The 55612-nt window shown below is 66.7% G+C and carries 55 protein-coding genes and 1 tRNA gene (2 of these 56 running past the window's edge); 32 read left to right on the top strand and 24 right to left on the bottom strand.

Annotation, left to right across the window (positions count from 1 at the left end):
* The 3 genes from uraD to ACE3RQ_RS00520 all read left to right on the top strand — a co-directional run.
* Positions 1-215, top strand: the final stretch of a protein-coding gene (gene uraD / locus ACE3RQ_RS00530) for a 2-oxo-4-hydroxy-4-carboxy-5-ureidoimidazoline decarboxylase (protein ID WP_374518842.1). Its footprint begins 1576 nt before the window's first position; 215 of the gene's 1791 nt are visible here — the last part of the coding sequence; its start codon lies beyond the left edge, outside the window; it ends in the stop codon at positions 213-215.
* A gap of 3 nt (positions 216-218) precedes the next feature.
* Positions 219-1472 (top strand): M20/M25/M40 family metallo-hydrolase, encoded by a 1254-nt coding sequence (locus ACE3RQ_RS00525; protein ID WP_374518840.1) that lies wholly within the window; start codon positions 219-221, stop codon positions 1470-1472.
* A gap of 72 nt (positions 1473-1544) precedes the next feature.
* Complete coding sequence (locus ACE3RQ_RS00520) at positions 1545-3827, top strand: NADP-dependent malic enzyme (protein ID WP_374518838.1); 2283 nt, start codon at positions 1545-1547, stop codon at positions 3825-3827.
* A gap of 64 nt (positions 3828-3891) precedes the next feature.
* On the opposite strand, the gene murB is transcribed toward ACE3RQ_RS00520, so the two are convergent.
* Positions 3892-4944: a UDP-N-acetylmuramate dehydrogenase gene (gene murB, locus ACE3RQ_RS00515; RefSeq protein WP_374518836.1), complete on the bottom strand. Its 1053-nt coding sequence runs from the start codon at positions 4942-4944 to the stop codon at positions 3892-3894.
* Between the two features lie 83 nt (positions 4945-5027).
* On the opposite strand from murB, the gene ACE3RQ_RS00510 reads away from it, so the two are divergent.
* The gene (locus ACE3RQ_RS00510) at positions 5028-5513 is read left to right on the top strand and encodes a YajQ family cyclic di-GMP-binding protein (protein WP_374518834.1); all 486 of its coding nucleotides are present in this window, start codon (positions 5028-5030) and stop codon (positions 5511-5513) included.
* A gap of 8 nt (positions 5514-5521) precedes the next feature.
* Positions 5522-6163, top strand: coding sequence for a TIGR02281 family clan AA aspartic protease (locus ACE3RQ_RS00505; protein WP_374518832.1), 642 nt, complete (start codon positions 5522-5524; stop codon positions 6161-6163).
* A gap of 22 nt (positions 6164-6185) precedes the next feature.
* Here the strand turns inward: ACE3RQ_RS00505 and ACE3RQ_RS00500 are convergent, their stop codons facing one another.
* Genes ACE3RQ_RS00500 through ACE3RQ_RS00485 form a run of 4 tightly spaced genes read right to left on the bottom strand, consistent with a single transcriptional unit; the run spans position 6186 to position 8772 of the window.
* Positions 6186-6542 carry a RidA family protein gene (locus ACE3RQ_RS00500; RefSeq protein WP_374518830.1) on the bottom strand — a complete coding sequence of 119 codons (357 nt, stop codon included), beginning with the start codon at positions 6540-6542 and terminating at the stop codon, positions 6186-6188.
* Positions 6539-7168 (bottom strand): glycerol-3-phosphate 1-O-acyltransferase PlsY, encoded by a 630-nt coding sequence (gene plsY / locus ACE3RQ_RS00495; RefSeq protein ID WP_374518828.1) that lies wholly within the window; start codon positions 7166-7168, stop codon positions 6539-6541. Before plsY ends, ACE3RQ_RS00500 begins: the two co-directional genes overlap by 4 nt.
* Before the next feature lie 32 nt (positions 7169-7200).
* A complete protein-coding gene (locus tag ACE3RQ_RS00490; protein ID WP_374518826.1) occupies positions 7201-7692 on the bottom strand; it encodes an aminoacyl-tRNA deacylase in 492 nt (163 codons plus the stop codon).
* A gap of 27 nt (positions 7693-7719) precedes the next feature.
* Positions 7720-8772 (bottom strand): aldo/keto reductase, encoded by a 1053-nt coding sequence (locus tag ACE3RQ_RS00485; protein WP_374518824.1) that lies wholly within the window; start codon positions 8770-8772, stop codon positions 7720-7722.
* Between the two features lie 126 nt (positions 8773-8898).
* Between ACE3RQ_RS00485 and ACE3RQ_RS00480 the strand changes: the two genes are divergently transcribed.
* A complete protein-coding gene (locus tag ACE3RQ_RS00480) occupies positions 8899-9573 on the top strand; it encodes an OmpA family protein (RefSeq protein WP_374518822.1) in 675 nt (224 codons plus the stop codon).
* A gap of 63 nt (positions 9574-9636) precedes the next feature.
* On the opposite strand, the gene ACE3RQ_RS00475 is transcribed toward ACE3RQ_RS00480, so the two are convergent.
* On the bottom strand, positions 9637-11358 hold the full coding sequence (locus tag ACE3RQ_RS00475; RefSeq protein WP_374518820.1) for an acyl-CoA synthetase: 1722 nt from the start codon (positions 11356-11358) through the stop codon (positions 9637-9639).
* A 34-nt stretch (positions 11359-11392) separates the two neighbouring features.
* On the opposite strand from ACE3RQ_RS00475, the gene ACE3RQ_RS00470 reads away from it, so the two are divergent.
* The 16 genes from ACE3RQ_RS00470 to ACE3RQ_RS00395 all read left to right on the top strand — a co-directional run bounded on the left by ACE3RQ_RS00470 (position 11393) and on the right by ACE3RQ_RS00395 (position 28058).
* Complete coding sequence (locus ACE3RQ_RS00470) at positions 11393-12307, top strand: alpha/beta fold hydrolase (protein WP_374518818.1); 915 nt, start codon at positions 11393-11395, stop codon at positions 12305-12307.
* Between the two features lie 73 nt (positions 12308-12380).
* Positions 12381-13485 (top strand): peptide chain release factor 2 gene (gene prfB, locus ACE3RQ_RS00465; RefSeq protein WP_374518816.1). Its coding sequence is split into 2 segments (ribosomal slippage): positions 12381-12461 and positions 12463-13485, totalling 1104 coding nucleotides; the frame shifts between segments, so codons are not numbered across the junction.
* A gap of 3 nt (positions 13486-13488) precedes the next feature.
* Positions 13489-16164, top strand: a complete 2676-nt coding sequence (gene pepN / locus ACE3RQ_RS00460) for an aminopeptidase N (RefSeq protein ID WP_374518814.1) — start codon at positions 13489-13491, stop codon at positions 16162-16164.
* 12 nt (positions 16165-16176) lie between these two features.
* Positions 16177-17187, top strand: a complete 1011-nt coding sequence (locus ACE3RQ_RS00455) for a class 1 fructose-bisphosphatase (protein WP_374518812.1) — start codon at positions 16177-16179, stop codon at positions 17185-17187.
* Between the two features lie 34 nt (positions 17188-17221).
* Positions 17222-17297, top strand: a tRNA-Thr gene (locus ACE3RQ_RS00450).
* A 569-nt stretch (positions 17298-17866) separates the two neighbouring features.
* Positions 17867-18076 (top strand): Flp family type IVb pilin, encoded by a 210-nt coding sequence (locus ACE3RQ_RS00445; RefSeq protein ID WP_374518810.1) that lies wholly within the window; start codon positions 17867-17869, stop codon positions 18074-18076.
* A gap of 6 nt (positions 18077-18082) precedes the next feature.
* Positions 18083-18937, top strand: coding sequence for a Flp pilus assembly protein CpaB (gene cpaB, locus ACE3RQ_RS00440; RefSeq protein ID WP_374518808.1), 855 nt, complete (start codon positions 18083-18085; stop codon positions 18935-18937).
* Between the two features lie 26 nt (positions 18938-18963).
* Complete coding sequence (locus ACE3RQ_RS00435) at positions 18964-20532, top strand: type II and III secretion system protein family protein (protein ID WP_374518806.1); 1569 nt, start codon at positions 18964-18966, stop codon at positions 20530-20532.
* 277 nt (positions 20533-20809) lie between these two features.
* Positions 20810-21796 (top strand): pilus assembly protein TadG-related protein, encoded by a 987-nt coding sequence (locus ACE3RQ_RS00430; RefSeq protein WP_374518804.1) that lies wholly within the window; start codon positions 20810-20812, stop codon positions 21794-21796.
* Entirely contained in the window at positions 21793-22314 is a 522-nt protein-coding gene (locus ACE3RQ_RS00425; protein ID WP_374518802.1) for a TadE/TadG family type IV pilus assembly protein, read from the top strand. The genes ACE3RQ_RS00430 and ACE3RQ_RS00425 overlap by 4 nt, the downstream gene beginning before the upstream one ends.
* Before the next feature lies 1 nt (position 22315).
* Complete coding sequence (locus ACE3RQ_RS00420) at positions 22316-22810, top strand: TadE/TadG family type IV pilus assembly protein (protein WP_374518800.1); 495 nt, start codon at positions 22316-22318, stop codon at positions 22808-22810.
* Positions 22811-22827: 17 nt separating this feature from the next.
* Positions 22828-23982 carry a CpaE family protein gene (locus ACE3RQ_RS00415; protein ID WP_374518798.1) on the top strand — a complete coding sequence of 385 codons (1155 nt, stop codon included), beginning with the start codon at positions 22828-22830 and terminating at the stop codon, positions 23980-23982.
* Positions 23925-25388: a CpaF family protein gene (locus ACE3RQ_RS00410; RefSeq protein WP_374518796.1), complete on the top strand. Its 1464-nt coding sequence runs from the start codon at positions 23925-23927 to the stop codon at positions 25386-25388. Before ACE3RQ_RS00415 ends, ACE3RQ_RS00410 begins: the two co-directional genes overlap by 58 nt.
* Positions 25385-26371 carry a type II secretion system F family protein gene (locus tag ACE3RQ_RS00405; RefSeq protein ID WP_374518794.1) on the top strand — a complete coding sequence of 329 codons (987 nt, stop codon included), beginning with the start codon at positions 25385-25387 and terminating at the stop codon, positions 26369-26371. Before ACE3RQ_RS00410 ends, ACE3RQ_RS00405 begins: the two co-directional genes overlap by 4 nt.
* A complete protein-coding gene (locus tag ACE3RQ_RS00400) occupies positions 26338-27330 on the top strand; it encodes a type II secretion system F family protein (RefSeq protein WP_374518792.1) in 993 nt (330 codons plus the stop codon). Before ACE3RQ_RS00405 ends, ACE3RQ_RS00400 begins: the two co-directional genes overlap by 34 nt.
* Entirely contained in the window at positions 27327-28058 is a 732-nt protein-coding gene (locus ACE3RQ_RS00395; protein ID WP_374518790.1) for an A24 family peptidase, read from the top strand. Before ACE3RQ_RS00400 ends, ACE3RQ_RS00395 begins: the two co-directional genes overlap by 4 nt.
* Positions 28059-28105: 47 nt before the next feature.
* Here ACE3RQ_RS00395 and ACE3RQ_RS00390 read toward each other — a convergent pair whose 3' ends face one another.
* Entirely contained in the window at positions 28106-29263 is a 1158-nt protein-coding gene (locus ACE3RQ_RS00390; protein ID WP_374518789.1) for an alpha-D-ribose 1-methylphosphonate 5-triphosphate diphosphatase, read from the bottom strand.
* A 183-nt stretch (positions 29264-29446) separates the two neighbouring features.
* Here ACE3RQ_RS00390 and ACE3RQ_RS00385 point away from each other — a divergent pair, with 183 nt between their 5' ends.
* The 3 genes from ACE3RQ_RS00385 to phnE are packed head-to-tail and all read left to right on the top strand — an operon-like array spanning position 29447 to position 31991.
* Positions 29447-30325, top strand: coding sequence for a PhnD/SsuA/transferrin family substrate-binding protein (locus ACE3RQ_RS00385; RefSeq protein WP_374518787.1), 879 nt, complete (start codon positions 29447-29449; stop codon positions 30323-30325).
* Positions 30326-30355: 30 nt separating this feature from the next.
* Positions 30356-31207, top strand: coding sequence for a phosphonate ABC transporter ATP-binding protein (locus ACE3RQ_RS00380; RefSeq protein WP_374518785.1), 852 nt, complete (start codon positions 30356-30358; stop codon positions 31205-31207).
* Positions 31182-31991, top strand: a complete 810-nt coding sequence (gene phnE, locus ACE3RQ_RS00375; RefSeq protein ID WP_374518783.1) for a phosphonate ABC transporter, permease protein PhnE — start codon at positions 31182-31184, stop codon at positions 31989-31991. Before ACE3RQ_RS00380 ends, phnE begins: the two co-directional genes overlap by 26 nt.
* Before the next feature lie 15 nt (positions 31992-32006).
* Here phnE and ACE3RQ_RS00370 read toward each other — a convergent pair whose 3' ends face one another.
* Entirely contained in the window at positions 32007-32888 is an 882-nt protein-coding gene (locus ACE3RQ_RS00370; protein WP_374518781.1) for a crotonase/enoyl-CoA hydratase family protein, read from the bottom strand.
* Between the two features lie 297 nt (positions 32889-33185).
* Between ACE3RQ_RS00370 and ACE3RQ_RS00365 the strand changes: the two genes are divergently transcribed.
* Positions 33186-34169, top strand: a complete 984-nt coding sequence (locus tag ACE3RQ_RS00365; RefSeq protein ID WP_374518780.1) for a porin — start codon at positions 33186-33188, stop codon at positions 34167-34169.
* A gap of 153 nt (positions 34170-34322) precedes the next feature.
* On the opposite strand, the gene soxB is transcribed toward ACE3RQ_RS00365, so the two are convergent.
* The 8 genes from soxB to soxC all read right to left on the bottom strand — a co-directional run bounded on the left by soxB (position 34323) and on the right by soxC (position 41357).
* Positions 34323-36047 carry a thiosulfohydrolase SoxB gene (gene soxB, locus ACE3RQ_RS00360; RefSeq protein WP_374518778.1) on the bottom strand — a complete coding sequence of 575 codons (1725 nt, stop codon included), beginning with the start codon at positions 36045-36047 and terminating at the stop codon, positions 34323-34325.
* A 91-nt stretch (positions 36048-36138) separates the two neighbouring features.
* Positions 36139-36789, bottom strand: coding sequence for a sulfur oxidation c-type cytochrome SoxX (soxX, locus tag ACE3RQ_RS00355; protein ID WP_374518776.1), 651 nt, complete (start codon positions 36787-36789; stop codon positions 36139-36141).
* 13 nt (positions 36790-36802) lie between these two features.
* Positions 36803-37609, bottom strand: coding sequence for a sulfur oxidation c-type cytochrome SoxA (gene soxA / locus ACE3RQ_RS00350; RefSeq protein ID WP_374518774.1), 807 nt, complete (start codon positions 37607-37609; stop codon positions 36803-36805).
* Positions 37610-37687: 78 nt separating this feature from the next.
* Complete coding sequence (gene soxZ / locus ACE3RQ_RS00345) at positions 37688-37999, bottom strand: thiosulfate oxidation carrier complex protein SoxZ (RefSeq protein ID WP_374518772.1); 312 nt, start codon at positions 37997-37999, stop codon at positions 37688-37690.
* Between the two features lie 54 nt (positions 38000-38053).
* Positions 38054-38509 (bottom strand): thiosulfate oxidation carrier protein SoxY, encoded by a 456-nt coding sequence (gene soxY / locus ACE3RQ_RS00340; protein WP_374518770.1) that lies wholly within the window; start codon positions 38507-38509, stop codon positions 38054-38056.
* A gap of 35 nt (positions 38510-38544) precedes the next feature.
* Positions 38545-38880: a c-type cytochrome gene (locus ACE3RQ_RS00335; RefSeq protein WP_374518768.1), complete on the bottom strand. Its 336-nt coding sequence runs from the start codon at positions 38878-38880 to the stop codon at positions 38545-38547.
* A 63-nt stretch (positions 38881-38943) separates the two neighbouring features.
* The gene (locus ACE3RQ_RS00330) at positions 38944-40014 is read right to left on the bottom strand and encodes a c-type cytochrome (RefSeq protein WP_374518766.1); all 1071 of its coding nucleotides are present in this window, start codon (positions 40012-40014) and stop codon (positions 38944-38946) included.
* The gene (soxC, locus tag ACE3RQ_RS00325; protein WP_374518764.1) at positions 40014-41357 is read right to left on the bottom strand and encodes a sulfite dehydrogenase; all 1344 of its coding nucleotides are present in this window, start codon (positions 41355-41357) and stop codon (positions 40014-40016) included. Before soxC ends, ACE3RQ_RS00330 begins: the two co-directional genes overlap by 1 nt.
* 410 nt (positions 41358-41767) lie before the next feature.
* Here soxC and ACE3RQ_RS00320 point away from each other — a divergent pair, with 410 nt between their 5' ends.
* The 4 genes from ACE3RQ_RS00320 (at position 41768) to ACE3RQ_RS00305 (ending at position 44284) form a co-directional block, all read left to right on the top strand.
* Positions 41768-42070, top strand: coding sequence for a cytochrome c (locus tag ACE3RQ_RS00320; RefSeq protein WP_374518762.1), 303 nt, complete (start codon positions 41768-41770; stop codon positions 42068-42070).
* 10 nt (positions 42071-42080) lie between these two features.
* The gene (locus ACE3RQ_RS00315) at positions 42081-43361 is read left to right on the top strand and encodes an FCSD flavin-binding domain-containing protein (RefSeq protein WP_374518760.1); all 1281 of its coding nucleotides are present in this window, start codon (positions 42081-42083) and stop codon (positions 43359-43361) included.
* Positions 43362-43428: 67 nt separating this feature from the next.
* A complete protein-coding gene (locus ACE3RQ_RS00310; protein ID WP_374518758.1) occupies positions 43429-44040 on the top strand; it encodes a cytochrome c in 612 nt (203 codons plus the stop codon).
* 34 nt (positions 44041-44074) lie between these two features.
* A complete protein-coding gene (locus ACE3RQ_RS00305; RefSeq protein ID WP_374518757.1) occupies positions 44075-44284 on the top strand; it encodes a SlyX family protein in 210 nt (69 codons plus the stop codon).
* 4 nt (positions 44285-44288) lie between these two features.
* Here the strand turns inward: ACE3RQ_RS00305 and ACE3RQ_RS00300 are convergent, their stop codons facing one another.
* Both ACE3RQ_RS00300 and ACE3RQ_RS00295 read right to left on the bottom strand, forming a co-directional pair.
* The gene (locus ACE3RQ_RS00300) at positions 44289-44987 is read right to left on the bottom strand and encodes a universal stress protein (protein ID WP_374518755.1); all 699 of its coding nucleotides are present in this window, start codon (positions 44985-44987) and stop codon (positions 44289-44291) included.
* A 130-nt stretch (positions 44988-45117) separates the two neighbouring features.
* Positions 45118-45855 (bottom strand): hypothetical protein, encoded by a 738-nt coding sequence (locus ACE3RQ_RS00295; protein ID WP_374518753.1) that lies wholly within the window; start codon positions 45853-45855, stop codon positions 45118-45120.
* Between the two features lie 31 nt (positions 45856-45886).
* On the opposite strand from ACE3RQ_RS00295, the gene ACE3RQ_RS00290 reads away from it, so the two are divergent.
* A complete protein-coding gene (locus tag ACE3RQ_RS00290; RefSeq protein ID WP_374518751.1) occupies positions 45887-48154 on the top strand; it encodes an ATP-dependent DNA helicase in 2268 nt (755 codons plus the stop codon).
* 3 nt (positions 48155-48157) lie between these two features.
* Here the strand turns inward: ACE3RQ_RS00290 and ACE3RQ_RS00285 are convergent, their stop codons facing one another.
* Positions 48158-49465 carry a hemolysin family protein gene (locus tag ACE3RQ_RS00285; RefSeq protein ID WP_374518750.1) on the bottom strand — a complete coding sequence of 436 codons (1308 nt, stop codon included), beginning with the start codon at positions 49463-49465 and terminating at the stop codon, positions 48158-48160.
* 9 nt (positions 49466-49474) lie between these two features.
* Here ACE3RQ_RS00285 and ACE3RQ_RS00280 point away from each other — a divergent pair, with 9 nt between their 5' ends.
* Positions 49475-50311 carry a symmetrical bis(5'-nucleosyl)-tetraphosphatase gene (locus tag ACE3RQ_RS00280; RefSeq protein WP_374518748.1) on the top strand — a complete coding sequence of 279 codons (837 nt, stop codon included), beginning with the start codon at positions 49475-49477 and terminating at the stop codon, positions 50309-50311.
* Between the two features lie 6 nt (positions 50312-50317).
* Here ACE3RQ_RS00280 and ACE3RQ_RS00275 read toward each other — a convergent pair whose 3' ends face one another.
* From ACE3RQ_RS00275 to ACE3RQ_RS00255, 5 genes are all read right to left on the bottom strand, one after another.
* Positions 50318-51802 (bottom strand): DEAD/DEAH box helicase, encoded by a 1485-nt coding sequence (locus ACE3RQ_RS00275; RefSeq protein WP_374518747.1) that lies wholly within the window; start codon positions 51800-51802, stop codon positions 50318-50320.
* Between the two features lie 69 nt (positions 51803-51871).
* The gene (locus ACE3RQ_RS00270; RefSeq protein WP_374518745.1) at positions 51872-52765 is read right to left on the bottom strand and encodes a neutral zinc metallopeptidase; all 894 of its coding nucleotides are present in this window, start codon (positions 52763-52765) and stop codon (positions 51872-51874) included.
* Positions 52766-52823: 58 nt separating this feature from the next.
* On the bottom strand, positions 52824-53921 hold the full coding sequence (locus ACE3RQ_RS00265; protein WP_374518743.1) for a fatty acid desaturase: 1098 nt from the start codon (positions 53919-53921) through the stop codon (positions 52824-52826).
* Positions 53922-54044: 123 nt separating this feature from the next.
* Entirely contained in the window at positions 54045-54611 is a 567-nt protein-coding gene (dcd, locus tag ACE3RQ_RS00260) for a dCTP deaminase (RefSeq protein WP_374518741.1), read from the bottom strand.
* Positions 54612-54643: 32 nt separating this feature from the next.
* Positions 54644-55612 carry the 3' portion of a magnesium transporter gene (locus ACE3RQ_RS00255; protein ID WP_374518739.1) on the bottom strand. It continues 9 nt past the right edge of the window, so 969 of the gene's 978 nt are visible here — the last part of the coding sequence; its start codon lies beyond the right edge, outside the window — the gene reads right to left on this strand; its stop codon occupies positions 54644-54646.

The raw sequence follows: 55612 nt of genomic DNA, 5'->3' as shown, positions 1-55612 counted from the left end.
CGCTGGGCCTGCCGGTGCACCGCCTGCCCAGCGGCGCCGGGCACGACGCCATGAAGCTGCACGAGGTGATGCCGCAGGCCATGCTCTTCGTGCGCGGCCTCAACGGCGGCATCAGCCACAACCCGCTGGAATCGAGCACCGGCCACGACATCGACCTGAGCGTGCGCGCCTTCGCCCACCTGCTCGACCAACTTGCCCACGAACACAAGGCCTGAGCCATGAGCCCCCTTCACCACCAGCTCGACACCTGGATCGACGCCCACTTCGACGACGAGGTGCGTTTTCTGCAAGCCCTGGTGCAGGTGCCCACCGACACACCGCCGGGCAACAACGCGCCGCACGCCGAGCGCACCGCCGAGTTGCTGGCGGGCATGGGCCTGGTGGCCGAGAAGCACCCTGTGCCCGAGGCGCAGGTGCGCGCGGCCGGGCTGCAAAGCGTCACCAACCTCATCGTGCGCCAGCGCTTTGGCGACGGCCCCACCATCGCCCTGAACGCGCATGGCGACGTGGTGCCCCCGGGCGAGGGCTGGACGCACGACCCCTACGGCGGCGAGATCGCCGATGGCGCGCTCTACGGCCGCGCCAGCGCCGTGAGCAAGAGCGATTTCGCCAGCTTCACCTTCGCCCTGCGCGCGCTGCAGGCGCTGGGCGTGCCGCTGCACGGCGCGGTGGAGCTGCACTTCACCTACGACGAAGAATTCGGCGGTGAACTCGGCCCAGGCTGGCTGCTGAGCCAGGGCCTGACGAAGCCTGACCTGATGATCGCCGCCGGTTTCAGCCACCAGGTGGTGGTGGCCCACAACGGCTGCCTGCAGCTGGAGGTGACGGTGCAAGGCGAGATGGCGCACGCCGCCATCCCCGACACCGGCACCGACGCCCTGCAAGGCGCCACCCACATCCTCAACGCCCTGTACGCGCTCAACCGCGACTACCTGCAGGTGCGCTCTGGCGTGGAAGGCATCACCCACCCCTACCTGAATGTGGGCCTGATCAGCGGCGGCACCAACACCAACGTCATCCCCGGCAAGGTGGTGCTCAAGCTCGACCGTCGCCTGATTCCCGAAGAAGACCCGGTCGAGGTGGAAGCCGCGCTGCGCCGCACCATCGAACAGGCCGCCGCGAGCTTCCAGCCACCGCGCGGCGGCCGCGAGCTGCAGGTGAGCGTGCGCCGCCTGCTGCTGGCCCGCGCCATGCAGCCCCTGCCCGGCAACCGGCCGCTGGTGGCCGCGCTGCAGCGCCACGCCAGCGCCGTGTTCAACGAAGACGTGCCCGCCGTGGGCACGCCGCTCTACACAGATGTGCGCCTGTACGTCGAGCGCGGCATCCCTGGCGTGATCTACGGTGCCGGGCCGCACACGGTGCGCGAGTCCAACGCCAAGCGGGCCGACGAGCACGTGCGCCTGAGCGATCTGCGCGGTGCCACGCGCGTGATCGCCCGCGCCCTGCTAGACCTTCTTCACCCTAGCGACTGACAGCCCCGCGGGGGAAGGCACAATTGGTCCCGATTGGTTGCCCTGGGGCAACCGTGTTGAACGGAGAACCGAATGACCCCCGCCGAACAAGCCCTGCGCGACGCCGCGCTCGAATACCACCGCAGCCCCCGCCAGGGCAAGATTTCGGTCACCCCGACCAAACCCCTGTCCAACCAGCGCGACCTGTCGCTGGCCTACTCGCCCGGCGTGGCCTACCCCTGCCTGGCCATCCAGGCCGACCCGAACAAAGCCGCCGACTACACCAGCCGCGCCAACCTGGTGGGCGTGGTCACCAACGGCACCGCCGTGCTGGGCCTGGGCGACATCGGCCCGCTGGCCGGCAAGCCGGTGATGGAAGGCAAGGGTTGCCTGTTCAAGAAGTTCGCCGGCATCGACGTGTTTGACATCGAACTGGCCGAGCGCGACCCGGACAAGCTGGTCGAGATCATTGCCTCGCTGGAGCCCACGCTGGGCGGCATCAACCTGGAAGACATCAAGGCCCCCGAGTGCTTCTACATCGAGAAGAAGCTGCGTGAGCGCATGGGCATTCCGGTGTTCCACGACGACCAGCACGGCACCGCCATCATCAGCGCCGCCGCCCTGCTCAACGGCCTGGAACTGGTGGGCAAGGCCATCGGCGAGGTGACGGTGGCCGTGTCGGGCGCCGGTGCCGCCGCCATCGCCTGCCTGGACGTGATGGTGGGCCTGGGCGTGAGCCGCGACCGCATCTTCGTGTGCGATTCCAAGGGCGTGATCTACCAGGGCCGCCCCGGCTCGCTGGACGAATCCAAGGCCCGCTACGCGCAGAACACCGACAAGCGCACCCTGGCCGATGCGGTGAACGGCGCCGACGTGTTCCTGGGCTGCTCGGCACCGGGCGTGCTCACCGCCGAGATGGTGAAGACCATGGCGCGCCAGCCCATCATCCTGGCGCTGGCCAACCCCGAGCCGGAAATCCGCCCCGAGCTGGCCAAGGCCGTGCGGCCGGACTGCATCATCGCCACCGGCCGCAGCGACTACCCGAACCAGGTCAACAACGTCCTGTGCTTCCCCTACATCTTCCGCGGCGCGCTCGACTGCGGCGCCACCCGCATCACCGAAGAGATGAAGCTGGCCTGCGTGCGCCAGATCGCCGACCTGGTCAAGAGCGAGACCAGCGAAGAAGTGGCCAGCGCCTACGCCGGCCAAGACCTGACCTTCGGGCCTGACTACCTCATTCCCAAGCCTTTCGATTCGCGCCTGATCCTGCGCATTGCGCCGGCCGTGGCACAGGCCGCCGCCGACTCCGGCGTGGCCACCCGCCCCATCACCGACATGGACGCGTACCGCCAGCAACTGGGCCGTTTCGTGTACCAGACCGGCATCCTGATGGAGCCCGTCTTCAACGCCGCCAAGGCCGTGCCGCCCGCCAGCAAGCGCGTGGCCTACGCCGACGGTGAAGACGAGCGCGCGCTGCGTGCCGCGCAGATGGCCATTGACGATAACCTGGCGCGCCCCATCCTGATCGGCCGCCCGGCCGTGATCGCCGCGCGCATCCAGAAGGCCGGCCTGCGCATGCGCCTGGGCGTGGACGTGGAAAACGTCAACCCCGAAGAAGATTCGCGCTTCCGCCAGTACTGGGAGGCCTACCACCAGCTCATGAAGCGCAATGGCGCCACGCCCGAGGTGGCCAAGGCCGCGGTGCGCCGCTCCAACACCATCATCGGCTCGCTGATGGTGAAGCTCGGCGACGCCGATGCGCTGATCTGCGGCCTGGTGGGCAACTACATGACCCACCTGGAACGCATTGACAGCATCCTGGGCCGCCGCGCCGATGCGCGCCAGTACGCTGCGGTCAACGCGCTCATGACCGACCGGGGCGCGCTGTTCGTGGCCGACACCTACGTGAACGAAGACCCCAGCGCCGAAGAGCTGGCCGAGATCGCCTGGATGGCCGCGCAAGAGGTGCAGCGTTTTGGCCTGCCGCCCAAGGTGGCCTTCCTGTCGCACTCCAGCTACGGCTCCAGCAAGCGCGCCTCGGCCCGCAAGATGGCGCTGGCGCGTGACCTCTTCGTGGCCGCCCACCCCGAGATCGAGTGCGACGGCGAGCTGCACGGCGACGCCGCGCTGCAACCCGAGATCCGCAGCGCCTACCTGAGCGACAGCACGCTCACCGGCTCGGCCAACCTGCTGGTTTGCCCGAACCTGGACGCCGCCAACATCCTCTACAACGTGCTCAAGACCACCACCAGCGGTGGCGTCACCGTGGGCCCGATCCTCATGGGCGTGGCCGGCACGGCGCACATCCTCACCCCGGCGGCCACCGTGCGCCGGGTGCTCAACACCACGGCCCTGGCCGCGGCGGCCAAGGCCTGACGGCCCAAGCACCCACAAAAAAGGACGCCACGCAGGCGTCCTTTTTTTCGTCTGTTGGCGGCGATCAGATCACCACCGGCTCGGTCTCCAGCCGAATGCCGAAGCGCTCGTACACGCTGGTCTGGATGGCCTTGGCCAGCGTCACCACCTCGCCGCCGGTGGCGCCACCGCGGTTCACCAGCACCAGGGCCTGCTTCTCGTACACGCCGGCGTTGCCCACGCCCCGGCCCTTCCAGCCGCAGGCATCGATCAGCCAGCCCGCCGCCAGCTTGATGCTGCCGTCCGGCATGGGGTAGTGCACCACCTTGGGCTCGCGCGCGATGATGTCGGCGCATTGCTCGGGCGTGACGGTGGGGTTTTTGAAAAAGCTGCCGGCGTTGCCAATCACGGCCGGGTCGGGCAGCTTGGCGCGGCGAATGGCCACCACCCAGTCAAAGATTTGCTGCGGCGTCGGCTCGGTGATGCCCGTCTCGGCCATCTTGCGCTCCAGGTCGGCGTAGCCCAGCACCGGCTTCCAGGGCTTGGGCAGCCAGAAGCGCACCCGGGTGATGAGCGCCCGGCCCGCCAGCCCCAGGCCACGGCCATCCGCCGGCGCGTGCTTGAACACCGAGTCGCGGTAACCAAAGCCGCACTGCGCGGCGTCCAGCGTGAAGCTGGCACCTGTGCTGAGGTCAATGGCGTCCAGCGAATGGAAGCGGTCTTGCAGCTCCACCCCGTAAGCGCCGATGTTCTGCACCGGCGAGGCGCCCACCGTGCCGGGGATGAGCGCCATGTTCTCCAGGCCAGGCCAGCCCTGCTCCAGTGTCCATTGCACAAAGGCGTGCCAGTTCTCGCCCGCGCCAGCTTCGACCAGCCAGCCGCGCGGCGAATCTTCCAGCAGGCGGCGCCCGGGAATCTCGACCTTGATCACCAGCGGCTTCACATCCCCCGTGATCACCAGGTTGCTGCCGCCCCCCAGCACAAAAGGCGGCATGTCTTGCGTGAGGGCGGCCCAGGCGGGCGAGGCCCGCAGGGCGGCGATGTCGGCCTCGCTGCGAACCCGCGCCAGGTGCTGCGCGCGGGCCACGATGCCGAAGCTGTTGTGTGCCTGCAGCGGCACCTGCTTCTCAACTATCATCCGGCGATTGTCTCACCGGCCCCGCGCGTGGCCGGCATTCGGACCATCGACGTCCTCCCCATGAACCTCATTTGCTGACCGCTATGCCTTCTTTTGACACCGTTCTCGAAGCCGACCTTGTGGAAGTGAAAAACGCCGTGGAGAACACGGCCAAGGAAATCGGCACCCGCTTTGACTTCAAGGGCACCAGCGCCGGCATTGAGCTCAAGGACAAGGACATCACCTTGTTCGGCGACGCCGATTTCCAGCTTCAGCAGGTCGAGGACATCCTGCGCAACAAGCTGACCAAGCGCAACGTGGACGTGCGCTTCCTCGACATGGGCAAGGTCGAGAAGATCGGCGGTGACAAGGTCAAGCAGGTGGCCAAGGTGCGCAACGGCATTGCCAGCGAAGACGGCAAGAAGATCCAGAAGGCCATCAAGGAAAGCAAGCTCAAGGTGCAGGCCGCGTTGCAAGAAGAGAAGGTGCGGGTCTCCGGCGCCAAGCGCGACGACCTGCAGGCCGCCATGGCCATCATCCGCGCCGAGATGAAAGACCTGCCCCTGTCTTTCAACAACTTCCGCGACTGAGCCCGTCCATGCTCGCCCGCGCCGCGCTGCTACTGGCCTTGGCCCTGTGCGGAAGTGCGCAGGCGCAGCAGGTGGCGCTCAGCGGTTTGTCGGGCAACCGCGCGTTGCTGGTGATCGACGGTGGCGCCCCGCGTTTCCTGAGCCCGGGCCAGAGCGTGGGCGATGTGCGCCTGCTCAGCGCCAGCGGCGACAGCGCCGTGATCGAGGTGAAGGGCCAGCGCCAGACCTTGCGCGTGGGCGATGCCCCCGTGAGCCTGGGCGCGGCACTGGCCACGCAGGGCTCGGCCAGCGTGGTGCTCACCGCCGACGGCCAAGGGCATTTCACGCCCACTGGGCAGATCAATGGCCGCAGCGTGCAGTTTCTGGTGGACACCGGCGCCACCCAGGTTGTCATGGCCGAGGCCGAGGCCAAGCGCATCGGCCTGAACTACCAGGCCGGCCAGCGCCTGCGCGTGACCACGGCCAACGGCGCGGTCACGGGCTATGGCGTGCGGCTCGATTCGGTGCGCGTGGGCGAGGCCACCGTGTACAGCGTGCCCGCCGTGGTGCTGCCCCAGCCCATGCCCTTTGTGCTGCTGGGCAACAGCTTTTTGAGCCGCTTCCAGATGAAGCGGCAGAACGACCAGCTCACGTTGGAGCGGCGCTACTGAGCCACTGCACCGCCGTGCGGCCTCAGGCCTGCGCAGCGGTCACGACGATCTCGATGCGGTAGGCCGGGTTGGCCAGCGGGGCCTGCACCGTGGCGCGGGGCGGCGCAGCGCCGGGCACCACCCAGGCGTCCCACACCTCGTTCATGGCGCCAATCTCGCGGATGTCGGTCAGGTAAATCTGCGCACGCAGAATGCGCGACTTGTCGCTGCCGCACTCCAGCAGGCGCTGCTCCACCTGGGCCAGCACGTCTTCGGTCTGGCCACGGATGTCGGTGTCACCGCGCTCGGGCACCATGCCGGCGAGGTAGACCACGCCATTGAAGATTGACGCCTCGCTGTAGCGGGCGGCCATGCCCACGCGGCCAATGTCTCGGCTCATGCCTTTTTGCTCCCCAGCCGGCTTTCTTTGCCAGCAATCAAGCGGTTGATGTTCTCGGCGTGGCGCCACACCAGCAGCACGCCCATCACCGCCAGGCTCAACACCTGAACGCCGGGGGCGTCCCAGGCCACGTCGGCACCCAGCAGGAAAAAGGCGGGGGCAAACACCGCCGTGACGATGGAGGCCAGCGACGAGTAGCGGAAAAAGAAGGCCACGATCACCCAGGTGAGCAGCGAAGCCAGGCCCAGCCAGGGGTTGAATGCGAAGATCACGCCGGCCGCCGTGGCCACGCCCTTGCCCCCCTGGAAGCGAAAGAACACCGGGTACAGGTGGCCCAGGAAAGCGGCCAGGCCCACCAGGGCCACCGTGCCATCGCCCAGGCCATGGGCCGAGCCCCACACCTTCACCGCCACCACGGGCAGCCAGCCTTTCAAGGCGTCGAGCAGCAGGGTGACCAACGCGGCCTTCTTGTTGCCCGAGCGCAGCACGTTGGTGGCGCCGGGGTTCTTGCTGCCATAGGTGCGCGGGTCGGACAGGCCCATGAGCCGGCTCACCAGCACGGCGAACGACAGCGATCCGATCAGGTAGGCGGCCACGGTGGCCAGCACGGGGGTCAGGGTCTGCAACAGCCTCTCCTCGGGGGTTTTTCTAAGGGCGCCTATTCTGCCAGCGCGCACTGCACCGGCCGGGCCCCCAGCGGGCCACTGAGCACGGCGGGGTCGATGCCCACCAGAAAGCCGCGACGCCCGCCGTTGATCCAGATCTTGGGCAAATCGAGCACGGTGGACTCGACGTACACCGGCATGGCCCGCTTCAGCCCGAAGGGCGAGGTGCCGCCCACCAGGTAGCCGCTGTGGCGGTTGGCCACCTCGGGCTTGCAGGGCTCCACCGACTTGGCGCCGATCTGGCGCGCCAGGTTCTTGGTGGAAACCGTGCGGTTGCCGTGCATGAGGATGGCCAGGGGCTTGGCGGCCTCGTCTTGCATGATCAGGGTCTTGACCACGGCAAACGGGTCGAAGCCCAGCACCTGCGCGCTGTGTTGCGCGCCGCCGTGCTCCAGGTACTCATACGGGTGCTCGGTGAACGCCACGCCGTGCGCCTTGAGCCAGGCGGTGGCGGGAGTTTCGCTGACGTGGACTTTTTTCGACATGCAGAACCGCGGCAGGGTTGATCCTTTTCACTGGGCTGGGTCGCGGTGCTGCCAGCGCAGGCGGTCAATGGCGGCCAGCAACTCGGGCGTGAGCGTCACGTCCCAGGCGTCCAGGCACTCGTCGAGCTGGGCTTGCGTAGTCACGCCAATGATGGTGCTGGCCACGCGCCAGTTCTGGTAGCAGAAGGCCAAGGCCAGTTGTGTGGGCGTGAGGCCATGCTCGCGCGCCAGCGCGTTGTACTGGCGCGCCACCGCCAGCGCCTCGGGCCGGCCCCAGCGCTGCTTGCGCATGCTCTCGTAAATGGCCAGGCGACCCTGCTGCCCCACCAGGCCGGTGTCGTCGTACTTGCCGGTGAGCAGGCCGAAAGCCAGCGGCGAATAGGCCAGCAGGCCCACGCCCAGACGGTGGCAGGTTTCGTCCAGGCCGTTCTCGTGTGAGCGGTTCACCAGCGAGTACGGGTTCTGCACCGTGGCCACGCGCGGCAGGCCATATTGCTCGGCCAGGCGCACGAACTCGTGCACGCCGTAGGGCGACTCATTGCTCAGGCCAATGGCGCGCACCTTGCCGGCCTTCACCAGCACGGCCATGGCCTCAAGCTGCTCGTGGATGGACGCGCAGGCCTTGTCTTTGCTGGGGTCGAAATAGAGCTGGCCAAAGGCGGGCACGTTGCGCGCGGGCCAGTGGATCTGGTAGAGGTCGATCACCTCGGTTTGCAGGCGGCGCAGGCTGCCCTCGCAGGCGTTGAGGATCTCGGTCTTGGTAAGCCCGCCCTGGTCGCCGCGAATCCAGGGCATGCCGCGCGAGGGGCCGGCCACCTTGGTGGCCAGCACCACTTTCTGGCGCAGGCCCGGGCGGCTGGCGACCCAACGGCCGATGATGGTTTCGGTGGCGCCGCAGGTCTCGGCCTTGGCGGGCACGGCGTACATCTCGGCCGTGTCCAGGAAGTTCACGCCCCGCTCGATTGAGCGGTCCAGGATGCGGTGGGCCGTGGCCTCGTCCACCTGCTCGCCAAAGGTCATGGTGCCCAGGCAAATGGCCGGCACCTTCAGCGCACTCGCGCCCAGGGTCACGTGTTTCATGAAAGCGTTTGTAAAGTTGAGCGGGGTCTTCCAGACTTCATGCTGGCAGGGGTATAAGTCTAGTGGCGACGGCCCGTGCGAAGGGTCGCGGCCGCATCAACTTCCCCACACAGAGGAGTGAACAACATGAAACAAGGGATTTGCCGCGGCTTGCGCGGCCTCACGCTGTGCACCGCAGCCGCCGCCATGGTCTTGAGCGGCTGCGCGAACATGACCGAAACCCAGAGCGACACCGCCAAGGGGGCAGGCATCGGCGCCGTGGCGGGCGCGGTGCTGGGCGGCCTCACGGGTGGCTCAAAGGGCGCCACACAAGGCGCTGTGCTGGGCGCTGGCGCTGGCGCGCTGGGCGGCTACATCTGGTCGAAAAAGATGCAGGAACAAAAGGCCGCCATGGAGCAGGCCACGCAAGGCACCGGCATTGGCGTGAGCCAGACCGCCGACAACCGCCTGAAGCTCGACGTACCGGCCGACGCGGGTTTCGCCTCGGGCCGATCCACCATCAGCCCCACGCTGGGCGGCGTGCTCACCAAGTTCGCCGGCACGCTGCAGCAAAACACGGTGACGCAGGTGACCATCATTGGGCACACCGACAACACTGGCAGCGACGCCATCAACAACCCCCTCTCGGTTGACCGCGCCAACGCCACGCGCGACTACCTGGTGGCGCGCGGCGTGTCGGCCGCTCGCTTCACCACCGATGGCCGTGGCTCGCGAGAACCCATCGCCGACAACAGCACCCCCGCCGGGCGCGCCGCCAACCGCCGCGTGGAAATCTACGTGGCCGAGCCGGCGGCCAAGTAAGCGCGCCACCCCCACGAAAAAGCCCGGCCTTGGCCGGGCTTTTTTTCGCCAGCGCGGTGCGATTCAGGCGCGCTGGCGGGCACGCTCTTCTTCCTGCAGGCGCAGCACGCGGCGCTGCACCTTGCCGGTGGTGGTCATGGGCAGGGCGTCGATGAACTCGATTTCCTTGGGGTACTCGTAAGGCGCCAACTGGCCCTTCACGTGGGCCTGCAGCGAGGCCACCAATCCCTCATCGCCCGCGTGGCCAGCGGCCAGCACCACGTAGGCCTTCACCACCGCGCCGCGCTCGGCGTCGGGCTTGGGCACCACGGCGGCATTGGCCACGGCCGGGTGCTTGACCAGGCAGTTCTCGATCTCGCTGGGCCCGATGCGGTAACCCGCGGCCTTGAACACGTCATCGGCCCGGCCCTGGTACCAGAGGTAGCCGTCGGCGTCGCGCACGGCCAGGTCGCCCGTGCGGCACCAGCTATTGGCCGGGTCACCGCTGTACTTGGCCTGGGTGGCGCGCTCGTTTTTCCAGTAGCCCAGAAAGAACACCGGGTCGGGGTCGCCATGCCGATCGAGCCGGTGCACCGCCACCTCGCCGGGCACACCCACCGGGCATTCCTGGCCTTCGTCGTCGATCACCGACACACGGTGACCGGGGTAGCCCTTGCCCATGCTGCCCGGGCGGGCCGGGTACAGGCGAGCGCAGTTGCCCACGATGTAGTTGATCTCGGTCTGCCCGAACATTTCGTTCACCGTCACGCCGAGTTGCTGCTGGCAGTAAGCAAACACCGCGTCGCCCACCGCCTCGCCCGCGCTCATGATGGCCTGCAGGCCCAGGCGGAAGTGGCGACGCGGCTCGGGGTAGGCCTTCATCATGGCCTTGAGCGCGGTGGGAAACAGAAAGGTATGGGTCACGCCGTGGCGTTCCATCAGTTCGAACGCGGCCTGGGGCGAGAAGCGGCCATTGAAGGCCACGATGGGGCGACCGAAGTACAGCGTGGGCAGCAGCGCGTCCATGAGGCCACCCGTCCAGGCCCAGTCCGCCGGTGACCAGAACACCGCCAGCGAGCGCACCGAGGCGTCGAAGGGGTCAAAGCCGAACCAGTTCTGGCTGCACACGAAGCCGGTGAGGTTGCCAATGAGCGCGCGGTGCGGAATGAGCGCGCCTTTGGGGTTGCCGGTGGTGCCGCTGGTGTAGATGAGCACGGCCGGGTCGTTGGCCCGGGTGGGCACCAGCTCGAAAGTCGGCGCCTGGGCGGCGAGCAAAGGCGACCAGTCGAGCACGTCGGGTAGGCCCGGGTCGTCCACCGCGATCAGGTGGCGCAGGTCGGGGCACTCGCCGACCACGCCGCGCACGGCGCCCAGGGTGCTGGCGTCGGCAATGGCGACCACGGCTTCGCTGTCTTGCAGGCGGAACTGCAGGGCCTCGGGACCGAAGAGCTGCGACAGCGGCATGCCCACCGCGCCGAGCTGCATGACCGCCATGTAGGCCACTGCCGTCTCGAAGCGCTGCGGCAGCACGATGGCCACGCGGTCACCTCGTTGCACCCCCAGGGCGCGCAGCGCGCGTGACAGGCGGTTGGCGCTGGCCTGCAACTCGACATAGCTGTGGTGGCGCTCGGGCTGGCCCGGGGCGCTGGCGATGATGGCCGTGGCGTGCGCGGTAGCCGGATCGGCGGCCCAGCGGCGTGAGCAGACCTCGGCCATGTTGAAGCTGGGGGGGACGAGCCAGCGAAAGTGCTGGCTCAGGTTTTCGTGAAGGTCCAGGGGCGTGTCTCGGCCTTGACTGCGCGCCATCATTGTCTCCAGGCTCATCCTTATGATGATTTGAATGTACCAAGTGAAACGCGAATCCCGCAGCGAGTTTCTGAGCCTGCGAGGGTGGAACTATCACCTGCGCGTCTGGGGTTTACCCGATCCAGCGCGCCCTCCCCTGGTGCTGGTGCACGGCTGGATGGACGTGGCGGCCTCTTGGCAATTTGTGGTGGACGCCTTGCGCGAAGACCGCTGGATCGTGGCCCCCGACTGGCGCGGCTTCGGCCTGACCCGCCCCGAGGGACCGCCGGTGGACAGCTACTGGTTCCCTGACTACCTGGCCGACCTGGACGCCCTGCTCGACCACGTGGCCGGCACCCGGCCCGTGGACCTGGTGGGCCACAGCATGGGCGGCCACATCGCCACCCAGTACGCCGGGGTGCGGCCACAGCGCGTGCGCCGACTGGTGAACCTGGAAGGCTTCGGCATGCCGCAGAGCCGGGCCTCGCAGGCACCGGGGCGGCTGGCCCAGTGGCTGGACGAAATCGCCGCGCTGCGCCGGGGCGAGTCTGACCTGAAAGACTACGACAGCCCCCAAGGCGTCTCGCGCCGCCTGCGCAAGACCAACCCGCGCCTGGACGAGCACAAGGCCGACTGGCTGGCCCGCCAATGGGCCGAACCCGATGGCACCGGGCGCTGGCGCATTCGGGGCGACGCCGCCCACAAGGTGATCAATCCCATCTTGTTCCGCGTGGACGAAACCCTGGAGGTGCTGCAGCGCATCGAAGCCCCCAGCCTGGTGGTGGTGGCCAGCGACGACAGCCTGGGCCAATGGTGGAAGGGCAAGTACACGCTGGAGGAGTTTCACCAGCGCATGGACCGCGTGCCCCATCTGGAGCGCGCCACGGTAAACGACGCCGGGCACATGCTGCACCACGACCAGCCCGAGGCCCTGGCCCGGCTGATGGAAGACTTTCTGGCTCAGGCCTGAGGCCCGAAGGGGCACGGCTGGCGGGCTTGCATGAGAAAATCCGCGTTTTGTGAATCGCCAGGAACAGAACGACATGGAAGCCGAACGCAGCAACGCCATCCGAAGCCAGCTTGAAGACCTGACCACCCGCGTGGTCGAACTTCGGAGGTATCTTTGACTACGATGCCAAGGCATCGAAGTTGAAGGAAGTCGAGTCCGCTCTCGAGGACCCGACCGTCTGGGACAACCCCAAGCGCGCCCAGGAGCTGGGCAAAGAGAAAAAATCGCTCGAAGACGTGGTGCTGGTGCTTGACCGCCTGACCAGCGAGCTGGCCGACAACACCGAGCTGTACGAGATGTCGGCCGCCGAAGACGACGAAGCCGGCCTCATCACCATCGAGACCGAAGCCTCGGCCCTGCGCGCCGACGTCGAGAAGCTCGAATTCCGCCGCATGTTCAACAACCCGGCCGACCCGCTGAACTGCTTCCTGGACATCCAGGCCGGCGCGGGCGGCACCGAGGCCTGCGACTGGGCCAGCATGCTGCTGCGCCAGTACCTGAAGTACGCCGAACGCAAGGGCTTCAAGACCACGGTGGAAGACGAAACCGCCGGCGACACCGCCGGCATCAAGGGCGCCACCATCAAGATCGAAGGCGAGTACGCCTTCGGCCTGCTGCGCACCGAAACCGGCGTGCACCGCCTGGTGCGCAAGAGCCCGTTTGACAGCTCGGGCGGGCGCCACACCTCGTTCGCCTCGGTGTTCGTCTACCCCGAGATCGACGACTCGGTGGAGATCAACATCAACCCGGCCGACGTGCGCGTGGACACCTACCGCGCCAGCGGCGCCGGTGGCCAGCACATCAACAAGACCGACTCGGCCGTGCGCCTGACGCACATGCCCACCGGCATCGTGGTGCAGTGCCAGGACAGCCGCAGCCAGCACAGCAACCGCGACCTGGCCTGGCAGCGCCTGCGCTCGCGCCTGTACGACCACGAAATGCGCAAGCGCATGGAAGAGCAGCAGAAGCTGGAAGACACCAAGACCGACGTGGGCTGGGGCCACCAGATCCGCTCGTACGTGCTGGACCAGAGCCGCATCAAAGACCTGCGCACCAACGTCGAGATCTCCAACACCCAGAAGGTGCTGGACGGCGATCTCGATCCCTTCATCGAAGCCTCTCTCAAACAAGGGGTCTGACCCATGAGCTCACTGCGTGAAGGCCCCACCACGGTGGTTCGCCGCGAAGACTACGCGCCCCCGGCCTACTGGATCGACACCGTCGAACTCACCTTCGACCTTGACCCGGCCAAGACCCGCGTGCTCAACAAGATGCACCTGCGCCGCAACGCGCAAGTGCCCGCCCAGCCCCTGCGGCTTGACGGCGAAGACCTGAACCTCGCCCGCGTGCTGGTCAACGGTGCCGGCTGCTCGTTCAAGATGGACGACGGCCAGTTGGTGCTGGACAACCTGCCCGAGGGCGAGCAAGGCTTCGACCTGGAGATCTTCACCACCTGCATGCCGGAGAAGAACTCGCAGCTCATGGGCCTGTACGTGAGCCAGGGCACCTTCTTCACGCAGTGCGAGGCCGAGGGCTTTCGCCGCATCACCTATTTCCTTGACCGGCCCGACGTGATGGCCAGCTACACCGTGACGCTGCGCGCCGACAAGGCCCGCTACCCGGTGCTGCTGTCCAACGGCAACCTGGTGGAGCAAGGCGAACTGGACGCGGGCCGCCACTTCGCCAAGTGGGTCGATCCGCACAAGAAACCCAGCTACCTGTTCGCCCTGGTAGCCGGCAACCTGGTGGCGCGCGAGCAGCGCATCGTCTCGCGCAGCGGCAATGAACACCTGCTGCAGGTCTATGTGCGCCCCGGCGACATGGACAAGACCGAACACGCCATGAACTCGCTCATCGCCAGCGTGGTGTGGGACGAGGCCCGCTTCGGCCTGCCGCTCGACCTGGAGCGCTTCATGATCGTCGCCACCAGCGACTTCAACATGGGCGCCATGGAGAACAAAGGCCTGAACATATTCAACACGAAGTACGTGCTGGCCAACAGCGCCACGGCCACCGACACCGATTTCGCCAACATCGAATCGGTGGTGGGCCACGAGTACTTCCACAACTGGTCGGGCAATCGCGTCACTTGCCGCGACTGGTTCCAGCTCTCGCTCAAAGAAGGCCTCACCGTCTTCCGCGACCAGGAGTTCAGCATGGACCTGTGCGCCGAGCCCTCGGCGCGCGCGGTCAAGCGCATCGAAGACGTGCGCGTGCTGCGCACCGCGCAGTTCCCCGAAGACGCCGGCCCCATGGCCCACCCGGTGCGGCCCGACAGCTACGTCGAGATCAACAACTTCTACACCGTCACCATCTACGAAAAAGGCGCCGAGGTGGTGCGCATGCAGCACAACCTGGTGGGCCGCGAGGGCTTCGCGCGCGGCATGAAGCGGTACTTCGAGCGCCACGACGGCCAGGCCGTCACCTGCGACGACTTCGCCCAGGCCATCGCCGACGCCAACCCCGACAGCGAACTGGCGCGCCGCCTGCCCCAGTTCAAGCGCTGGTACAGCCAGGCCGGCACGCCGCGCGTGCGCGCCGAAGGCCACTTCGACGCCGCCCAGCGCCGCTACACCCTCACCCTGAGCCAAAGCTGCGCACCCACGCCCGGCCAGCCCGCCAAACAGCCCTTCGTCATTCCCATGGCGCTGGGCCTGCTGGACGCACAAGGCCGCGAAATCGCGATTGACCCGGCCCAGGCCCGCCACGTGCTGGCCGAGGCCAGCGAGACCCTCACCTTCGAGAACATCGATGCCGAGCCGGTGCCCTCGCTGCTGCGCGGCTTCTCGGCCCCGGTGGTGCTCGATTTCGATTACACCGATGCCCAGCTTCTGTCCCTGCTGGCGCACGACACCGACCCCTTCAATCGCTGGGAAGCCGGCCAGCGCCTCACGCTGCGCCGTGCCCTGGCCGCCATTCAAGACAGCGGCCCGGTGAACCCCGCGCCGCTGGACGCCGCCGCCATCGAGGCCCTGCGCGCCGTGCTGCGCCACGACACGCTGGACGCCGCCTTCAAGGAACTGGTGCTCACCCTGCCCAGCGAAACCTACATGGCCGAGCAATTGCCGGTGGTGGACCCGCAGCGCATCCACGCCGTGCGCGAGGCCATGCGCGCGCAACTGGCCGAGGCCCTGCATGACGACTGGGTGTGGGCCTTTGAAGCCCACGCCGACAGCGGCGCCTACCGGCCCGACCCGGTGAGCGCCGGCCGCCGCGCCCTCACCGGCATGGCCCTGGGCATGTTGTGCATCGCCGCGCGCACCCGCCACGACCCGGTGTGGCCCGGCAAGACCTACCAGCGCTTCAAGGATGCCCACAACATGACCGACCGCTTCAACGCGCTGTCGGCCCTGGTGGTGAGCGGCCACGCGCTGGCCCGCGAGGCACTGGACCGCTTCCACACGCTCTTCCAGCACGAGGCGCTGGTGATCGACAAGTGGTTCGCACTGCAAGCCGCCGCCCCCGACCACGGCGGCAACGTGCTGCCCCTGGTGCGCCAGCTCATGGCCCACCCCGACTTCCAGTTGCGCAACCCCAACCGCGCGCGCAGCGTGATCTTCAGCTACTGCAACGCCAACCCCGGTGCCTTCCACCGCGCCGACGCGGCGGGCTACGTGTTCTGGCGTGAGCGCGTGCTGGAAATCGACCGCTTCAACCCGCAAGTGGCCGCCCGCCTGGCCCGCGCGCTTGACCGCTGGAAAAAGCTCGCCGAGCCCTACCGCAGCGCCGCGCGCGAAGCCATCGCCCGCGTGGCCGCCCAAACCGATCTGAGCAACGACGTGCGCGAGGTCGTCACCCGCGCGCTGGCCGACGAATAAGGAAACCCTCTCATGGCAAAACGCATCAGCCTCACCCGCTACCTCGTCGAGCAACAACGCGTCGACGGCCTCATTCCCGCGCAACTGCGCCTGCTGCTCGAAGTGGTGGCCCGTGCCTGCAAAAGCATCAGCCAGGCCGTCAACAAAGGCGACCTTGGCGGCGTGCTGGGCGTGGCCCACACCGAGAACGTGCAGGGCGAGGTGCAGAAGCAGCTCGACATCATCGCCAACGAGGTGCTGATCGAGGCCAACGAATGGGGCGGCCACCTCGCCGCCATGGCCAGCGAGGAAATGGACGGCATCTACGTCGTGCCCAACCGCTACCCCCAGGGCGAATACCTGCTGCTGTTCGATCCCCTGGACGGCTCGTCCAACATCGACGTGAACGTGAGCATCGGCACCATCTTCAGCGTGCTGAAAAAGCCCGAAGGCGGCACCGGCGTGAGCGAGCACGACTTCCTGCAGCCCGGCATGCAGCAAGTGGCCGCCGGCTACTGCGTGTATGGCCCGCAAACCACCCTGGTGCTCACCGTGGGCGACGGCGTGGCCATGTTCACGCTTGACCGCGAGCAAGGCTCTTTCGTGCTCACCAAAGAGAACGTGAAGATCCCCGCCGACACCAAGGAATTCGCCATCAACATGAGCAACATGCGCCACTGGGACGCCCCGGTGAAGCGCTACGTGGACGAGTGCCTGGCCGGCAAGGAAGGCCCGCGCGGCAAAGACTTCAACATGCGCTGGATCGCCAGCATGGTGGCCGATGTGCACCGCATCATGACCCGCGGCGGCATCTTCATGTACCCCTGGGACAAGCGCGAACCCGAGAAGCCGGGCAAGCTGCGCCTGATGTACGAGGCCAACCCCATGTCCTGGCTGATCGAGCAGGCAGGCGGCGCCGCCACCAACGGTCGCCAGCGCATCCTCGACATCCACCCCACCAAGCTGCACGAGCGCGTGAGCGTGATCCTGGGCAGCAAGAACGAGGTGGAACGCGTCACCAGCTACCACCTCGAACAGCGCTGATGTCCTACACAAGCCCGCTATAATTGCGGGCTACGCCGGAATAGCTCAGTCGGTAGAGCAGCTCATTCGTAATGAGAAGGTCGGGGGTTCGATTCCTCTTTCCGGCACCAACAAGCAAACGGGTGGGTGGCCATTGGCCACCCACCCGTTTTTCTTTTTGCCTGATGCTTGCCGGCAAACAGCAAGTCGCTTGGGACTGGGCCTGACCTCCTCGAACAATCGGCACACAGGGTCGGGGCTCAATGATGACGTGCGCCGGCTCAATGACTCCGTCTCATTGCGCATGTCGCTGAACACCAAACAGTGTTCTGACTGGCCCCCAAGACCGGGAACCGGGCGCCCTGCCCGGATCGATTCTGCGCAGCTTGGTTTTCCCGCCTCCTGACCGAACTCGCGTGTCCAAACCTCAGGCATGAAGGCGGCATGCGTATCCCTTGTATGCGCGTTCATCGGCCGTGAAACGAGCGCCACTCAGCCCCTTCTGCCGGAGCCGTGCAATGCAAGGCATGGCGTCAACATAGGCAACAGAAGCGTTGCAGCAAACCAACACCAAAACTGTCAGGAATAAAAAATCCAGCAAATCAATCACTTACCCGATGTTCGTGACATATTTGATGAAGCAAAATGAAAATGCGGATAGCCCATTCGTTGTATCCGTATCACTTTGAAAGGATTGGAAATGAAATCTCTGACAGAAATGGGGACTCGTCTGTTCGTCCTGGCGGCAACTCGCCGCCAAAAGGGCGCCACGATCATCGAGTACGTGCTGCTGGCCGCCCTGATCGGTGTGTTGCTGCTGGCTACCTTCGGCGGCGTCAAGGATGCGATCAAAGGCGCGTTTGATACCGTCTGTACCGCTATCAACGGCGCCGCTTGCACCGGCGGCTAAGCCCAGGTGAAACAGCAGTCCTTGATTGCCCTGGCGCTGGTCCTGGCCGCGCTGGTCACCTACATGGTGGCCCGCGCGCTGGGGCTGGTGGGTGTGGGCTCGTCTGCGCCGCCGCGTTCGATGGTGGTGGCTGCCACCACCATCGGCGCCGGCCAGCCGATCGATGCAGCCCAAATCAAACTGGTGCCTTGGCCCGTCGGCCATGCGCCCGCTGGTGTCTTTGAACAGACTTCGGCGGTGGTGGGGCGGGTGGCCAGGCAAACCGTTTACCCCGGGGAGCTGTTGCTGGAGCCCAAGCTGGCGCCCACTGATGCCCGCGGCGGTTTGGCATCGACCATTGAAAATGGCAAGCGTGCCATTTCGGTCAGGGTCAATGAAGTAATTGGCGTGGCGGGTTTTGCGCTGCCCGGCAGCCACGTGGATGTGCTGGTCAGTGCCAAGGACCTGAAAGACCAACCATTTTCGACCACGGTCCTGACCCGCATCAAGGTGTTGGCGGTGGCGCAAGAAACGCAGTCGACCCACACCGATCCGACCAAGCCCAAGACGGTGAATGCGGTGACGCTGGAGTTGACGCCCGCTGAGGCTGAGAAGCTGGATCTGGCACGCAGCGTGGGCAGCCTGTCGCTGGTGCTGCGAAACGACAGTGACACCTCAGGCGTGGAAACCATGGGCACGCGGCTCAGCCACATCTTGCCTGGCGAATCCACGCATCCCCCAGTCGCACCCCGCGCCAGCGCCCCCGCTACCGCATCGGCACCCGCGCACGCTCGGCCCCGACCGCGCGACGCGGGCCAGCCCGCGTCGCCAGGATCGATCACGGCGATTCGGGGCATTGCCCGAAGCGAGGAGTTGCCTTGACACACGACCCGCCAGGAATGCACACGATGCACTGTCTGACCCGCTGGACTCGGCTGCTGACGCTGGGCGCGGCGGCTTTCGCAGTGGCCCTGTCTGCCACGGCGACGGAGCCGCGCAAGACCATCTCCAAGGCAGACAAATCGGCCAAGCCCTCGGCCAAGAAGGCCAAGCCTGCCGCCGCGGGCCAGAAGGCCGCAGCCATGCCCGTCGCAGCCAAAAGGCCAATGCCGCCTGCCCGGTTGCCAGCCTCTCTGGACATTGCGGCCGGAAAGGCGCATGTCCTGACCCTGCCGTTTGCCGCGCGGCGTGTGGCCGTGGGCAACCCCCTGGTTGCCGACTTCACATTGGTGAGCGCCAGTGAGTTGTACATCTTAGGCAAGAGCGTGGGCACCACCAGCCTCATTTTGTGGGACCAGTCGGGTGCTTCGCGAGTGATCGACCTCACCGTCGGGGCGAACCTGGGGGCATTTGCCGAGGTGTTGGCGCGCGTTCTGCCCCAGGAGAAGGGGATCAAGCTCAGTAGCGCCTCTGGCTCGATCGTGCTGAGCGGACTGGTGTCTGACGCCCTTGCCGCCGACTCGGCGGTGAACCTCGCCTACGCTTTCCTGCGTGAGATCCAGCCCCCTGCCAACATGGCCACTGGAAGCGGCGTCACCTCAGCTGGCCCTACCCGTTCGCCGGTAACGGCCCAGCCGAGCGCAACAGCCACCAGCGCCAACCAGGGTGTGGCGACGGCGCCGAGGGCCCAGGTCATCAACCTCATGCGGATTCGCGACGCTCAGCAGGTGATGCTGGAGGTGAAGATTGCTGAGATTTCCAAGACCTTGCTGGACAAGCTGGGGGTGCGAGGCGTCGATCGCGACGGCCTGATGCGCTGGAACATCATCCCCAACGTGGTAGGTGGGGCCTCGGACAGCAGCCTGGGCTTGTTGCTAGGAGGCGGCACCACGGGCAAGGGCGCCTTGCTCGAAGCGGCCAAGAACGATGGCCTGGTGAAGATATTGGCTGAGCCAACCATCGTGGCCATGAGCGGACACGAGGGCAAGTTCCTGGTGGGCGGCAAGGTTTTCCTTCCGGTGAATCAGGTCACGGGAGGCGGGACCTCTGTCACCCTGGAAGAGCGCGAGTTTGGCGTGGGCCTGAAGTTTGTACCCACCGTGCTGGACGCAGGACGGGTGAGCTTGCGCGTGGCGTCGGAGGTATCCGAGATCAGTAAGGAGCCACTGGTATTTTCGTCCGGCACGACCAACACCGTGCTGCCAGCCATGACCACGCGCAACGTGGCAACGACGGTGCAGCTGCGCGACAGCCAGAGCCTGGTGATCGGCGGCCTGCTGCGCAACAACATCACTGAGTCAGTCAGGGCCTTCCCGCTGCTGGGTGAGCTGCCGGTGCTGGGAGCATTGTTTCGCAGCAGCGAGTTCAACTCGGAACTCACCGAACTGGTGGTGGTGGTGAGCCCCCGTCTCGTCAAGGCCACCGATCAGGCACCACCCTTGCCAACCGACGCCTTTGTGCCGCCGTCGCGCGCGCAGCTCTTGCTGGAAGGCAAGCTGGAGGGCGCTCCGGTCTCCCCCTCGTCTGGAGCGAAATGATGAAGCGATTGCATTGGGGCCTGGGCTGGGTATTGGCCAGCGCGTTGGCGTTGACGGGCTGCGCCGACTGGCCCAGATCCACCACTCCCTTGCTGGACGCCCGCTTCGGGGAAGCCTTGGGCCAAGCCAAACGCCAGCAAAGCTTACCTGCCCCAGCGCCCTTGTCCGATGAGGCAAGTGCCACGGGATCCGGCCAGCCCACGGCGACTGAAATCGGTAATGGCCTGCAAGCCCAGCAACAAGGAAGGCCGGTTGCACCTGCATTCAGCTCTGCGCGATGAAGCACAGCCTGGTCGTTCGGCAACGCGGTGTCTTCACCATCATTTCGACACTGGCTGCCGTCACAGTATTGTTGTTCGTGGGCTTGGTGGTAGATGCCGGCCGGATGATGCTGGTGCATGCCGAACTGCAGAACGCGGCCGATGCATGTGCACTGGCCGCGGCCGGGGAGCTCAACAACAGCCCCAACGGCACCGCCAGCACGCGAGCCGCCCTGGCCGGCAAACAAATTGTGGCCAATTGGTCGCTACAAAACTTCCAATCTGAACCCATCAGCAGCGCCGACGTCGCCCTGCGATTCAGCACATCGCTCAATGGCACCTTCAGCGAAACCGGCAGCGCCAGCGCGCGTGTGGCGGAATGCCGCATCACCCACCCCGGCCTCAGCAGCGTGCTGATGAAACTGGCGGACCTGACAAACTTGACCCCGCAAGCCGTGGCACGCGCCGGCTTGGTGCCGGGGGGCCGGGTCTGCACACTCCCGTTGGCACTCAGGAACCAAACCTACGCCGTGGGCACCAGCTACACGCTCGCCCCCTACTTGCTGCTGACCGAGCACAGTGGCGGCGCGCTGAAAGACGACGCAAGCTACAACAACCTGATTGCGAACTGGGGCAGTTGTCTGGTCAGCACCCTACCCCACATCGTCACCTTGGGAGACTTGTCAGCGTCTGTGATCGCTGCGATTGATGCGCGCCATGCCAACGACCCCGAGGTGGGTGCTGGCACTGGTACCACACCGCGGCGTGTACTCGCAGTGCCCTTGGTCGACAGTACCACCAAGCTCACCGACAGGCGATGGGCGTGCATCGAACTGGTTGGCAACGGGTATTTCAAGTTCCTGGGCTACGCCAATGACGGCACTTTCGTGCCGCCGGCCACCACCAAACCGTGGTGCATTGCTAGCGGGCAGCCGCTGGGCATTCACAAGGTGGGCACCATCACCTACACCACCGGCCCTTTCGTGCCGGCCTTGCTGCAATGACAAGTTCGGCTCGCCACCTGCCCCCCTCGCGCGGGGACCGCGCCCGTGGGCACGCCCAACAGGGCGCCGCCATCGTCGAACTGACGGTGGTGCTGGTGTTCCTTCTCATCCCGCTGCTGATGCTGATGGTCGAGTTCGGTCGGCTGGTGCAAACGTACAAAACACTAGTGCACCAAGCCAACCATACCGCACGCTACCTATCGGTCAGGCAACCCGGGCAGGCGCACGACACCGCACGATGCCTGTTTCTCACCGGTCAGGCGGTGGACAGCTGCGATAGCTCGGCCTACGTGCTTCCGGGACTGGTGACGTCCGATTTCGTGCTGCGGATCGCGGACGCCAGCCAGGGCGGAGTGCAGAAGGACTGGCCGGTAGACGCAGCCAATGGGGCTCGGCGTTTGAACCTGGTCACGGTGTCAGCCAGTGGCTACCCCTACGCCCTCACCTTCTTTCCTCTCTTTGATCTGCCCTCGCTGACATTGCCGACAGTGACGGTCACTTACAGGCAGGTGAACTGACATGCTGCGCCGCCGATCACGCCAAGCAGGCGCTGTGCTACTGGAGTTCACCCTGACCTTCGTGGTCTTCTGGGTCGTCTTCATCGGTCTGGTCGAGTTTGCTCGCACGGTGCTGACCTGGAATGCAGCGCAGGAGGTGACGCGAATGGCCGCTCGCTACGCAAGCCTCTGCGACAAAAACCTGTCTCAGCAAAGTCTGATCATGGGCCGCCTGCGCTACCTGGTGATGGCCACCGGCCAGGTCGATGTGGGTGATCGTCTGGACTGGTTGCAGTTCGAGTACCTCCCTGCCGGATGCACAGAGGCCACCTGCGAGCAGGTTCAGGTGCGGCTGAACGACGTCAGGCTGCACCTGATGTTGTCGGGCTTCCCGGGGTTTCCCTCCGACGTGGCGCTGCCCGACAACCAAGTCACGGTCGCGCGGGAAACCATGCGCAACTACGTGGCAACGAACACCGTTTCATCGAACCTGAACGGTGTTTGCCAACCGTTCTGAACCCACCGAGCACCCTCATGCGAATCGTTGTCTACACCCCCACCCACTGGACTCTGCCCCCTGGCTTTGCGCCTGTGGGCGCAGATGAGGTGCAAGTGCTGGAAGGCCGCCTGGATGCCCTCGTTGAAAACGTGGTTCCACTGCACCCGGACGTGCTGCTGGTGGCGGGTTTTGCAGATGCTCCTTCCCTTCTGATGGCACTGGAGCGCACCGGCCAGGTACTCGTCCACACCACGGTGTTGGCCGTCTGCCCGGACCCCAACCCCGACTTGCTCTTGCGCATGATGCAAATTGGCGTGCGCGAAGTGCTCAGCGCCGAGCCCACTCAATGGCAGGCAGCCTTTGAGAGGGCACGCTCGCGCTCGCTCACACTGCCCTCCGACAAGGTGGCTGCACCCTTGGCGATGCAAATCGGCTTTATTTCGGCCAAGGGCGGTGACGGCAGCACCAGCCTGGCGGTGAACATGGCCGCGGCACTGGCTGGCGATGGCCTCAACCGGGTGCTGTTGATGGATCTGGCACTGCCCTTTGGCGATGCCGACATCAGCGCCTGGAGCAGAACTGCCGAGCACGATCTTGCCGATTTCTGCCGTGAGGTGCACAGGCTCGACGACGCGCTGCTGGCTTCCATGGTGGCTCAGATCAAACCCAATCTGCATTTCGTGCCCTCGCCAGCCGAGTTCGACAAGGTCATTGGCATCGAGCCTGCAGCGGTGCAGCAACTGCTGGCCTTCTTGGCCACGCGCTACCACTTCATCCTGATCGATGTGGGCAGCCACGTAGACCCGATCACGCTTCGGGTCTGGGAACGGCTGAACGAGGTCGTGATGGTGAGCACAGCCACCGTGCCATCGCTGCGCCGGCTCAAGCGCTTGAGGCAACTGTGGGAAAGCCTGGGCCAGGACACCGGGCACCTGAAGGTGGTGGTCAACCGACTGACCGGCAAACCCGACATGGAGTTGGCCGCTTTTGAACGCGTCTGTCCCGGCGCGACCTTGCGCCGCCTGCCAGTGGAAGCAGAAGGCATGAAGGCATCGGTCATGCAAGGCACGCCACTGGTGGAACTGCAGCCGCGGTCTGCCTACGCCCGACACGTGCAGGCCTGGGCCGCGGAATGGTCGGGCCGTCCACGAAAAGAGAAATCGATATGGCAACGCTTAAAGAAAAAATAAGCGCCTGGAGCTATGGCAGCTCCCCCCCGCGCGAGGCAGAGGGACAGACACCCACGCGCTCGGTAGCGCCCACCAAGAGTGATTCCTTGCCAGCGCCGCAGCCCTCTGCTGCACTGCCAGTGGTGCCCGCGGTCTCGAGCAACTATTACGCGCTCAAAACGCGCCTGCACCAGTCGCTGATCGCACGCATCGACCTGGCCGCGGCCGAGGCCATGCCGCCGGAGCAGCTGCGATTGCAACTGCGGGAGGTGTTACAGGGCTTGATCGCGGAAGAAACCGTACCCATGAACGAGCACGAGCGGCGCGCCCTCGTGTCAGACCTGCAGAATGAGGTGATGGGCCTGGGGCCACTGGAGCCGCTTCTGGCCGACCCGGATATCTCCGAGATCATGGTCAATGGCTACGACACCCTCTTCGTAGAAAAGCGCGGCCGCATCGAACGGGTAGCTGCACGCTTCAACGACGACGCACACCTGCTCAAAATCATCGACAAGATCGTCTCGCGCGTGGGCCGTCGCATCGACGAGTCCAGCCCCATGGTGGATGCCCGTCTGCCCGATGGCTCACGGGTGAACGCCATCATTGCGCCCGTAGCAGTCGACGGACCTGCCCTTTCCATTCGGCGGTTTGCGGTCAAGCCACTGAAGATGGCCGATCTCATTGATCGGCGCACGCTCACCCCAGGCATGGCCCAGTTGCTGGCGGGCATGGTCAAGGCCAAGACCAATGTGCTGATCTCTGGCGGCACCGGATCGGGCAAGACCACCTTGCTCAACATCCTGTCGGGCTACATACCCGAAGAGGAACGCATCATCACGATCGAAGACACGGCCGAGCTGCAACTGCAGCAAAGCCACGTGGTTCGCCTGGAGACACGACCGGCCAACTCCGAAGGGCGAGGTGAAATTTCCATGCGTTCGCTGGTGAAAAACAGCCTTCGCATGCGACCTGACCGGATCGTGCTCGGCGAGGTGCGGGGCGGCGAGGTAATTGACATGCTGCAGGCCATGAACACAGGCCACGATGGCTCACTGACCACGGTGCACGCCAACACGGCCCGTGATGCGCTCGCACGCCTGGAAAACCTGGTGGGCCTGGGTGGCGTGACCTTGCCCGTGAGGGCGTTGCGCCAGCAGATTGCATCGGCCATCAACGTGGTCGTTCAGGTCAGCCGCCTAAGTGACGGCAGCCGCAAAGTCACCAGCCTGCACGAGATCACGGGCATGGAAGGCGATGTGATCACCACACAGGAAATCTTCCGCTTCGAGCGCACGGGTGTGAGCGCCGATGGCTCGGTGCAAGGGCAGTTCAGGCCCACGGGCGTGCGGCCGGTGCTGGCAGAACGCCTGAAGGTGTTTGGCATCGATTTGCACGAAGACCTGTTCAACCCGAGGGCTGCGGCATGAGCGCGCGTGGCCTGGACAACCCCCTGGCCTGGCTGCTGCTGGCCTTCGTCTTCGCGGTCAGTGTGCTGTGCGTGTTATGGCTGGTGTCGATCTGGCGGCACCGGCTGGGCCCTCAGGGGCGGGCGCTGCGCGGGCGCATGGACCGCTTGCTGGGCCCCACTGATGCCAGCACGGGCGAAGATCGCCTGCTCAAGGCCAGTGCGGACCGGGAGATGGACTTTGTCCAGAAGCTGCCGGGCATGGAGAGGCTGAGCCATTGGCTGGAACGCACCCAGTCCAGCCAGACCGCCACCGCCTTCCTCGGTATGGTCGCCGTGCTGTTCGCGGCCACCTTTCTCGCTGTGGGGGTGCTACTGCAAACATCCTGGCAAGCCGCGCTGGGCGCGGCACTGGTGGTGGCGGCCTTGCCCTGGCTGGTGCACCTGCAAAGAGACCATCGCCAAAGGCGGCGGTTCGATGAGCTGTTCCCCGACGCGCTGGACTACCTGGCGCGGGCCTTGCGGTCCGGGCAGGGGCTCTCGGCGGGATTGGCGTTGGTCGGTCAGGAGTTTGCTGACCCCATCGGCCGCGAGTTCAAGAAGACGGTGGATGAGATCAACTACGGCCTGAGCTTTTCCGACGCCATGGGCAACATGGCGCGGCGCGTGCGCAGCGCAGACATGGACTTCTTTGTGGTTGGCATCGTGCTTCAACGCGAGACCGGGGGCAACTTGGCGGAGCTGCTGGAGGGGCTGTCAGCCACAGTGCGTGAGCGCATCAAGCTGGCAGGCAAAGTGCGGGTGATCTCGTCGGAGGGACGGCTCTCCGGCATCGTGCTGGGCGTGCTGCCATTCATCCTCGCTGGCCTGCTGACAGTGCTCAATCCCGAGTACATGAACACGCTATGGAAGACAGAGGCCGGCATGAAGATGGTGGGCGCCAGCCTGGTGATGATGGCCCTGGGTGGCCTGTGGATCTGGAAGATCGTTCGGGTGAGGGTCTGAACATGGGCACGCCAATGGATGGGCTTCTTCTATGGCAGCTGCTCTTCAGTTTTCTGGTGTTCGCCTCGGTGGTGGTGGCTGTGCTGGCCATTCACCGCGGACTGGAGCGACGTCGCGAGCATCGGCGTCTGCGACAGCTGGTCGGTGGCGAGCCAGCCCGCACAGCGCCGGTGCCGACGCCAGTGCGCACACCGCCCAAGACCTCGCGCTGGGTCGACTCGCTCTACAAGCTCTCATTGCCGAGCGAAGGCTGGTCGGAATCCGCCGGTCGGCTGAAGTTCCTGCGCGCCGGCTTTCGCAGTGCTCAAGCGCCAAAGGTCTACCTGGCCCTCAAGAGCGCGCTGGTTCTGCTGCTGCCGCTGCTGGTCCTGACCGGATTGGCTTTGGCCGGCGTTGACTGGGACACCACCCGCAAGGTGTTGTGGGCGTTGCTGGCCGCTGCACTGGGGTATTACGGCCCGGATGTGTACCTCCACTGGCGCACGCGCACGCGGCAGCAACTGATGCAGCGGGGATTGCCCGATCTGGTGGACCTGATGGTGGTGGCCCTGGAAGCCGGCATGGGACTGGACCAGGCCATGACCCGAGTGGCGCGGGAACTGGTGCGCAGCCACCCCACCTTGTCCGAGGAGTTTTACCTGGCCGGGCTTGAAGTGCGGGCCGGTGTGGCGCGCGCCGTGGCGATGAAGAACCTGGCCCAACGCATCGCTCTCGAGGACCTCAATTCACTGGTGACCATGCTCAACCAGTCTGAACGCTTTGGCACCGGCCTGGGAGAGTCCCTGCGCGTGCAGTCCGACGTCATGAGGGTTCGGCGCGGGCAGCGGGCCGAGGAGATCGCGGCCAAGATTCCGGTGAAGCTGCTGTTCCCCCTGATCTTCTTCATCTTTCCTTCCATCATGGTGGTGCTGATCGGACCAGGCTGGATGCAGATCATGGCAGCGCTGCGTTTCTCATGATCACGACAACTTGGGCACTGGGCCTTGCCGCGATGCTGGGTGCGCTGGCCGGGCTAGCCACGGCGGTGCTGGCCATCTGGCTGCCTCAGCGCATCCTCAACGAAGAAAACCACTGGATCGCCCACCTCAAGGGCGAGACGCCCCAAGCTCTCACCCCGCACCGACTGAGCGAATGCGTGGCGTATGCGTGGCAAGGCCGGCGCAAGCTGCTGGCCCTGGTTGGCATGGGCATGGCCATCGGCACGATCCTGGTGGCTCTGCGCGGGGCCTCATGGCCCACTCTGCTGTGGGCGGCCTGGGTATGGACCTTGCTCACCGCTGCGCTGATCGACGCCAGAACCCAACTCCTGCCGGACGCGCTCACACTACCCCTGCTCTGGGCGGGCCTGCTCGTGCAATCGGTAGATGGGCTCGCCTACCTGGGCCTGCAGCAGGCCGTCTGGGGCGCAGCCGCAGGCTACCTGGTGCTCTGGGCCCTGGAGTGGCTCTATGTCTGGCGACGCGGCCAATCGGGCGTGGGGCAAGGTGACATGAAGTTGATGGCGGCCATCGGCGCGTGGTTGGGGCCACAAGCAATACCCCAGGTGCTGCTGCTGGCCGCGCTGGGGTCGCTGCTCTGGCAATACGGGCGCCGCGGACGCCAGGGCCTCTCGGGCCAGTCCGAATTTGCCTTTGGGCCCTGGATTGCGCTGGGCGCCGTGGCCTGGCTGGCGTGGAGCATGGGGTAATCCATCACCTGCCGCCCCTAGACCACGCAAACTCAAGCCAAGTAGGGTCAGTGGTCCATGCGGCTGTAGGCCAGGCGGCCCGCCATCCAGTGCAGCATCACGTGCGCGGGCATGCGCCCTGGCGGCTGCACCACCAGCACATCGGCGCGTTGGCCTGCGGCGATTCGCCCGCGGTCGGTGAGGCCGGCGGCATCGGCTGCGTGGGTGGACACCAGGGCCCAGGCTTGCTCAAGGGGGCAAGCGTCGTCTTGCGCCAGGCGGAAGGGGGCCTGCAGCATGGCGGGGTAGTAGTAGTCGGAGGTGAGCACGGTGCACAGGCCCTTGGCCACCATGTCGGCCGCGGCGACCGCGTGGCGCTGGTGGCTACCGCCACGCACCACGTTGGGTGAGCCAAAGACGATCGGGTTGCCCAGGGCCTGGGCGGCGCGAGCGGTTTCTTCGTTCTTGGGGAACTCGGAGATCGTGCAGGCGATGGCTTGGTATTCGTGTCGGGTCTGTGGCGTGAGGTCGTCGTGAGAGGCCATGGGAATGCCCGCCTGTTGCGCGGCGGCCGCGAGCTTGGCGGTGGAGGCGGGCACCTCGCCTGCCCGGTCGGCCACACGGGCGACCAGCGCCTGCAGCTCAGGCGCTGACAGGCCGGTGCGCTGCAGCACCGTTATGGCGTCAGCCGGCTTGTGAAGCTTGCCCTGGATGTCGGCCAGGTGGTCGTTGAAGGCCAGCAGGTCCACGCGGCCACTGGCCAGCCATTCCAGGGCCAGGGCCTCGCCGTCGAGGTTGAAGGTTTCGTGGCGCAGGTGCAGGCGGGTGTCGCACAGCAGGTCGTCGCGGGCCGCTTCCAGCGCGTCCATCACCGCGATCAGGCTGGCCTGGCTGCGCAGGCCTGGTTCCCAGGAATGGGTGACGCCGTGGAAGGCGGTGGAGATGCCGTTGGCCACCAATTGGCGATCGGTGTCGGCCAGCGCCAGACGCATGTCGAAATGCACGCCAGGGCGCGGCATGAGCTGGCGCTCGAAGGCATCGCCGTGCAGGTCGATCATGCCGGGCAGCACCAGGCCCCCACGGGCGTTCACGGCGCGATGGCCATGGGTGCTGCCATCAACGGCCCTCACCACGCCGTCTTCGATCAGCACCACGGCCTCGTCTTGCCAACCCGAGGGCAGCAGTGTTTTGCCGCCGGTGATGGCCCACTTTCCTTGTTCAAGCATCGTTGCGTTTCCTGTGTAGACAAGTCAGCCCGCATGGTGGCGCGCGCGCATGACAAGCCCACGACGACCGGGCACTCGCGCTGCCTTGTCATGAAAACTTCATGCCCTCGGTACGGTGGTGTCACAGGCCAGGGCGAAGCTTGCGAAGTTGTCTAACCAACTTTGTTTTGCGAGGAGTCCCCCATGAACTGGCTGTCTGCCGCCGCCCGACTTTTTGCGGCCACCACCTTGTCCTTCGCCGCCGTTGCCACTGCCCATGCACAGACGGTGCGCCTGGCCGTGACCGACATCGTGGGCCTTGAAAACCTGCAGCGCGAATACCTGCCCTTTCAGAAGCTGCTGGCTGAGAAGTCGGGCCTGAAGATTGAGCTGTACCCGGTGCCCAACCGCACCGCCGCGGTGGAGGCCTTGAACGCCAAGAAGATCGACATGGTGCTGACCGGCCCGGCCGAGTACGTGGTGTTCAAGAAGCGCACTGATGCCAAGCTGGTGGTGGGCTTCAGCCGCCCCGAGTACCACGGCTCGGTGGTCACGATGGTGGGCTCGGGCGTGGACAGCGTGGACGACCTCAAGGGCAAGAAGGTGGCACTGGGCGATGTGGGCTCGACCTCGCGCCACCTGGCGCCGATTCAGGTGATGGCCGACATGGGCCTGCAACCGCAGCGCGATGTGCAGATCGTGCACATCAACCGCAACGTGGCGGTGGAGGCCATGAAGCGCGGTGACGTGGCGGCCATCGGCATCAACCGCACCGACCTGCCGGGCCTGGCCAAGAAGTTCCCCGACGTGGTGTTCAAGGTGATCGCGCGTGGCCGCGACCTGCCCAACGACGTGCTGCTGGCCGGCGCCCACGTGCCCGATGCCACGGTGGCCAACCTGAAGAAGGTGTTCAGCGAGAACAGCGAGGCCCTCATCGCCGCCGTGCTGCAAGGCCCGGACGAGAACCAGAAGTTCAAGGGCATGGCCTTCGTCCCGACCATCAGCGACAGCGACTACCACTACGTGCGAAAGATGTACGCCACGATTGGCCAGCCGCAGTACGCCGCCTTCGTGGGCGACTGAATTCCTCTATCGCCTGCACGGCCTGCCCCCATGTACCGTCCCGAATCTGGCCCCACCGGCTTGCTGCCGCATGGCGCACTGCCCGACGCTGCCCGCCAGCCCCCACCCGCCCGAGACGACGACGTGGGCGACCTGGTGGTGCGAGGCATCACCAAAGCGTTCACCCCGGGCTCGCCGGTGTTGCAAGACGTGAGCTTTGCCATTCCGGCGGGGCAGTCGGTGGCCTTGATCGGCTCAAACGGTGCGGGCAAGTCCACCCTGTTGCGCTGCTGCATGAACCTGATCGAGCCCGACAGCGGCTCGGTGTATCTGTTTGGCCAGCCGCTGCAGGCCCAGTCGACCGCCAGCCTGCGCCACCTGCGCTCGCAGGTGGGCTTTGTGTTCCAGAAGCACAACCTGGTGCCGCGCCTCTCGGCCCTGACCAATGTGCTGCAGGGCGCCTTGGCGCGTGCGCCCTTCGGGCATGCCTGGTTCCAGGGCACGGCGCCGCGCGCCTTGCGCGAAGAGGCCATGCACTGCCTGGAGCGCGTGGGCCTGGCCGACAAGGCCCGCCACCGCGCCGACCAGCTCTCGGGCGGGCAGTCGCAGCGCGTGGCCGTGGCCCGCGCGCTGATGCAGCGCCCGCGTTTTCTCGTGGCCGACGAGCCCGCGGCCAGCCTCGACCCGATATCGGGCGAGGAGGTCATGTCGCTGTTCTCCAGCCTGGTGCAAAGCGAAGGCCTCACGCTGCTGTTCACCTCGCACGACCTGGAGCACGCGGTGCGCTACGCCCACCGGGTGATCGCCCTGAACCGGGGCCGCATCGTCCAAGACGTGCTGTCTGCCCAGACCCAAGCCACCGAGCTGAGAACCTTGTATGACGTCCACCACGCCGCGCCTTGACCGGCACGCCTTGCCCGCGCGTTTTGAGCGCCTGAGCGCCGCCGCCTTTACCGCTTGGGCGCTGGCCCTGGCCTTCTTTGTGTGGTCGCTGCAGGGCACTGGCGCGTCACTCACCGACTTCGTGGAAGGCTTTCCGCAGATGGGCCGGCTGGTGGGTGAAATGCTGCCGCCCTCCACCGCGCGCCTGGAAGCGGTGGGCCGCGCCTTGCTGGAGACCTTCCAGATGGCGCTTGTGGGCACCGTGGTGGGTGTGCTGCTGAGCGTGCCCATCGCGGTGCTGGCCACGCCGCACCTCTCGCCTCACCCGCTGGCCTACCACGCGGCGCGTTCGCTGATTGCCTTCTTCCGCACCGTGCCCGATCTGGTGTGGGCGCTGCTGTTCGTGGTGTCGGTGGGCCTGGGGCCGTTCGCCGGCACGCTGGCCATCGTGGTGGACAAGCTCGGTTTTTGCGGCCGCTTCTTCGCCGAGGCCATGGAAGAGGTGGACCGGGGGCCGCAAGAAGCGCTGTCGGCCATGGGCGCCAGCCGCGGCTCCATCATCCTGTGCGCGGTGATTCCCGCCGCCCTGCCCTCGTTCATCAACACCTCGCTGTTCAGCCTGGAGAAGGCCACGCGCTCGTCGGTGATCCTGGGGCTGGTGGGCGCGGGGGGCATCGGCATCGAGCTGAAGGTGGCGATGGACCTGTTCGGCTACGACGAGGCGGCCACCATCATCCTGGCCATCTTTGCGCTGGTGCTGGTGGTGGAACGCGCCAGCGTGCTGATCCGCCGGCGTGTGCTGTGAACCGCTCGGCCCGCCTCACCAGCTCGGGCGGGCCACCCCCGTGCCGAAGGGCTCGTCGCGCTTGCGCACAGCGCCCTTGAAACCCAGGGCCTGCACATCGGCATCAAAGTCGCGCTTGGCGCGGGTGAGGTGGGCACGGGCGTCCATTTCGGCGGCCAGGCGCTGCATCACGGTAGCGCCACCCACCTCCAGTGCGAGGTTGACGATGCGCTTGTTGCAGGCCAGCAGCTCGGGGTCAAGCGAGGCCATGGCACCGGCCTGGCGGGCCACCTCGGCGTCAAGCTCGACCGCGGGCACCGACTGCATCACCAAGCCGAGCTTGGCGGCGTCTCGCCCGAGCAGCACATCGCCCGTGAGCAGCAGGCGCTTGGCCCACTGAGGGCCCACGTGGTAGATCCACATGTGGTTGGGCGGTGAGCCCATGGCGCGCGTGGCGGGAAAGCCGATGTGGGCGTCGTCGGCGGCAATGAGCAGGTCGCAGTACAAGGCCAGGTCGGTGCCGCCGGCCACACAGTGGCCGTGGATCTTGGCGATCACGGGCTTGTGCAGGTCAAACGGGGTGCGCAGCAACTCGGCGTAACGCTCCAGCTTCCAGGCGTCGTCGTCGAACGAGCCCATGCCGCTGCGGTAGGTGCCTTCTGGGGCATCGGCCTCGCTGGCGTAGCGGGCATAGGAGGCCTTCATGTCGTAGCCGGCGCAGAAGTCGGTGCCCGCGCCTTCCACCACCACCACGCTCACCGCGCGCAGGTCGTCGGCTTCGAGCAAGGCGTCGCGGTACTCGCGCAGCAGGTCGTGCGACAAGGCGTTGCGCCGGTCTGGGCGGTTCAGGCGCACCGTGGCCACGCCATTGGCCACGGAGAAGTCAATGAAGTCGGTGGAGCGGATCCATTTGGCCATGGGCAATCTCTTGTTAAGCGAAGACAAACGCCGGTCTGGCGTGTCGGTGGTTGATCAGCATACCAATCATTGGTTCAACCATCAATTATTAAGCAGTTATCACAGGCCCATGACAGGCTGACGAATACCCCCAACCGGTATCAACACTGTCGCATCCAAGGGAAAACCCGCTTGTGTGACAGCGTTGTCACGAAGGGGTCGCGGCGGCTCGATGAAATCCACCCGTCGTCCTGCATGGTGCAGGAGGCCGGGGGGCCGCACAACGGCCCCCGACCAAACCCAACGGAGTATTTCTTCATGAAAAAGAGCCTGATCGCTCTGGCCGTCCTGGCCACCACCGGCGCCGCCATGGCGCAGTCCAACGTCACCCTGTATGGCCGCATCGACACCTCGATCGGCGCCGAGAAGGTCAATGGCGTGAGCACCACCAAGATGTTCAGCGGTGCCCTGACCACCAGCCGCTGGGGCCTGCGTGGTTCGGAAGACCTGGGCGGTGGCCTAAAGGCCAACTTCCAGCTGGAAACCGGCATCAAGTCGGACACCGGCGCCCAAGGCACCGAGGGCAGCGCCTTCGACCGCCAGTCGTGGGTGGGCCTGAGCGGTGGTTTCGGCTCGGTCAAGTTCGGCCGCACCGACAGCATCTTCAAGGACATCTACGACCTGGGCAACGCCTACAACGTGTGGGATTCCGACTTCACCTCGGGCAAGGTGGCGTATGACGGCGTGAAGAACTTCACCAGCCGCCCGACCAACCAGGTTCGCTACGACACCCCGAACCTCAGCGGCTTCAGCGCTGGCCTGACCTACGCCATGGACGAGAAGGTGGCCAAGGCCGCCGAAATCACCGCGATCGGCGTGCGCTACAACGCTGGCGCCCTGGCCGTGGGCCTGGGCTACCAGGACGAAAGCTTCTACCAGGACCCCACCTCCGACCGCAAGTACACCGCGCTGACCGCCACCTACGACTTCGGCGTGGTGCGCGCCTCGGCCCTGGTTCACAACGCCAAGCAGGCCAACGGCCTGAAGGACAACGACTTCGGCATCGGACTGAGCGTGCCCATGGGCAACCTCGACTTCTCGGTGGGCTACGGCTCCAGCGAGACCAAGCGCAACGGCGTGAAGACCCTGGACGGCTCGGCCTTCTCGCTGGGCGTGACCTACGCCATGTCCAAGCGCACCAAGCTGTACGGCGGCTTCGTTGACGGCGAAGTGAAGACCGTGGCCACCGGCGCCAAGAAGGAAACCCGCCTGTACTCGGTGGGCGTTCGCCACGACTTCTGATCTGACGCGTCAGACTTCCTTTCCCGCAAGGGTTGATGCCCGCCGGCTCTTATGGGCCGGCGGGCTTTTTCATGGCCGTCCTTGGCCGCGCGGACATGAAAAAACCGCCGGGCCCGAGGGCCACGGCGGTTGTTGTTGGGTCGGCGCAAACGATCAGGCCGCGATGCCGGGGTTGCCGCCCATGCCCACGATGCGCGGGGTGTTGACCTTCACGCCCTTGATGACCTTCTTGTCGCGCAGGTAGCCAGCCACCACGTCCCAGATGGGCTCGCCCTGCACGCCTTCTTGCACCGAGGCCCAGCCGGCCACCTTGTACTTCTTGTCCGCCTCGATGGCTTTGCCCTTGAGCGTCATGTTCTGGATGCGCTGGCCCATGGGGGCGTTGGGGGCCACCGTGTATTGCATGCCGCCCACGCGCACCATGTCGCCGCCCTGCTGGTAGTAGGGGTCGGGGTTGAAGATGTTGTCGGCCACGTCTTCCAGAATGCCCTTGATCTGCTCGCCGCTGAACTCGTTGAGCGTGGTGGCCGGGTAGGTCATGGCCATCTGGTCCATCATGCGCTCGTAGGTGATGGTGTCACCCGGCAGCAGCGAGGTGCCCCAGCGCACGCCGGGCGAGAAGGCGATGTCGGCGCCCTTGTTCTGCATGAGCGCGTCGCAAATGATCTGGTCCCACGAGCCGTTGAAGTTGCCACGGCGGTAGAGCAGGTCTTCGGTGACGGCGAGCTTCTCGTTGAGCTTGCTCTCGTAGGGCGCGCGCACCTTGTCGATGTAGGCCTGCATCTCGGCATCGGCCGGCAGCAGGTTGCTGAACACGGGCAGCAGCTTGTAGCGGAAGTCTTGCACCTTGCCGCCGCGCACGTCGAAGTCGAGCACGCCCAGGAACTTGCTGTTCGAGCCGGCGTTGGTCACCAGGGTCTGGCCGCCGGCGTTCTTCACGATGATGGGCGCGGGCATGCCGTCGTGCGTGTGGCCACCCAGCACAGCGTCGATGCCGCGCACGCGCGAGGCCATCTTGATGTCCACGTCCATGCCGTTGTGCGACAGCACCACCACCACCTGCGCGCCTTCGCCGCGGGCCTGGTCCACCATCTTCTGCATGTGCTCGTCCTGGATGCCGAAGGTCCAGTCGGGCACCATGTAGCGCGGGTTGGCAATCGGGGTGTAGGGGAAGGCCTGGCCGATCACGGCCACCTTCACGCCGTTCATCTCGCGCATGGCGTAAGGCTTGAAGACCAGGTCTTCGAAGTCGGTGGTCTTCACGTTCTGGGCCAGGAATTCCATGTGGCCCTTGAAGTCCTTCTCGACGATTTCCTGCACGCGCTTGGCGCCGAAGGTGAACTCCCAGTGCGGGGTCATCATGTTCACGCCCAGCAGCTTGCAGGCGTCCACCATGTCCTGGCCGTTGGTCCACAGCGAGGTGGCCGAGCCTTGCCAGGTGTCGCCACCGTCCAGCAGCAGCGCGTGCGGGCGGCTGGCCTTGAGTTGCTTGATCAGGGTGGCCAGGTGCGCGAAGCCGCCGACCTTGCCGTAGGTCTTGGCGGCCTGGCTGAAGTCGAGGTAGCTGAAGGCATGCGCCTCGGGCGTGCCGGGCTTGATGCCGAAGTGCTTGAGCAGCTGCTCGCCCACCAGGTGGGGCGGGCGGCCCACCGCCTCGGCCACGCCGAGGTTCACATTGGGCTCGCGGAAATAGATAGGGGTGAGCTGGGCGTGGCAGTCGGTGAAGTGCAGGAAGCTCACGTTGCCGAACTTGGGCACGTCGTACAGGCGCTGGCCGGCGCCGGGCTTGGCGGCCAGCACATCGCGGTGGTTGAGGGCCAGGCCCGTGGCACTGGCCACGGCCAACACCTGCAGGAATTCACGCCGGCTGAAACTCATCTCTATTCCTTGATCATTGATAACGAATGTTTGCGGGAAAGGCACGCCCCGCGAACGGGCCGGCGCCAGAGGCCACCGGCCGGGGGAACGGTTACTTGTTGACGGGCGAGGCCGGGTCCAGCAGCAGCGCCATCACGTGCTTGAGCTGGGTCTCGTTCAAGATGCCCTTGTGGCCCACGCGCGGCATTTGCGAGCAGGCGTTGTAGGCGCGGGCGTTCCAGAGCTTGCCCCAGGTGTATTCCACGATGGCCTTGGCCTCGGGGCTGTTGGGGTTGCTCACGCCGCGCAGCTTGCCGTAGTTGTAGAGGCTGGGGCCCAGGGTGCCGAAGGAGATTTCTTCCTTGCTGATCTGGTGGCAGTTGTAGCAATTGCCGCCGTTGACGGTTTTGGCGTCATCGGTCCAGGTCAGCCCACGGCCGCTCTGGGCGATCACCTCGCCCTGTTTCCAGTCGCCCAGGAACTTGCCGTCCGCGGGCCACTTCACCGTCTTCATGTTGGCCTCTTCGATGGCCTTGGCCAGCTTCTCTTCCACCGGCTGGCCGCTGATGTCGGCGGCGGCGCAGGCGGCGTTGGCCTGGTCTTGCTCCAAGCGGTCGAGCGTGGCAATGCCACGGGCCTGGAAGGAGTTCTTCAGCGCATCGGCAGCGGCCTTGTCGTAGTCAACGGCGGAAGGCGACGCCGAGCAGGCGGCCAGGGCCACGGCAGCCACCACGGGCAGGATGAAAGCAAAGGTTTGTCGCATGGTCGGTGCTCCTTCAGCGCTTGATGGCCGGCACGATGGACTCGGCGTTCTTGGCGTTCACGCCCATGTACACGCCCAGGGCAATGGTCACGTCGCTGCCGAACTTGGGCTCGGGGAAACGCTGCTGGCGGAAGCAGTCGTTCAGGCGCTGCTGCATGCCCCACATCTGCGAGTTCGACACGCGGTAGGCCGGCCAGGCCGCGAAGCCCACGCCGTCGCCCGGGTTCTTGGTGAGGTTGGGCAGCTCTTGCAGGCGAATGCGCTTGTCGTCGGCGCCGTGGCACGAGGCGCACGAGAAGTCGTGCGTGCCGCCACGGGTGAAGAACGCCCGCTTGCCCACTTCGTACATGGCCTTTTCCTGCGGGTGCTGCTGCGGCAGGTTGAAGCGCATGCCCTTGGAGGCGGTGGCCACATAGGTGGCCAGGGCGGTGACGTTGGCCATCTCGCCACGGCCGAACGGGGTCTTGGCGATCTCGGCGCCGTTGAAGCCCTGCAGGGTTTCCATGCAGGTGACCAGGCGCGACTCGAGGTCTTGCACGCGACCGGTGTCCTTGAAGTAACGCGGCAGTTGCACAAAGGCACCCTGGATCACGCCGGGGCCCAGGCCCAGGTCGCATTGCTCCAGCGTGGCCTGCTTGGGCCCGCGTTTTTGTTTCCAGAGCTCTTCGCCCTTCATCTCGAACAGTTCGGCGGGGTTGCCGTCCTGCAGCATCTCACGGTACTTGGCGATGCCTTCGGATGCGGACTGCGCGTGGGCAGTGCCCACCGTGGCGAGCCCGGCGACGATGGTCGCCAGGGGTAGAGCCAACAGGTTCTTCATGGGAACGGTCTCCTCGTTGTGGCCTGAATGAAAAAAAGGCCAGACCTTTCGGGCTGGCCTGTGCACGCCTTGCCCGGCTTAGGCAATCGCGGCTTCGTCGGTGCGGGAGTCGCCCTTGTTGTCGCTCCACTTCACCACGATCTTGTCGCCCTTGGCGCCGCCCTTGAACTTGAAGGACAGGAAGGGGTTTTGCGACACCGAGCCGCTGAACTGGGCCTTGAGCACGGTCTTGCCGTTGTGAGTGGCTTCCACGTCACGGATGAAGTGAGCGGGAATGGTGTTGCCGCTGGCGTCCTTGCGGGTACCGGGTTCCATGGGGTGGGACATCAGCACGCGGACGGTGGTTTCTTCGCCAGAGAGGGCAGCGCGGATGCGCATCGGGTCAGCCATGATGGACTCCTGAAATTCTGCAAAAAGGATGGGGTCAGACGGGTTGCAAGGGCATCAGCCGCCGCAACCGCCCAGGGTGACCTTGGTTTCCTTGGTGGCCGAGTACAGCTTGCCGTCGGCCTTCACCACCGCGATCACGTTGGTGCTCTGGCCCATCTTCAGGCGGGTCTGCACTTCGGCCACGGTGCCAGCGGGGATGGTGAAACCGCAGGACAGGGGCATCGGGTTCTTCTCGACGATCAGGAAGATCTCGGTGGTGTTGGGCAGCTTGCTGGTGGCGCCCACGGGCACCACGGCACCGTTTTCGGCGATGTCCGGCGACACCACGGTGACCTGGTCGCTGGTGGCGGGCTTGCCGCCGACGGCCTTGAGGGCGTCGTCCAGGGTCTTCAGGTCAAAGGCGGCACGGTCCACGGCGGCCTGTGCCTGGCTCTGGGTGATCACACCCAGCGAGACCAGGGTGGCCAGGGCGCCGGTGGTCTTGATGGCGGCACGGCGAGAGTGGTTCATGGGGAACTCCTGTCAGGAAAAAGAGGGCAATGAGTTTACTGGTCGGGGGCGCCAGCGAGGATCCAGGCGGCGAGTACCCGCACTTCCTCATCCTTGAGGTTGGGCTGCGCCGGCATGGGCACAGGGCCATACATGCCAGAGCCGCCCGACTTGATGCGCGCGGACACCTTGGCCAGCGCGTCGGCCTGGCCCTTGTGCTTGGCGGCCACGTCTTTGTACGACGGGCCCACCAGCTTCTTGTCCACGGCGTGGCACGCCAGGCAGGCGTTCTTGGAGGCCAGCGCCTTGGCGGCGGCCGCGTCCTGGGCCAGGGCCGAGGTGGCGACACCGCCAGACAAGGCCAGCGCCAGGGTAAGGGGAATCATGCGCATAGCTTAGGTCTCCTGCGATGCAATGGTTAGGGGGTTTACAACTAAATCCGAATATTTCAATTTTCACTTTGCACCGCTGGCGATCCAGCGGGCAATGGCCTGCGCGTCGGCGTCTTTCACCTGCGGCTGGGCCGGCATCGGAATGGCGCCATACACGCCCGAGCCACCGTTCTTGATCTTGCCCACCAGGTAAGCCTCCAGGTCGGCGCGGCCCTTGTGCTTGGTGGCAATCTCATTGAACCCCGGGCCCACGATCTTGTTGGCCACGCCGTGGCAAGCCGTGCAGCTGTTGGCCGACAGCAGGGCCTTGGCGTCACCCGCGCCAGCCGGTGCCGCAGCCACCACCACCGGTGCGGCGGCAGCGGCGCCACTGGGCAGCGACTTGGGCGCAGGCTTGGTGGTGTCGGCGCCGCGCACCGGGCCGATCACGCGGTTCTGCTCCAGGATGTTGCCGTGGGCGTCGCGGGCGAAGTCGGGCAGCGAGGAGCGCACACCGGCTTCCACCGGGCAGTCCTTCATGCAGGCCACGTTCTTCACGTCGCCCTTGCCGTTGACCTTCCACAGCGGCTCGTAGAACACCATGCCGTTGCGGTTGGGCATGCGCTTTTGCACCTCGGCGATGTTCTGGTCGCTCAGGGTGAAGTCGGCGGGCACCACCTCGGCCAGGTTCAGGATGTAGGCCAGCACGCCATAGACCTCATCGGTCTTGAGCGTCTTGGGCGCGTTCCAGGGCATGGCGCGGTTGATGTAGTCCCACAGCGTGGACACGGTGGCCACCTTCATCATGGTGGTCTTCTGGGGGAAGGTGCTGCCCTCCTCCAGGTTCTTCACGCGGCCGCGCTCGATGTCGGCCTTGGTGGTGCCGCCCACGATGGGGGTGAACACCTCGTTGGACTCACCGAAGGTGCCGTGGCAAGAGGCGCACTTGCCTTCCCACACCTGCTCACCCAGCGAGACGCTGCCTGCGCCCTTGGGCAGGCCTTTGAAGTCGGGGCGCACGTCGATGTCCCAGGCCTTCACTTCGGCCGGCGTGGCGTCGCGGCCGATCTCGTGCCAGGGTTGGGTCTGCGCCGACGCGCCAGAAGAAAAGACCAGGCCCGCCAGGGCCGCTGCGGTCAGGACAAGGGCTTTCATCAGTACACCTGCACGTTGGAGACTTCGCCGTTCTCGGCCACGCGCCACGACTGGATGGCGTTCTGGTGGTACACCGAGCGGGTGCCGCGCACGGCGCGCAGCTGGTTGATCTTGGGCTGCACGTAGCCGGTGCTGTCGATGGCGCGGCTTTGCAGAATGGCGGGCTTGCCGTCCCACACCCAGTCAATGTTGAAGCGCGTCAGCGCCTTGGGCAGGATGGGGCCTTCCAGGCGCGCGGTGCGCCAGTTGCGGCCACCGTCCACACTCACGTCCACGCGCTTGATGCTGCCGCGGCCCGACCAGGCCAGGCCGGTGATGTTGTAGTAGCCCTTGTCCAGCAGCGTCTGGCTGCCCGAGGGCGTGGTGATCACGCTCTTGCACTCTTGAATGCCGGTGTACTGGCGGTGGGTGCCATCGGGCATGTGGTCGACGTAGTGCACCGCCTCGTCCTTGGTGGCGTACTTCTCGTCGCCCACCTCGATGCGGCGCAGGTACTTCACCCAGCTCACGCCCTGAATGCCCGGCACCACCAGACGCAGCGGGTAGCCGTTCTCGGGGCGCAGCATTTCGCCGTTCATGCCCCAGGCCACGATGCAGTCGTCCATGGCGCGCTCGATGTCGATGGTGCGCGTCATCGACGAGCCATCGGCACCCTCGGCCAGCACCACCTTGGCGCGCTTCTTGTCGTAGCCGCACATCTCCAGCAGGGTGGACAGCAGCACGCCGGTGAACTCCGAGCAGCTCACCATGCCGTGGGTGTATTGCACCGACGGCAGGGCCACGTTGCCCCACTCAGGCGCCGAGTTGGCGCCGCATTCGATGAAGTGAATGCGCGATACGCTGGGCAGGCGCATGAGGTCGTCCATGGTGAAGACGCGCTCGCGCTTGACCAGGCCGTTGATCATCAGGCGGTGCTTGGAGGGGTCGATGTCCCACCAGCCCTGGTGGTGGCGCTCAAAGTGCAGGCCACTGGGGGTGATGATGCCGAACAGGCCCTGCAGCGGCGTGAAGCTCACCGAGGCCTGGGGCACGCGGGTCAGGCCCGGGCTCTGGCGGCGCTGCAGGTTGGCTTCCCACTTGCTGGGCATGCCGTAGGGGTGGGTGGCCACGGCCTGGCCCAGGCCGGTGCTGTGCTCGGGCAGGGTCAGGATGTTGGGGTCACCTTCATTGGCCATGGCGCGACCAGCGGCCAGCGTGCTGCCGGCCACGCCAGCGCCCATCGCCAGTGCCTTGCCCATGAAGCTGCGGCGCGCCTTGCGGGCCTCTTCGAGCTTGTCGGCGCTCAGGTGGTTTTCGGGCGCGGGCAACACGCGACCGATGACATGGCTGAAATCTTCAGACACGGAAAAATCCTTCAGGAGAGACGGCCTGCCAGACCGCCGTGGCACCCCAGGCCCACCCGCGCCCATAGGCCCCGCCACCCCAAAGGGCAGAAAGAGGCCTCACAGGCGACCCGGGCGGCACCGAGAAACATGAAATCGAGCGCGACTATATTCGCAATCACTAATATTTGGATAAGTATTTTCCCGAATACCCCAGGGTCTATGTCCAGTTCTGGTGCTGGTCGGCCCTATGGCGGCATGCCGCTCGGGGGGACATACCCCCTACCCTTTCGGGTTTGCCCGAAGAAAATCCCCCGATGCCGGTGCTAGCATCGTTTCGACCTACAGGGAAACACCTCGTCTGTCGGCGTGTGGTGCCTTTAGGCTGCTACAGTTTTGGAGGCAATCCCTTCATCCCTCAGGAGACTTCGATGGTGAGATCGACGAAATGGCTGGCCGCCGCCGTGCTGGCCGCCACCGCCGCTGGCGCGCACGCGCAAGTGAACCAGATCAAGGTGTGGGCCGCGGCCTGCGCCAACTGCCACGGCACCGATGGCCGTGCGCAGCCCGGCATGGAAGCCCTGGCCGGCAAGGACAAAGACGAGCTGCTGCAAAAGCTGCTCGATTTCAAGAGCGGCCGCAAGCCCGCCACCATCATGCACCAGCTCTCCAAGGGGTATACCGACGAGCAGCTTGCCCAGATCGCCGGCTACTTTGCCGCTCAGAAAAAGTAAGGAGACCGCCATGCAAAGACGCCAACTCATTCAAGGGCTGGGTGCCGGCTCTGCCCTGGCGGGCCTGGGCCTGCTCTCCGGCTGCGCCACCATCGGCGGCAACGCGCCCAAGGTCGTGGTGGTCGGCGGCGGCTACGGTGGTGCCACCGCCGCCAAGTACGTGCGCCTGTTCTCCGACTACCAGATCGACGTGACGCTGATCGAGCCCAACGAGGCCTTCATCTCGTGCCCGATCTCCAACCTGGTGGTGGGCGGTCACAAGACCATGGCCGACATCACCACGCCCTACGACAACCTGAACAAACGCCACGGCGTGAAGCTGGTGCGCGACATGGTCACCAGCATCGACCCCGACAAGCGCACCGTGAAGCTGGCCGGCGGCGCCGAGCTGCCCTACGACCGCCTGATCGTCTCGCCCGGCATTGACTTCATGCTCGACACCATCCCCGGTCTGAAGGCCGCCGGTGCGCTGGAGAAGGTGCCCCACGCCTGGAAGGCCGGCCCGCAGACCGCCCTTCTGCGCCGCCAGCTCGAAGCCCTGCCCGACGGTGGCACCTACGCCATGTCGATTCCCCTGGCCCCCTACCGCTGCCCGCCCGGCCCCTACGAGCGTGCGTGCATGGTGGCCAGCTACTTCAAGAAGGCCAAGCCCAAGAGCAAGGTCGTCATCTTCGACGCCAACGACGACATCCAGTCCAAGAAGGGCTTGTTCCTCAAGGCTTGGGACGAGCACTACAAGGGCATGATCGACTACCGCCCCAAGCACAAGGTGGTGGACGTGGACGTGGCCACCAACACCCTGAAGTTCGAGTTCAACGACGACTTCAAGGCTGGCGTGGCCAACGTCATCCCCAACATGCGCGCGGGCGAAATCGCGGTGAAGACCGGCCTGGCCACCGCCAACGCCCGCTGGTGCGAGGTGGACTTCCTCACCTTCGAATCCAAGGCGGCCAAGAACATCCACGTGCTGGGTGACGCCATCCAGATCGCCCCGGCCATGCCCAAGTCGGGCCACATGGCCAACCAGCACGGCAAGACCTGCGCCGCCGCCGTGGTGTCGCTGCTGCAAGGCAAAGAGCCGCCGCAGTTGCCGCTGTACGCCAACACCTGCTACAGCTTCGTCACCGCCGAAGACGTGGTGCACGTGGCCAGCGTGCACCGCTACGACGCCGAGAAGAAGACCATGCTGGCCGTGCCAGGCTCCGGTGGTGTCTCCAGCGCCGCCAGCGAGCTGGAAGGCCGCTACGCCATGGCCTGGGCCCGCAACATCTGGGCCGACACCCTGGCGTAACGCCACACAGCCCTGGCCGCCCGGCCAGGGCTTTTTTGCGCCCTGAATATCCGTTTGAGGTTATGCAATGAAGTTCTCGCCCCTCGCCACCACCGCCGCCCTGGCCGCCGCGCTGAGCCTGAGCGCCGGCAACGCCTTTGCCCAGGCCGACGAAGCGCGAGCCAAGAAGATCGTCGGCGGCTCGTGCTTTCTGTGCCACGGCGCGCAGGGCGAATCGACCAGCGAGGTGTTCCCCCGCCTGGCCGGGCAGCACGCCGAGTACATCGCCAAGCAGCTCACTGCCTTCCAGAGCGGCCAGCGCAAGAGCACGGCCATGGCGCCCATGGTGGAAAAGCTCACGCCCGACGAGATGCTGGCCTTGGGCCGGTACTACGAAAAACTGAGCGTGCCGCGCGAAGAGCCCAAGAACCCGCAGCTCGCCGCGGTGGGCCGCTACATCTTCACCAACGGCAACCCCTACAGCGGCGTGCCCGCCTGCGCCAGTTGCCACGGCACCACGGCCCAGGGCGCGGCCAACCTGCCCCGCCTGGCCGGCCAGTTCTCGGGCTACCTGCACAACCAGCTCAAGTCCTTCAACAAGCGCGAGCGCACCAACGACAACGCGGTGATGCACGCGGTGGTGGAGAAGATGACCGAGCTGGAAATGGCCGCCGTGGCCGAGTACCTCAGCGGCCAGTGACGCCGAGGGGCCGCATCCGGTGTCCAATCAGGGCATGAAAAGCCCTGAACAACGCCTGACCGACCTGGAGATCCAGCTCAGCTTCGCCGAAGACCTGCTCGACAGCCTCAACGCCGTGGTGGCGCGCCAGCAAGAGCAGATCGAGCGCCTGGCCTCTGAACTGGCCGAACTCAAGCGCCGCCGTAGCGAAGAGTCGCCCATCGGCTTTCGCAGCCTGCGCGACGAACTGCCGCCCCACTACTGAGGGGTCAGCGCACCAGCACCGTGGGCAGGGCGCAGGCGCGCAGCAGGCGGGTGGTGCAACTGCCGGCCACCCAGCGGCGCCAGGGCGCGTGGCTGAAGGCGCCCATCACCAGCAGGTCAATGCGGTAAGTGCCGATGCCTTGCTGAACCGCCGTGACCACCTCGTCCACTACCTGGTAAGAGGTGACGCGAAGGCCCGCGGTCATCAGGTCGGTCTGGGCCCGTTCCAGCTCGTGCGCGGCATCGGCCTGCTCCACGTGACCGGCCATCATCAGGTGGCAATGCACCCCGCGCATCAAGGGGCTGGACGCCACCCAGGCCACCGCCCGGCGCGCGGCGGGGCTGCCGTCAAACGCCACCATCACGCGCTCGGGCACCGCGAAAGCCCCCGTCACGGCCAACACCGGGGCGCTCACCGTCTGCACCACGTGCTCCACCACGCAGCGCCTGGCGGGCTGCGCCTCGCGGCCCAGCACCACCAGCGAGGCACCCTCGCTGCGGTCGCGCCAGGCCTGCTCGCTGTGGTCTTGCCACACGCCCTCGCAACTGGGCAGCCAGGCCAGCGGCAGGCTCAGGCCATCGGCCGCCCAATGCGCCGCCTCCACCACCGAGCGCGAGGGTTGCACCGGGCCTTCACAGGCCAGCACGTGGGTGTGCCCGGCCAGCGAGGGCACCAGCGTGGGATGCGGGTCGCAACGGAACATGGGCGATGGGGTGACGAGGCGAGTCCGGTCGCCCACACGGCGCGGGCGCAGATATCCGGGAAAACCCGCATTCTACGAAGCCAAACCAACAGCGCCTGACAAATCCGCCCGGCGGCGATGGGCAATGGGGTCAGAGCGCCATCTGCGCCGAGTCGTCGTCGCGCCAGGCCGGTCCAGCCTTGGCCAAGGCCATCCACAGGTGAAAGGGCAGGCGCGGCAACTCGCGCCGGGGTGCCTCGCGCAACACGGCCCAGCCATCGGGCAGGGCCAGCATCACCCCGCAATCGGGTGGCACGTCATCCACACCGCCAATGGGCCGGCCCTTGGCATCAAGCCCCAGCACGTACCAGCAGGCCGAGGCCAGGCCCAGGTAGGCCAGGCGCTTGGCGGGTTTGCGCACGTCGGCCAGCAAATCGGCGCGGCGCACCTTGATCTCGTGCACCACCGGTTCGCAATAGGCCTCCACCGAGGTGTGCCGAATCGAAAACACATCGGGGCAGGCACTCACCCACTGCACGGCGTCGGGCTCGTCCGGCCGGGGCAAGGGCGAGAGCAGGGCCAAGCCCCGCCAGGCCAGCCGCCCCTGGCGGGCCTGCTCACGGGCCACGCGCTCCACCAGGGCCTCGTGCGGGCCGCGGGCGGCGCGGTGGCTGGCGAACACGCGCGCCAGGCAGGCGATGCCGGCGTCGGTCACGCGCAAGGATTCGTGCCCCTCGCCCGACCAGACCCGCTCCAGCAGGCCAGCGGCCAGCAGGTCCACTTCCAAGGCGTCGTGGCAGGGCCAGCCGGCCGAGCGGTATGTCTCGCGCAGGCGCTGGTGATGGCGGCGGCCCAGGGCCGGCCAAGAGGAATCGTCGGGCTCGTTCATACTGTTTGTCCAACCAGTATCATGCCCCGCCGTGAACGCCTGCCCACCGAATGAACCCTGCCCCCGCGTGGCGGTGCGGGCCTTGTGCGCGTTCGCGGCCCGCAGCGGCGACCTTGACTTGCGCTTCACCCCCTCGCCCTCGGCCGCCGATGGCATCGCCGGCCATGCCACCGTCACCAGCCGGCGGGGGCCCGACTACCAGCGCGAGTTGCCCTTGGCCGCCCTCTGCGCCGGCCTGCAACTGCAAGGCCGGGCAGACGGCGTGGACCTTGTCGCGCGGCGGCTCGAAGAAATCAAGACCCACCGGGGCGACGCGCAGCACATCGCCACCAACCAGCGCGCCCTGCACTGGGCCCAGGCCAAGCTCTACGGCTGGATGCTGTGCGAGCAGCAGGGCTGGGATGGCCTGGAGCTGGCCCTGGTTTACTTCCACATCGACACCGGCGAAGAAACCGTGCTCACCGAGTGGTGCGAGCGCGAAGCACTGGCCGCGCACGCCCAAGACCTTTGCCAGCGCTACCGGCAATGGGCCCACCAGGAGGCCGCCCACCGCGCCGCGCGCGACGCCGCCCTGGCCGCCCTGCGATTCCCGTTTGGCGAGTTCCGCGCCGGCCAGCGCGAGCTGACCGAGGCGGTGTTTCGGACCCAGCGCGGCGGCCGCCACCTGCTGGCCCAGGCGCCCACCGGCATCGGCAAGACCGTGGCCACCCTGTTTGCCACCTTGCGGGCCATGCCCGAGGCACAGGGCGATCAGCTGCTCTACCTCACGCCCAAGACGCCGGGCCGCCAGCTCGCCCTGGACGGCCTGCGCCGCCTGAACGCCCAGCCCCTGCGCGCGCTGGAGCGCGTGGCGCGCGACAAGGCCTGCGAACACCCCGAGGCCGCCTGCCATGGCGAGGCCTGTCCCCTGGCGCGTGGCTTCTACGACCGCCTGCCCGCCGCGCGGCAAGAGGCCGCTCAAGCCGCCTGGCTGGACGCGGCGGCACTGCGCCGCATCGCCCTGGCCCATGGCATCTGCCCCTACTACCTGGGCCAGGAAATGCAGCGCTGGGCCGACGTGGTGGTGGGCGACGTGAACCACTACTTCGACATCAGCGCCCAGGCCTGGGCACTGGCGGTGGCGCAGGAATGGCGCGTGCACCTGTTGCTGGACGAAGCGCACGCCCTGGTGGAACGCGCCCGTGGCATGCACAGCGCCGAGCTGAACCCCGCCAGCTTCGAGGCGGCCCGCGCCCAGGCGCCACAGGCGCTGCGCCGCGAGATGGCGCGCCTGCACCGGCACTGGGGCGAGCTGGGGCGCGACTTGCGCCAGCCCTGGCAGCCCCTGCCCGACCTGCCGCAGGCCTTTGTGCAGGCCCTGCGCCAGCACGTGGGCACCCTCACCGACCACCTCGCCAGCCACCCATCGGCCAGCGCGGGTGCCCTGCAGACCTGGCTGTTCGACGCCTTGCAATGGCTGCGCGTGGCCGAGACCTTCGGCGAGCACGCCCTGGCCGACCTGAGCGCCACGCCCCGCCTGGGCCGTTCAGCCCCCCGCCCGCGCCTGGCCATTCGCAACGTGCTGCCCGCGCCCCTGCTGGCCCCGCGGTGGGCCAGTGCGCACAGCGCCACGCTGTTCTCGGCCACGCTGGCGCCCATGGACCACATCGCCACCCTGCTCGGCCTGCCCGAAGACGCAGCGCGCCTGGCCGTGCCCTCGCCCTTCCCCCCCAAGCACCTGCAGGTGCGCGTGCTGCCCAAGGTGTCCACCCGCTATGCCGACCGGGCGCGCTCCCTGCCCTTGGTGGTGCGGGCGATGGCCGAGCAGTTCCAGGCCCAGCCGGGCAACTACCTGGCCTTCTTCAGCAGTTTCGACTACCTGCAGCAGGCCCTGGACGCCTTCGCCCAAGCCCATCCCGAAGTGCCGGTGTGGCAACAAGAGCGCGGGCCCGACGAAGCCGCGCGCGCGGCCTTCCTGGCGCGCTTTGGGCCTGAGAGCCAAGGCGTCGGCTTCGCGGTGCTGGGGGGCGCGTTTGGTGAGGGCATTGACCTGCCCGGGCGCCGGCTGATCGGGGCCTTCATCGCCACGCTGGGCCTGCCGCCGGTGAACCCGGTGAACGAGCGCCTGCGCGAACGGCTGCAGCAAATCACGGGGCACGGCTTCGAGCACACCTACCTCTACCCCGGCCTGCACAAGGTGGTGCAAGCCGCCGGGCGCGTGATCCGCACACCTGAAGACCAGGGCGTGGTGGTGCTGATGGACGACCGCTTCCAGCGGCCCGATGTGCGCGCCTTATTGCCGCCCTGGTGGCGGCTGTGAGGCTCAAGCCTCCAGCGGGCTTTCCTCGGCCTCGGGCAGGCGGGTGATGAGCACGCGGTCGATGCGCCGCCCTTCCACCGCCTGAACCTCCAGGCGCCAACCCGCGCAATCGACGAACTGGCCCTCGTCCAGCAGGTCGCCGGCCACGGTCTGCATCAGGCCGGCCACGGTGGCGTAGCGGCCCTTGTCTTCGTCGGGCAGCTCGTCAATGTCAAGCCGGGCCTTGAGCTCGGCCACCGGCATGGCGCCGTCCACCTCCCAGGCGCCGTCTTCGCGTTGCGTGGCCCAGGCGTCCACCGGCTTCTCGGGCGAGAGCTCGCCGGTGATGGCCTCGAGCATGTCGCGCGGCGTGAGCAGGCCCTGCACCACACCGTACTCGTCCACCACGAACACCATGCGCGTGGCGCGCGAGCGGAACTGCTCCAGCAACTCCATGCCACTGAGGGTTTCGGGCACGAACACGGCGGGCTGCACCTGGCCGCCGACGGCCGTCTTCACGCCCTCGGCCTGCAAGGCCAGCAAGCGCGGCAGGTGGATCACGCCAATCACGTCTTCCAGGCCGCCCCGGCAAACGGGGTACCACGAGTGGCCCGTGGTCCAGGCCTTCTGCACGGCGGCGTCGATGTCGTCTTGCGCGTCCAGCCAGGCGATGTCGGAAGCCGGCACCATGATGGAGGTGAGCTGGCGGTCGTCCAGGCCGAACACATTGCGCACCATCTGGTGCTCGTGCTCTTCGATGATGCCGGCGTCCACGCCCTCTTCCAGGCTGGCCTTGATCTCTTCCTCGGTCACGTGCTGCACCGCGCTGGTGTCGATGCGCAGCGCCTTGAGCACCCATTGCGTGGTGTGCGTGAGCAGCCACACAAACGGCTTGGCGCCCTTGGCCACGGCGGCCATGGGGCGCGACACCCAGCGCGACACGGCCTCGGGGTAGAGCTGCCCGATGCGCTTGGGCACCAGCTCGCCAAAGACGATGGTGATGAAGGTGATGACCACCACCACCACGGCGGTGGCCACCACGCTGGCGGTGGCAGGCGTCAGGCCAAACACCTGCAGGGCCACGGCCAGGTCGCCACTGAACGCCGCCTCGCCCACGATGCCGTTGAGCATGCCGATGGAGGTGATGCCCACCTGCACCGACGAGAGGAACTGCGTGGGGTTCTCCAGCAGCTTCAGCGCGGCCTGCGAGCCTTTGTCGCCAGACTCGGCCATGGCGGCGAGGCGGGCTTTGCGGCTGGAGGCCAGGGCCAGCTCAGACATGGCGAAGGCGCCGTTGAGCAGGGTGAGAAAGGCAATGAGAACGAAATCCATAATCGAAGCATGGGACTCTACATGATCGGCGACGTTCAAGGCTGTGATGACGCCTTGGACCGCCTGCTGACCGACATTGGCTTTTCACCCAGCCGCGACACGGCCTATGTGCTGGGCGACCTGGTCAACCGGGGGCCGGCCTCGCTGGCGGTGCTGCGCCGGCTGATGGCGCTGGACGGTGCCGTGCACTGCCTGCTGGGCAACCACGACTTGCACCTGCTGGCGGTCTCGCAAGGCATCCGCAAGCCGCACCGCAGCGACACGGTGGACGACATCCTCGACGCGCGCGACCGCCATGTGCTGATCGACTGGCTGCGCGAACGTTCCATGGCCCTGCACGCGCACGGCTGGCTCATGGTGCACGCCGGTGTGCTGCCAGGCTGGGACGTGGCGCAGACACTGGCGCTGGCCGGCGAGCTGGAGGCCACGCTGCGCAGCGCCGACTGGGCGCATGGCCTGCGCGAGATGTATGGCAACGAGCCCAACCGATGGCACGACAGCCTGCACGGCGCCGACCGCCTTCGGGTGATCGTGAACGCGCTCACGCGGCTGCGCTTCTGCACGGCCGACGGCGAGATGGAGTTCCACACCAAAGACAGCGCCGACGCGGCGCCAGCGGGTTTCATGCCCTGGTTCGATGTGCCGGGCCGGCGCACGGCCGATGCGCGCGTGGCCTTCGGCCACTGGTCCACCCTGGGTGGCCTGGCGCGCCCCGGGCTGTTGGCACTGGACACCGGCTGCGTGTGGGGCGGCTGCCTGAGCGCCGCGCGCCTGAGCGATGCCGGCGAGGTACTGGAGACCGTGGCGGTTCGCTGCCCGCAAGCACAGAAGCCCGGGCGAGGCTGAAAAACCTCAGCCCTGGCTGGCCGGCGCGTCGGCTGGGGCCTGCTCGGCCGCGGGGGCGGCGCTCGCCGGGATGGCAAAGCTCTTGAAGAGCGCCGGCACCTTCTTGCGGGTCTTGATGTTGGGCGACAGGCGCGAGTTCACCGGCTTCTGCGCCGTCTCCCAGGCGGGCGGCGCGTCAGACGAGGCGCTGGGTTCGTAGGGCTGATCGAACAGCGGATCGGCCGGCGGGCGCGGCGCGCGCACCGGGCGGGCCGGGCGCTCGGCGGCGGCGCGAGGCGCGCGCTCTTCGCCCTCGCCCCGTTGCCAGGCGCGCTGGCCATCGTTGAAGCGGCCAGGGGGGCGGCGCTCGGCTTCCAGCTCGAAGGGCTCAATGTCGAGCTTCTTGCCCAGCAGCTTTTCCAGGTCGCCCACCAGGCGGGCATCGCGCCCACCCACGAACGACACGGCCAGGCCAGACGCACCGGCGCGGCCCGTGCGGCCAATGCGGTGCACGTAGTCTTCGGCGTTGAACGGGATGTCGAAGTTGAACACCGCCGGCACGTCCTTGATGTCCAGGCCACGGGCGGCCACATCGGTGCAGATCAGCAGGTCCACCGCGCCACTCTTGAACGCCTCCAGGGCTTTCAGGCGCTCGTCCTGGCTTTTGTCGCCGTGCAGGGCCGTGGTGTTCAGACCGTCGCGCTCCAGCGAGCGCGCCAGGCGGGCACAGCCCAGCTTGCTGTTGACGAACACGAAGGCTTGCTTGATGCCGCGATCGCGCAGGATCTGGCGCAGCACGGCGCGCTTGTCGTCGTCTTCCACGCGGTAGAGGTGCTGCTCAACCGTGGAGGCGGTGGCGTTGGAACGCGCCACTTCCACCGTGATCGGGTCTTGCAGGTAGCTGCCGGCCAGGCGCTTGATCTCGGGCGAGAAGGTGGCGCTGAAGAGCAGCGTGGTGCGCTGCTTGGGCAGGTAGCTCAGGATGCGCTGCAGGTCGGGCAGGAAGCCGATGTCGAGCATGCGGTCGGCTTCGTCGAGCACCACGTACTCCACTTGGTTGAGCACGCAGTTCTTGGCCTCGATGTGGTCCAGCAGGCGGCCCGGCGTGGCCACCAGCACCTCCACGCCTTTCTTCAGCTCGGCGGTCTGGGGCTTCATGTCCATGCCACCGAACACCACGGTGCTGCGCAGCTGGGTGTACTTGGCGTAGAGCTTCACCTGCTCGGCCACCTGGTCGGCCAGTTCGCGCGTGGGCAGCAGCACCAGGGCGCGCACCGGGTGGCGCGCCGGCGAGGTGGAGGCGTTCTCGTGCTTGAGCAGGCGCTGCAACAGCGGCAGCGAAAAAGCCGCCGTCTTGCCCGTGCCGGTCTGGGCCGCGCCCATCACGTCGCGGCCGGTCAGCACCTGCGGAATGGCCTGCGCCTGGATGGGCGTCATGGTCTCGTAGCCCATCTCGGCCACCGCGCGGGCCAGGGCCGGCGCCAAGTTCAATTCAGAAAAGGATTGCGTCATTGCGTTCAAAGTTAGCCCGATATTGTCGCACCTTGGGGTATTTGCACCGAATTCGCGCGACGCAAGGGCTCATAAGCGTTCGGTCTTGAAGGTGTCACAGGCCTGTACCCGGCCCGTGCTCAAGCCGGTGTGGAACCAGCGCTGGCGCTGCTCGCTGGTGCCGTGGGTGAAGCTGTCGGGGACCACGTGGCCCTGGCTGCGGCGCTGCAGCGCGTCGTCGCCAATGGCCGATGCCGCGTTGAGCGCCTCGTCCACGTCACCGGGCTCGATCACCTGGCCGGTCTTGTCGTTGTGGTGGGCCCAAATGCCAGCGAAACAGTCGGCCTGCAGCTCCAACCGCACCGACAGGGCGTTGTATTCGCGCTGGCTCACGCGGCCGCGCACGCGCTCCATCTGCTCGGTGATGCCCATGAGGTTCTGCACGTGGTGGCCCACCTCGTGCGCGATGACGTAGGCCTGGGCGAAATCGCCCGGCGCGCCGAGCTGGCGCTTGAGGGTCTCGTAAAAGGCCAGGTCGATGTAGACCTTCTGGTCGGCCGGGCAATAGAAGGGGCCCATGGCCGACTGGCCGGTGCCGCAGGCCGTGGGCGTGGCCCCGCTGAACAGCACCAGGCGGGGTTTGCGGTACTCGGCCCCGCCTTCGCGAAAGATGGCGCCCCAGGCGTCTTCGGTGCCGCCCAGCACCGAGGCCACGAAGCGGCCCATTTCATCGGCCGGCTGAGCGGGCGCAGAGCGTGGGGCCTCCACCGCCACCGGGGCGCCCATGTCGCCGCCGCTGAGCGCGCCCAGAATGGTGAGCGGGTTGATGCCAAAGAGCCAGCCCGCCACCAAGGCGATCACGATGGTGCCCAGGCCAATGCCTCGCCCGCCCACGCGGGGGCCACCACCGAATCCGCCCATGCCGCCGCTGTCACCGCGCCGGTCTTCGATTTGATCGGACTCGCGGTTGTTTTCCCATTTCATGGCCCTGCCCCCCGCGCCACACCGTGTGGCGAGCGCCGATGATACGGAGGGAGGGTATTCAACCCAAGGCGGGCGCGATGTCGCTGGTCTGGCGGCCCTGGAAGTCGGTCCAGCAGCGGCGGGTGAAGTCGTAGAGCTTGCAGCGGCGCGCGGTGTCGAAGTACCAGCGCCACGAGAAGCGCTGCACGATGATGCGGCCGGGCAGCGCCTGCTCCAGCAGCGATTGCGCGCCCTTGAGCTTGTAGAGCGGAATGCTCATGTCCACGTGGTGCGCGGTGTGTTCCATGATGTGGTGCATCAGCGCGCCGATCTTCATCGGGAAGGTCAGGTGCACGGTGGTGGACACGAAGGGCGCGGCCTTGCCCCAGAGCACCTTGTCGTCGTGCCACTGCACCGAGGTGTGGGTGTGGTGCACGTACACCACGAAGCCGATCATGGCGTTCCAGAACACGAAGGGCACCACGAAGCCATAGCCCAGCATGGCCCAGACCGAGCGGTCAAGCGCCAGGGCCGCGGCCACCAGGCCGCCGATCCACACCGCGCCGGCCACCGCCGACACGACGCCGTCGCGCACGAACTCGGCGCGGCGCGAGGCCATGTACTGCTTGTTCGGAAAGAACATGCGCAGCCACCACATTTCAATGAAGTAATAAGCCGCCGGGCCAAAGCCGCTGCGGTAGAAGCGCTCCAGCAGGCGACGGCCGGGGCTCAGGGCGTCGAACTCGGCCTTGGTGAGCGGGGCCCAGACGAAATCGACGCCCTTGAGGTTGGTGTAGCCGTGGTGCACCACGTTGTGCCCCACTTCCCACAGGCTGTAGGGCGTGAGCGAGGGCAGGAAGGCAACGCGACCCAGCCAGCGGTTCAGGGCGCGGTGCGGGGTGTAGCTCTGGTGGCAGGCGTCGTGGCCAATGATGAACAGGCGGCCAATCATGAAGCCGCAGGCCAGGCCGCTGAGCAGGCGCGCCCACCAGGCCTCGAACAGGATGGTGCCGGCCATGAGCGCGGCGTAGATGACCAGGTCAACCGCCAGCAGCACGATGGCCAGCACCGTCTGGCGCTGGGCCAGGGGCGTGAGCCAGCCGCGGATCACCTTGCGGTGCGGCATGGGCGTGTCGGCGGGAATGGGCGTGGGCAGGGAGGGGGGATTCATCGACATGGGCCGGGATGCTAGGCAGCCCCCCGGCCCCGCGCTTTGACCCAGGTCAAGGCCCCGGCCAGCCGCGCCAGCCCAAAAAACAACGGCCCGATGAACGGGCCGTTGGTGGGGGAGTGTGGTGTTTCAGGCCTTGGGCAAGGTCACGCCCACCTGGCCCTGGTACTTGCCGCCCCGGTCTTTGTAGCTGGTCTCGCAGACCTCGTCGCTCTCGAAGAACAGCACCTGGGCGCAGCCCTCACCGGCGTAGATCTTGGCCGGCAGCGGCGTGGTGTTGCTGAATTCCAGCGTCACGTAGCCTTCCCACTCGGGCTCGAAGGGGGTGACGTTGACGATGATGCCGCAGCGGGCATAGGTGCTCTTGCCCAGACAAATCGTCAGCACGTTCCGCGGAATGCGGAAGTACTCCACCGTGCGGGCCAGCGCGAAGCTGTTGGGCGGGATGATGCAGACGTCGCTGTGGATGTCCACGAAGCTCTTTTCGTCAAAGTTCTTCGGGTCGACCACGGTGCTGTGGATGTTGGTGAACACCTTGAATTCGGGCGCGCAACGGATGTCATAGCCGTAGCTGGAGGTGCCGTAGCTGATGACGCGCTTGCCATCGACCTGCCGAACCTGCTGAGGCTCGAAGGGCTCGATGAGGCCGTGTTGCTCGGCCATGCGGCGGATCCACTTGTCGCTTTTGATGCTCATGGAGCGCGATTGTAGGCAGTCGCGGCCCGGGTTCAGGTGCCCACCACCGCGCCCACGATCAGGAAATACGTCAACAGGCTCAGCAGGTCTTGCACGATGGTGGCCAGCGGCCCGCTGCCGTAGGCCGGGTCGCTGCCCAGGCGGCCCAGCAGCCAGGGCAAGGCCAGGCCGATGGTGGACGCCAGGCCACCGGCCACCACCAGGGCGCTGGCCACCGCCAGGGCCAGGCGCGCGTCGCCAAAGGCCAGCCACACCGCCGGGAAGGTGATGCTCCCCAGCACCAGGCCGATCAAGAGGCCGGTGCGCAGCTCGCCGCCCACCAGCGTGGACACCCGCGAATGGCTCAGCGACAGGCCGCGCACCGCCACGGCCTCGGACTGCGTGCCGATGGCATCGGCCAGGTACACCAGCCCCGGAATGAAGAAGGCGATGGCGGGGTGCATGGCCAAGGCCACCTCGAAGCGCGAGACCACCAGCGTGGCCAGCATGCTGCCCAGCAGGCCCAGCAACAGCCAGGGCAGGCGGTGGCGCAGGCGGCGCAGCGGAGGCGCTTCAATGGCCTCGCGGGCGCGCTGGGCCTCGCGGGTGATGCCGGCCAGGCGGTGCAGGTCTTCCACGTGCTCGCGGCGAAGAATGTGCAGCAGCGCAGCGGTGGGCACCACGCCCAGCAGGCGGTCATTGGCGTCTACCACGGGCACGGCGGTCAGGGTGTGGTGCAGGGCCAGCGAGGCCACGCGCTCCTGGTCGGTGTTGGCGCGCACGCGCGGCGCCTGCCGCTCGGCCACGTCGCCCAGGCGCACGCCGCCCGGCAGGGACAACAGGCGCCCCAGCGGCAAGGTGCCGAGCAGGCGTTCGCTGTCGTCAAGCACGCAGACCACGTCGGTGCATTCGGGCGGGTGCTCGCGCCAGGCCGCCAGGGCCTGGGCCACGGTGTGGTCGGCCATCGCCCGGGGCACGCTGGCCACCGCGTGGTGGGCAGCGGTCTCGCCGGCAGCGATCGG

This window comes from Hydrogenophaga sp. (assembly GCF_041913525.1).
Classification (GTDB): domain Bacteria; phylum Pseudomonadota; class Gammaproteobacteria; order Burkholderiales; family Burkholderiaceae_C; genus Hydrogenophaga.
The sequence above is the reverse complement of the archived record's forward strand: the minus strand, read 5'-3'. Positions and strand labels throughout refer to the sequence as shown.

Coding starts and splice junctions, on each gene's coding strand:
- ACE3RQ_RS00525 (WP_374518840.1), top strand. CDS start 219: ATGAGCCCCCTTCACCACCAGCTCGACACCTGGATCGACGCCCACTTC.
- ACE3RQ_RS00520 (WP_374518838.1), top strand. CDS start 1,545: ATGACCCCCGCCGAACAAGCCCTGCGCGACGCCGCGCTCGAATACCAC.
- murB (WP_374518836.1), bottom strand. CDS start 4,944: ATGATAGTTGAGAAGCAGGTGCCGCTGCAGGCACACAACAGCTTCGGC.
- ACE3RQ_RS00510 (WP_374518834.1), top strand. CDS start 5,028: ATGCCTTCTTTTGACACCGTTCTCGAAGCCGACCTTGTGGAAGTGAAA.
- ACE3RQ_RS00505 (WP_374518832.1), top strand. CDS start 5,522: ATGCTCGCCCGCGCCGCGCTGCTACTGGCCTTGGCCCTGTGCGGAAGT.
- ACE3RQ_RS00500 (WP_374518830.1), bottom strand. CDS start 6,542: ATGAGCCGAGACATTGGCCGCGTGGGCATGGCCGCCCGCTACAGCGAG.
- ACE3RQ_RS00490 (WP_374518826.1), bottom strand. CDS start 7,692: ATGTCGAAAAAAGTCCACGTCAGCGAAACTCCCGCCACCGCCTGGCTC.
- ACE3RQ_RS00485 (WP_374518824.1), bottom strand. CDS start 8,772: ATGAAACACGTGACCCTGGGCGCGAGTGCGCTGAAGGTGCCGGCCATT.
- ACE3RQ_RS00480 (WP_374518822.1), top strand. CDS start 8,899: ATGAAACAAGGGATTTGCCGCGGCTTGCGCGGCCTCACGCTGTGCACC.
- ACE3RQ_RS00475 (WP_374518820.1), bottom strand. CDS start 11,358: ATGGCGCGCAGTCAAGGCCGAGACACGCCCCTGGACCTTCACGAAAAC.
- ACE3RQ_RS00470 (WP_374518818.1), top strand. CDS start 11,393: ATGTACCAAGTGAAACGCGAATCCCGCAGCGAGTTTCTGAGCCTGCGA.
- pepN (WP_374518814.1), top strand. CDS start 13,489: ATGAGCTCACTGCGTGAAGGCCCCACCACGGTGGTTCGCCGCGAAGAC.
- ACE3RQ_RS00455 (WP_374518812.1), top strand. CDS start 16,177: ATGGCAAAACGCATCAGCCTCACCCGCTACCTCGTCGAGCAACAACGC.
- ACE3RQ_RS00445 (WP_374518810.1), top strand. CDS start 17,867: ATGAAATCTCTGACAGAAATGGGGACTCGTCTGTTCGTCCTGGCGGCA.
- ACE3RQ_RS00435 (WP_374518806.1), top strand. CDS start 18,964: ATGCACTGTCTGACCCGCTGGACTCGGCTGCTGACGCTGGGCGCGGCG.
- ACE3RQ_RS00430 (WP_374518804.1), top strand. CDS start 20,810: ATGAAGCACAGCCTGGTCGTTCGGCAACGCGGTGTCTTCACCATCATT.
- ACE3RQ_RS00425 (WP_374518802.1), top strand. CDS start 21,793: ATGACAAGTTCGGCTCGCCACCTGCCCCCCTCGCGCGGGGACCGCGCC.
- ACE3RQ_RS00420 (WP_374518800.1), top strand. CDS start 22,316: ATGCTGCGCCGCCGATCACGCCAAGCAGGCGCTGTGCTACTGGAGTTC.
- ACE3RQ_RS00415 (WP_374518798.1), top strand. CDS start 22,828: ATGCGAATCGTTGTCTACACCCCCACCCACTGGACTCTGCCCCCTGGC.
- ACE3RQ_RS00410 (WP_374518796.1), top strand. CDS start 23,925: ATGGTCGGGCCGTCCACGAAAAGAGAAATCGATATGGCAACGCTTAAA.
- ACE3RQ_RS00405 (WP_374518794.1), top strand. CDS start 25,385: ATGAGCGCGCGTGGCCTGGACAACCCCCTGGCCTGGCTGCTGCTGGCC.
- ACE3RQ_RS00395 (WP_374518790.1), top strand. CDS start 27,327: ATGATCACGACAACTTGGGCACTGGGCCTTGCCGCGATGCTGGGTGCG.
- ACE3RQ_RS00390 (WP_374518789.1), bottom strand. CDS start 29,263: ATGCTTGAACAAGGAAAGTGGGCCATCACCGGCGGCAAAACACTGCTG.
- ACE3RQ_RS00385 (WP_374518787.1), top strand. CDS start 29,447: ATGAACTGGCTGTCTGCCGCCGCCCGACTTTTTGCGGCCACCACCTTG.
- ACE3RQ_RS00380 (WP_374518785.1), top strand. CDS start 30,356: ATGTACCGTCCCGAATCTGGCCCCACCGGCTTGCTGCCGCATGGCGCA.
- phnE (WP_374518783.1), top strand. CDS start 31,182: ATGACGTCCACCACGCCGCGCCTTGACCGGCACGCCTTGCCCGCGCGT.
- ACE3RQ_RS00370 (WP_374518781.1), bottom strand. CDS start 32,888: ATGGCCAAATGGATCCGCTCCACCGACTTCATTGACTTCTCCGTGGCC.
- ACE3RQ_RS00365 (WP_374518780.1), top strand. CDS start 33,186: ATGAAAAAGAGCCTGATCGCTCTGGCCGTCCTGGCCACCACCGGCGCC.
- soxB (WP_374518778.1), bottom strand. CDS start 36,047: ATGAGTTTCAGCCGGCGTGAATTCCTGCAGGTGTTGGCCGTGGCCAGT.
- soxX (WP_374518776.1), bottom strand. CDS start 36,789: ATGCGACAAACCTTTGCTTTCATCCTGCCCGTGGTGGCTGCCGTGGCC.
- soxA (WP_374518774.1), bottom strand. CDS start 37,609: ATGAAGAACCTGTTGGCTCTACCCCTGGCGACCATCGTCGCCGGGCTC.
- soxZ (WP_374518772.1), bottom strand. CDS start 37,999: ATGGCTGACCCGATGCGCATCCGCGCTGCCCTCTCTGGCGAAGAAACC.
- soxY (WP_374518770.1), bottom strand. CDS start 38,509: ATGAACCACTCTCGCCGTGCCGCCATCAAGACCACCGGCGCCCTGGCC.
- ACE3RQ_RS00335 (WP_374518768.1), bottom strand. CDS start 38,880: ATGCGCATGATTCCCCTTACCCTGGCGCTGGCCTTGTCTGGCGGTGTC.
- ACE3RQ_RS00330 (WP_374518766.1), bottom strand. CDS start 40,014: ATGAAAGCCCTTGTCCTGACCGCAGCGGCCCTGGCGGGCCTGGTCTTT.
- ACE3RQ_RS00320 (WP_374518762.1), top strand. CDS start 41,768: ATGGTGAGATCGACGAAATGGCTGGCCGCCGCCGTGCTGGCCGCCACC.
- ACE3RQ_RS00315 (WP_374518760.1), top strand. CDS start 42,081: ATGCAAAGACGCCAACTCATTCAAGGGCTGGGTGCCGGCTCTGCCCTG.
- ACE3RQ_RS00310 (WP_374518758.1), top strand. CDS start 43,429: ATGAAGTTCTCGCCCCTCGCCACCACCGCCGCCCTGGCCGCCGCGCTG.
- ACE3RQ_RS00305 (WP_374518757.1), top strand. CDS start 44,075: ATGAAAAGCCCTGAACAACGCCTGACCGACCTGGAGATCCAGCTCAGC.
- ACE3RQ_RS00300 (WP_374518755.1), bottom strand. CDS start 44,987: ATGTTCCGTTGCGACCCGCATCCCACGCTGGTGCCCTCGCTGGCCGGG.
- ACE3RQ_RS00295 (WP_374518753.1), bottom strand. CDS start 45,855: ATGAACGAGCCCGACGATTCCTCTTGGCCGGCCCTGGGCCGCCGCCAT.
- ACE3RQ_RS00285 (WP_374518750.1), bottom strand. CDS start 49,465: ATGGATTTCGTTCTCATTGCCTTTCTCACCCTGCTCAACGGCGCCTTC.
- ACE3RQ_RS00280 (WP_374518748.1), top strand. CDS start 49,475: ATGGGACTCTACATGATCGGCGACGTTCAAGGCTGTGATGACGCCTTG.
- ACE3RQ_RS00275 (WP_374518747.1), bottom strand. CDS start 51,802: ATGACGCAATCCTTTTCTGAATTGAACTTGGCGCCGGCCCTGGCCCGC.
- ACE3RQ_RS00270 (WP_374518745.1), bottom strand. CDS start 52,765: ATGAAATGGGAAAACAACCGCGAGTCCGATCAAATCGAAGACCGGCGC.
- ACE3RQ_RS00265 (WP_374518743.1), bottom strand. CDS start 53,921: ATGTCGATGAATCCCCCCTCCCTGCCCACGCCCATTCCCGCCGACACG.
- dcd (WP_374518741.1), bottom strand. CDS start 54,611: ATGAGCATCAAAAGCGACAAGTGGATCCGCCGCATGGCCGAGCAACAC.